This is a genomic window from Pseudomonas sp. SO81 (genome assembly GCF_030374125.1).
GTDB lineage: Bacteria > Pseudomonadota > Gammaproteobacteria > Pseudomonadales > Pseudomonadaceae > Aquipseudomonas.
This window is the reverse complement of record NZ_CP126126.1, coordinates 1,013,395-1,066,955: the sequence shown is the minus strand read 5'-3', so window position 1 is coordinate 1,066,955 and position 53,561 is coordinate 1,013,395. Positions and strand designations below refer to the sequence as shown.

The following is a 53,561-nucleotide window of genomic DNA, read 5'->3' as shown; positions in this document are numbered from 1 at the left end:
GCCCCAGCTGGTCGGCATCTGCCAGGCCAGGCTGCCGGCCAGCAGCGGCAGCTGGAACAGGCTGGCACCGACCAGGCTGGCGAAGGCGGTGAGGCGGTTGTCCAGGCCGCCCTGCTGGCCTATCCAGCGGCGGGTTAGGAAGCCGGCGAAGCCGTAGCAGATGGTCGCCACCAGGCAGGCCGCGGCCCCCAGCAGCAGCGGCAGGTCGAAGGCCACCGGGCCGGTGCGGGTCAGTACCGCCACGCCGAACAGGCCCAGCGCCACGCCGGCGGCCTTGCTCGGGGTCATCGCCTCGCTGAAGAACAGCGCGCCGATCAGCACGCCCATCAGCGGCGTGGTGGCGTTGAAGATCGATGAATAGCCGGCCGGCAGCACCAGCGCCGCCAGGCAGTACATCACCGAAGGCAGGCCGGCGTTGATCACGCCCAGCACCAGGCAGGCCCTGAATTTGCCGCGGAAGTCCCACACCGGGCGCAGTACCAGCAGCATGGCCAGCAGGCCGAGGGCGCCGAGGCTGGCGCGGAAGAAGGCGGTGGGCAGGCTGCCCAGTACCGGTACGGTGATGCGCATGAACAGGAAGCTGGCGCCCCAGATGGCAGCGAGCAGCAGCAGGCGGAACAGGTCGGCGGGTCTCATGGAGCGGCTCCAGGCAGGAGCAGCCAGCTTACGCCGCCGCCCGCGTGGCGCAATCCGCAGCTGACTTTCAAATCGACCATACAGTTGCAGTAGGGCGGGTGAGGCAATGCGCGGATTTCACCCGCCCTACGTTCGAGGTTCAGAGGGTCTTGCTGGCGCTGACCACCAGATCGGCGCCGCACAGGTCGTCATAACCCATGAAGCTCAGGCACTCGGCGTCGGACAGGTCGGTGTCGACGTAGCTGACGCCCCAGGTGATGCCGGCCAGCTCGCGGCTGAGCGAGACCTGCCAGTTGTCGTAGTCCTCGCGCGAGTCGCTGTAGTCGGCGTTGAAGAACACCCCGTCCTTGTAGTCGACGTTCTCCCAGCGCAGCTCCAGACCGATCTCCAGCGGTAGCTGGGTGCGGTAGCCGGCGTATTTGCTGAAGGCGGTCTGGTCGGTGTCGTGGGAGTGCTTGCCGCCGACGAAGAAGCCGTAGGCCTCCAGGGTCAGGTAGATGTCGCTGCCGTTGAACTGGCTCTCGCCGGGGAAGGTGTAGCGGTTGTAGTAGCCGTCCAGGCTGATGGCGTCGGTGATCTGCCAGTAGTAGCCGAGGTAGTAGTCGATCTCCTGGCGGGTGCCGAAACGGTCGTCGTTCTCCCAGTCATGGCCGAAGTCGACGTTGCTGGTCCACACCCCGGCGTACAGGCCGCTGGCATGGCTGAGCATCAGGTCGAGCTGGGCGGCGGGGTCGCCCATGGTCTGCGAGATGCCGCTGTTGCGGTAGTCGCTGTAGATGCCCGGGGTAATGGCCAGGGAGAACTGATCGTTGAGCTCGATGGCCTGGGCCTGCAGGGCACAGCCGGCCAGGAGGGCCAGGGTGAGGTGGCGGTGGATGCGCATGGAATAGCCTTGTGTTGTGGTTATTAGGTCGGCAGTTCGGGCGAGCCGCCCCGCCGTGCTGCCTGAGGCGCACGGTGGGGCGGCGGGGTGGGGCTTATTGGAGTTGGGCGGTGGTGGCGGTCGGCGCCTGGTACACCGGCTTGCCGGCGAACCAGGTCTGCAGCACCTTGGTCTCGAACAGCGCCGCGTCGTCGACCTTGAACACGTCGCGGTCGAGCACGATCAGGTCGGCCTGCTTGCCCGGTGCCAGGGAGCCGATGCGGTCGTCCAGGCGCAGGGTCTTGGCGGCGTTGATGGTGTAGGCACGCAGCATGGTCTCGCGGTCGATGCTCTCGGCGGCGTTGAGCACGCCGAGCGGGCCCTTGCGGGTGCTGGCCTGGGCGATGGCGTTCCACGGGTTGGGGCTGGACACCGGCCAGTCGCTGGCCCCGGCGATGATGGCGCCGGCCTTGTGCAGCGAGCGCGCCGGGTACTGGAAGCGATAGGCGTAGGCGCTGACATAGGGCTTCACCAGCTCCTCGGTGTAGCTCTCCGCCGTGGCCCACAGCAGCTGCATGGAGGCGATCACGCCGAGCTGCTTGAAGCGCGGGAACTCCTTCGGATTGACCAGCTGCAGGTGGCTGATGCTGTGCGGCACCGGCGCCTGGCTGAGGCCGCGGGCGTACTGCACGGCGTTCAGCGATTCGCGCACGGCGCGGTCGCCGACGGCGTGCATGTGCACGATCCAGCCGCGCTGCTCGGCGGCCGCCACCAGCGGACCGAAGCCCTTGGGATCGATCAGCAGCTGACCCTGCTTGTGGCTGTTGGTGTAGGGGTCGATCACCGCGGCGGTCTGTCCCGGGTATTCGAGGATGCCGTCGACGAACACCTTGAGGCCGGGGAAGGTCAGGTTGGGCACGCCGGCGAACTGGCGCATCACGTCGGCCTGCACCGCCAGGTCCTCGGGCTTGCTCTGCGGATGGGTCAGCAGCAGGGCGGCCACATGTACGTTCAGTTCGCCCTTCTCGGCCAGCGCACGGTACAGCGGCAGCACGCCGAGGTCCTTGGTGGTCGGGCGCATCTCGAACAGCGACTGCTCGCCGCCGCCGTTGGCCGCGGCGTCCATCCAGCCGGTTACTCCGACCTCCAGGTTGATCCGCACCGCTTCGCGGGCGGCCTTCAGCATCATCTCTTCAGAGGGCTTGGGCAGCTGACTGCGCACCCGGTCCCAGCCGGTTTCGCTGAGGTAGCCGGTGGGCGTCAGATCCTGCTCGTGTTCGATATAGCTGGCCTCTTTCTCATCGAGGGTCTTGATCAGCGCGGCATCGATGCCAACCCGGCGCAACATGGCCTGGTTGGCCCAGCCGGTGTGGCCGTCGATGCCGTCGAGCACCAGCGGCTGCTCTGCCCAGCGGCCCTGGTTGAAGCGCTTGGCCAGCGCGCGGCTGTCTCTCCAGTAGGCCGAGCTGGCGCCGGAGATCACCACGATGTCGCCCAGGCGCGCGGTGCCGGCGGCGTCCTGTTCGATGATCCACTGTTCCAGTGCGGCCAGTGGCTTGACCTCGTCGTACAGGTTGGCGCGCAGGCTGGCCAGGGCGCCCATCACCGGGTGGCTGTGGGTGTCGATCATGCCGGGCATCAGCACCTTGCCGGCCAGGTCGACGCGGCGGGTATCGGCATCGGCCAGGGCGAGGATCTGTGCATCGCTGCCGACCTCGAGGATCTTGCCGTCTTCCACCGCCACGGCCTGGGCGCGTGGCTGGCCGGACTCGGCGGTGAATACCTGGCCGTTGAACAGGATCAGGTCGGCGGCGGCCATGGCTTCCATCGAGGAAAAAGCCAGTGCGCTCGCCAGTAGTGCTCTTTTCATGATGCCCCCTTGTTTTTATTGATCTGGCGGCGAGACTAGCGAAAGCACGCCGGTGGCAGAACGCCACCATTGCGCACAAGCTTTTTGCCGATAAGGAAAAACTCATGGACAAGCTCGGGGCCCTGTCGATGTTCGTTGCCGCGGCCGAACAGGGCAGCTTCAGCCGCGCCGCCGAACTGCTGGGCAAGACGCCCTCGGCCCTGACCAAGGCGGTCGGCCACCTGGAGCGTGAGCTCGGCGCGCTGCTGTTCGAGCGCAGCACCCGGCGCATCGTGCTGACCGAGGTCGGGCGCCTCTACCTGGACACCGCGCGCCAGGTGCTGCAGCGCCTGCACGAGGCCGGCGAGGAGATCGACCAGTTGCAGCACGGCCTGCACGGCAGCCTGCGGCTGACCGCGCCGCTGGCCTTCGGCCGCGCCTTCCTCGACGAAGTGTGTGCCGGCTTCCTCGCCGAATACCCGCAGCTGCGCCTGCGGGTGGACCTGTGCGACGACTTCGTCGACCTGGTCGAGGCTGGTTACGACCTGGCCCTGCGCGAGGGCCCCAGCGACCTGCCGGGGCTGATCGCCCGGGTGGTCGGCAAGAACCGCATCTACCTCTGCGCCAGCCCCGACTATCTGGCGCGCAACCCGCAGCCACTGACCCCGCAGACCATGGAGCAGCACGACTGGCTGATGTACGCGCACCCGGCACTGGGCCGCGAGGGCTGGTGGGTGGAGCAGGACGGCCGGCGCATCTGCCTGCCGCATCCGCGGCGGGTACGCCTGGAGAGCGACAACTATGACCTGCTGCTGGCCAACGCCGTGGCCGGCCTCGGCGTGCTGCACACGCCGCAGTGGAGCGTCGCTCCGTTGCTGGAGCAGGGCCGCCTGGTGCGGGTGATGGAGGGGTACCGGATCGACCCGGATGCCTTCGGTGCCGACATCCTTGCCGTCTACCCCAGCCACCGCCGCGCCACCGGCAAGGTGCAGGCGTTCATCGATTACCTGCAGCGCTTTCTCGGCGAACGCGGCTTCGCCTGAGCCAGGCGCTGAGCATTGGGGTCAATCGCCCCGAGCACTTGGGTCATTGAGGGGCGGGGAGGGCCGGCCTAACCTGCGGCGATCGCCAATGGAACGCGGAGCTACGGATGAACGCCATCGATGCCTGGGCCCAGCCCGCCAACGGCCGTCTGCGCCAGACCATGCCCGAGGTCGCGCGATTGTTCGAGAAGTCCGGCAGCGGCCATCTGCTCGACCAGGCGCTGAGCCCGGATCAGACCGTGGCGCACATGGACGAGGCTGGCGTCGACAGACTGATGCTGGCCGCCTGGTGCCGCCCCGAGGGCTGGGTGTTCAGCAACGACGAGATCGCCGAATACACCCGCGCCTACCCGCAGCGCTTCGTCGGCGTGGCCACGGTGGACCTGAGCAAGCCGCTGGCCGCCGTGCGCGAGCTGGAGCGGGCGGTGCTGGAGCTGGGCTGCAAGGCCCTGCGCATCGTGCCCTGGCTATGGCAGCTGCCGCCCAACCATCGCCTGTACTACCCGCTGTACGTGAAGTGCATCGAGCTGGACATCCCGTTCTGCACCCAGGTCGGCCACACCGGCCCGCTGATGCCCTCCGAAACCGGCCGCCCGGTGCCTTACCTGGACGAGGTGGCGCTGGACTTTCCCGAGCTGCGCATCGTCGCCGGCCATATCGGCCATCCCTGGACCGACGAGATGATCGGTGTGGCCTGGAAACACGACAACGTCTATATCGATACCTCGGCCTACCTGCCGCGCTACTACCCGCAGCAGCTGCTGCAATTCATGCAGAGCTACGGGGCGGACAAGGTGCTGTTCGGCAGCAATTTCCCGCAGCTGTCGCTGAGTCGCTGCATGACCCAGGTCAAGGAGCTGGGGCTGAGCGCGGCAGTCGAAGCCAAGTTCCTGCATGACAACGCCCGGCGCGTATTCAAGCTGTAAGAGTCGCTCCCAGAACAATAAAAAAAGAGAGCCCCGCATGACCGAACAACTGCCGCTGCAACGCTTCCAGCACTGGGTTGAGCAGTGCCCCGACAAGGTCTGGCTGCGCCAGCCGGTGGCCGGCGTCTGGCACGACTTCACCTGGCGCCAGGTCGATGACCAGGCCCGGCGCCTGGCCGCCGGCCTGCTCGCCCTGGGCAGCGCGCCCGGCGACCGGGTGGCGATCCTGGCGAAGAACTGCGCCGAGTGGTTCATCAGCGACCTGGCGATCATGCTCGCCGGGCTGGTCAGCGTGCCGCTGTATCCTCTGCAGGCCGCCGACAGCATCGCCTATGTGCTGGGGCACGCCGAGTGCAAGGCGATCATCCTCGGCAAGCTGGACGAACCGGAGAAGCTCGAGGCCGGCATCGGCCCGCAGATCACGCGCATCGCCATGCCTTATCCGACCCTGCGTGCCGACCACCAGTGGCACGAGCTGCAGGCCTATCCGCCGCTGCAGAACGCCCACCAGCAGCAGGGCGACGACCTGCTGAGCATCCTCTACACCTCGGGCACCACCGGCCAGCCCAAGGGCGTGATGCTCTCGGCCCGGGCCATGGGGTATTCCGGGGCTCATGCGACGGCCGAGATGGGCATCGGCCCGGACGATCAGTTCTTCTCCTACCTGCCGCTGTCGCATGCCGCCGAGCGCTTCCTGGTGCAGTTCAGCAGCCTGTACAGCGGCGCCGGCGTGGCTTTCGTCGAGTCGCTGGAGACCTTTGCCAGCGACTTGCGGTACGTCCGCCCGACCGTCTTCTTCTCCGTGCCGCGCCTGTGGACACGCTTCCAGCAGGGCGTGCTGGAGCGCATACCGGCAGCCAGGCTCGACCTGCTGCTGCGCATTCCGCTGCTGGGTCGGCTGGTGGCCGGCAAGCTGCGCGCCGGCCTGGGGCTGGATCGCGCGCGCATCCTGGTATCCGGCGCGGCGGCCATTTCCACGGGCCTGCTCGAGTGGTACCAGCGTATTGGCCTGACTCTCTGCGAGGGCTATGGCATGACCGAGCACTTTGCCTACGGCTGCTTCAATCGTCCTGGCCAGGTGCGCCTGGGGTCGGTCGGGCGGCCGATGCCGGGGCTGGAGCTGCGCCTCGACGAGTCCGGCGAGATCCTGTTTCGCAGCGCTACTCTGATGCAGGGCTATTACCGTGATCCGGAGAAAACCGCAGAGGCCCTCAGGGATGGCTGGCTGCACACCGGCGACAAGGGAGTGCTGGATGCCGACGGCTATCTGCGCATCACCGGACGTGTGAAGGACATCTTCAAGACCAGCAAGGGTAAGTACGTGGCTCCGGCGCCGATCGAGGGCGAAATCGCCAAGAACAGCTGGGTGGAACAGGTCTGCCTGATGGGCAGCAACCTGGACCAGCCGCTGGCGCTGATCGAGCTGTCGCCGGCCGCCCGCGCCCAGCCGCGCGAAAGGGTGGCCGCCGATCTGCAGGCCACCCTGCACAGCCTCAACGCCACCCTGCAGCCCCACGAACGCCTGAGCCACCTGCTGCTGGTGCAGGACAGCTGGACCGTGGACAACGGCTGCATGACCCCGACCATGAAAATCCGCCGCAACGTGCTGGAGGCGCGCTATGCCGAGTGCGTCGCCCGCCTGCCAGCCGAATCCTCTCTGCACTGGGAAAACTGAACATGAAAGGCCCGCTGTCTTCGCTGAAAGTCCTCGACTTCTCCACCCTGCTGCCGGGCCCGTTCGCCTCGCTGCTGCTGGCCGATATGGGCGCCGAGGTGCTGCGCATCGAGTCGCCCAGCCGCGTGGACCTGGTGCGCGTGCTGCCGCCGCTGGTGGATGGCGTGTCCACCAGCCATGCCTACCTCAACCGCAACAAGCGCTGCCTGGCCCTGGACCTGAAGAAACCCGAGGCGCTGGAGGTGGTGCGTCGCCTGGTGGCCGAGTACGACATCGTGCTGGAGCAGTTCCGTCCGGGGGTGATGGACAAGCTCGGCCTCGGCTATGAGGCGCTCAAGGCGATCAATCCACGGCTGATCTACGTGTCCATCACCGGCTACGGCCAGACCGGGCCGTATAAGGACCGCGCCGGGCATGATCTCAACTACCTGGCCCTGAGTGGCCTCTCCAGCTACACCGGCCGTCGCGACAGCGGCCCGCTGCCGCTCGGCGTGCAGGTGGGGGACATCGCCGGCGGCTCGCTGCATGGGGTGATCGGCCTGCTCGCCGCGGTGATTGCCCGGCAGAGCACGGGGCAGGGCCAGCACGTGGACATAAGCATGACCGACTGCGCCTTCAGCCTGCACGCCATGTCTGGCGCCGGCTATCTGGCCGGTGGCGTGGAGCCGGACATGCAGAACCAGGTGCTCAATGGTGGCAGCTTCTACGACTACTACCGCACCCGCGACGGCCGCTGGCTGTCGGTGGGCAGCCTGGAACCGCAGTTCATGCAGCAGTTCTGCGCCGCCCTCGGCCGTCCGGAGCTGGCGGCGCTGGGCCTGTCGCCCAGGGACCAGGTGGCGCTCAAGCGCGAGATAGAGATCGAGATCGAGAAACACGACCTGGCCGAGTGGCAACAGTGCTTCGCCGAAGTGGATGCCTGCGTCGAACCGGTGCTGAAGCTCTCCGAGGCGGTCGAGCATCCTCAGCTCAAGGCCCGCGGCGTGGTCACCGAGGTGCCGCGCGAGGGCAAGCCGGCGCAGCGGCAGATCGCCTGCCCGATCCGCTTCTCCGCGGGGCTGCAGCCGCCACGTCATATCGGCGCGCCAGTGGGTGCGCATAACGACGAGGTGCTGCGCGAGCTGGGCTATGACGAGGAGGGGATTGCCGCACTCAGGGCGAGCAGGGCGCTCGGCTAGGAGTCTCTCCCAGGAAGGCAGCGCACGCGGTCATGCGCCGCCAACCTGCGGCGGTTTGACCGGTAACGAGGTGAAGGGCTTGATCTCCTTGAGCACGAACATGCTCTGCATTTCCTTGATGCCGGGCAGCTGGCGAACGACCGTCATCGCAAATTCGGCGAACGAGTCCAAGTCCCGCGCCACCACCTGCAGCAGAAAGTCGGCGTCACCGCCGATGCTGTAACAGGCAACAACATCCTCCAGGCCCATGACTTCCTCCTCGAACTTCTGCGCCTCGGTCCTGCTGTGGCGATCGATGCTGACGCGGATAAACACCATGACCCCTAGCCCGATCTTGCGTCGGTCCAGCACGGCCCGGTAGCCCTGGATATAACGGTGTTCCTCCAGCTGCCGGACCCTGCGCCAACACGGCGACGCCGACATGCCGATGTGGTCGGCCAGGGTCTGGTTGGCCATGCGGCCATCCTGCTGGAGAGCGGAGAGGATGCGGGCATCCGTAAGCGTCAGGGTGTGATCGGTCATGGATTTCTCTTGCTGGCTTTTCTGGGGAAGAATCTACCCTTTTTGACGAATATTGACCGCAAGTAGAAAAGTTTTTCCCGGACAGCAGGGTTAGAGTTTTCCCGTTCTCTCGGCGCCATCCAGCGGCTGGCACGGCGGGTCTCGCTTCATCCGGCGAGCCGTCCGGCACCGGCCATGGGGCCATTAGGAGAGAACGCTGCGCGGCCCGCGGTCCGCGCCGTCGACCATCGCTCCGAGGACTCCAGCTTGCTCGATCTGACCCAACTCATGACTTACGCGGTGTCGCTGCTGATCGCGGCGATCGTGCCTGGCCCCGGCATGGCGGCTCTCGTGGCCCGCAGTGTGGCCGGCGGGGCTGTTTCGGGTAGCTGCCTGCTGCTCGGGTTGATCCTGGGCGATCTGATCTATCTGTCGTTCGCCGTCTTCGGCCTGGCGCTGATCGCCGAGCATTTCGACCCGCTGTTCCAGCTGGTGCGCTGGGGAGCCGCGCTGTATCTCGGCTATCTGGCCTGGCGCTTCTGGTTCGCCGACCACCAGCAGATAGTCGTGGGCCGCCCCGCGCAGAGGCGCGAGCTGCTGTCTGCAGCCGTGTCGGGACTGACCATTACCCTGGGGAACCCCAAGACCATCGCCTTCTATCTCGCGCTGGTGCCCTTGGCGATCGACTTGCAGAGCGTCTCTCTCGGCACCTGGGGGCTGGTGCTGGTGCCGCTTACGGTGGCAGTGTTGGTGGTTGTCGGCGCGGTGTTCATCGGCGCGGCGGTGCGTATCCGTTACCTGCTGTCGAGTGCCAGGGCCCAGCAGTACCTGTTCCGAGGGGCTGCCACGGTGATGCTGGGCGCAGCTCTGTCCATGCTGGTGCGCTGAGCCGGCCTCGGTCGCCCGCCTGCCGTCCGGGCTATGGCTATTCGACGCGCTGCTCGCCGCTGAACACCAGGGTCGCCCGGCAACGGCGGCAGAAGTAGCGACGGCCCTTGCGCACCAGGCCGTGGCGCTGGCTGGAGAAGGGAAACTCGCCGTCCGGGCACTGGCACAGATAGAGGTAGCGGGTGACCTTGCGCCGGCCCACGTCGTAGTTGTGGCAGCGCTCCGGCGGCAGCTCGTAAACGCCGCGCATGATCAGCTGCCATTCCTCGCCATGGGGCTGGATGCGCGGGCCGAACAGCTGGTGCGCCACTAGATGCGCCACTTCATGGGCCACGGTCTGCTTGAGGAAGTGCTCGCGGTTTTCCGCGTACAGCTTGGGATTGAAGCGCAGCAGGTTTTCCTGCAGGTGCGCCACGCCGGCCTTCTGCCCGCGCAGCTTGAAGCTGATCTCGGGGCGAGTGAACGGGCGCTTGAAGAAGTCTTCGGCCTGCTGGTAGCAGGATTCAACGCGGGCATAGAGCGATTCGGGCATGGGGTAATTATGCCGCATCACCCGGTGTGGCCAAACCAACCGCTGGTCGAGTCAGTCGTTGCTGTGTTGCTGCTCCCGCACGGTCGGCCTTTCCTCACGCGTCGGGTAGCCCTGTTCCGGCGTGGTGCGCTCGTACACCGGGTGCATGTAGAAGTGCCAGTGCAGGATGGCCGACACCAGCAGCGTCACCACCGACAGCACCGCCACCGCCCACACCGAGCCGGCGTAGACGATGCCCTGCTGCTGGCGGATGCGCATGAAGGTGGGCAGGCCGACGAACAGCAGGAAGGTCGAGTAGGCGCAGGCCAGCGCCAGGACGATCACCGCCAGCCAGCGGCTGGGGTAGACCGCCGCCAGCCCGGCGAGGAAGAACGGCGTGGCCGTGTAGGCGGCGAAGCCGATGCACTGGTTCAGCGAGGGGCGGGTGTCGAAGGTGCGGGACATCCAGCGGATGAAGCCGCCCATGATCAGCGTGCCGATCAACGCGGTGAAATAGACATTGAGCGACAGCAGCAGGGCGCTGCGTTCGTCCAGGAATACCCGCTCGTCTTCGGCCAGGCTCCAGCCAATCTCGGTGGTGCCGATGTACAGGCTCACGGCGGGTATCAGGGCGAGCAGCAGCAGATGGCCGAGGTAGTGGGCGGAGTGCTGTTCCTCTTCCTGCCGGATCTCGTGCCAGGCGGCGTCCGGGTGGGTGAACAGGTTCAGGAAGTGCGGAGTCATGGGCGACGTTCCTCTGCGGGCCGGCTTATTGCCTTAGAGCCCGCTCGGTGCCGTCGGGGTTCAACTTTCTTGTCCTGCAGCTGCGGCAAAACAAAAGGCCGCCCGTGGGCGGCCTCGTTATTCGGCGTCGATCAGTTGGTGTAGACAGGGCCCACGCCGAAGCCCCAGAGGATCACCGAGCAGGCGATCATCGCCACCAGCACCACCAGGCCCACGGCCAGCACTGAGCTGGAGAACATGAAGCCTTCGTCCTGGGGGATGCCCATGAACGTCGGGATGCCGGCGTAGAGCAGGTACACCGTGTAGCAGACCGCCACCGTGCCGATCATCATGCCCAGCCAGAGGCTCGGGTACAGCGCGGCGACGCCACCGATGAACAACGGAGTCGCGGTGTAGGCGGCGAACACGATGCACTGGGTGAGGGTGGGATTGGAGTCGTAGGTGCGCGCCATCCAATGGATGAAGGCGCCCATCACGGCAACGCCGGCGAGCATCGCCAGGTAGGACATGAAGGTCATCTGCATCGCGCTGTTCGCGGTGAGCTTGACCGCCTCGCCGTCGCCGATCCGCCAACCGACTTCGGTGGTGCCGAAGAAGGCGCAGAGCGCGGGTATGGCAGCGAGAATCAGGACGTGGGTCAGGTACATGTGGCTGATGGATTCCTCCTCGCCACGGATTTCCTGCCACTCTTGGTCGGGATGGGTGAAGAGCCCCCAAACATGGTGGATCATGCAGACACCTCCTCTTGTTATTGTTCGATCGCCCCGGAGCGTAGCGCCCGGCGCGCGTGCTCAGCGTCGCCGGGTGCCGGCCGAATCACTGCGACCGTGTGTCGCAGTATAGGAGAAGGCCGCAGCCCGCATGAACCGTGGCTTTAGAGCGAATCGCTCTCTGAGAGTCAGCCGTAATAGCGCTGCAGTATTTCCATCGCCAGGTTGATCGACTGCAGACGGCTGGTGCTGCCGCCGCGATCAGGGTGGTGAATGCTCACCAGTTGCCGGTAGCGCTGTTTGATAGCGGCGAGATTGAGCGGCTGGTCGCCATTCAACTCGAACAGCTCCAGGGCCGCGCGCTTCTCGTCGCCGCCCTGCATGCGCGTCCAGAAACTGGAGAGCAGCTTCTCCACGTCGTCCTCGGTGGTGTCGCGCAAATGTTGCAGATTGAGATAGTAGTCACGCAGCGGGTCGTGTTCGGCCAGTGCGTCGGGCCCCGGCCGCCAAGGTTGCAGCTGCACGCACAGGGGGCTGATCTCCAGGTGTGCGCTCTGTGCCTGCCACAGGCGATCGCGCAGCAGGTAGAGGGCGTTGAACAGCAGGAAGTGGGTGCGGTACAGCACCAGCTTGTCGGCCAGGCCTAGATTGGGGATATGTGTGGAGTGCCGGGCCTTGAGCTGCTGAATCAGGTGGAACTCGCTGATGCCGGCGGGCGCTTCGCGGAGCAGGGCATGCAGCTGGTCGGGCAGGTCGAGGGCGGGATCGAGGTCGTTCATCCGATCAGCCTAACACGGGCTGCCTAGCGCCAGCTTTGTGCGTAAAATGGCCAGCTTTTCGCCTTCACCCGGATTCCCGAGCACCATGTCCAGCAGCCTTTCGGTCAACCAGAACAAACTGCAGAAACGCCTGCGCCGCCTGGCCGGCGAAGCCATCGCCGACTTCAACATGATCGAGGATGGCGACAAGGTGATGGTCTGCCTGTCCGGCGGCAAGGACAGCTACACCATGCTCGACATCCTGCTGTATCTGCAGAAGGTGGCGCCGATCAAGTTCGAGATCGTCGCGGTGAACATGGACCAGAAGCAGCCCGGCTTCCCCGAGCACGTGCTGCCGGCCTACCTGGAATCCATCGGCGTGCCGTACCACATCATCGAGAAGGACACCTACTCGGTGGTGAAGGAGAAGATCCCCGAGGGCAAGACCACCTGCTCGCTGTGCTCGCGCCTGCGCCGCGGCACCCTGTACACCTACGCCGACGAGATCGGCGCGACCAAGATGGCCCTCGGTCACCACCGCGACGACATTCTGGAAACCTTCTTCCTCAACATGTTCTACGGCGGCACGCTGAAGGCCATGCCGCCCAAGCTGCTGTCCGACGACGGCCGCAACGTGGTGATCCGCCCGCTGGCCTACTGCAACGAGAAGGACATCGAGGCCTACTCGGTGATGAAGGAATTCCCGATCATCCCGTGCAACCTGTGCGGCTCCCAAGAGAACCTGCAGCGCCAGGTGGTCAAGGAGATGCTGGTGGAGTGGGAGCGCAAGAGCCCGGGTCGCACCGAGATCATGTTCCGCGCCCTGCAGAACGTGGTGCCGTCGCAGCTGGCCGACCGCAACCTGTTCGACTTCCAGAGCCTGAAGATCGACGACAGCGCCACGCCACGCTTCCTGGACGTGATGAACCTGTGATCCCCGACCGGCCGCCCAGAGCGGCCGGTTTGCTATCTAACCGCGCATGATCAGCTCGGGCACGGCGCGCTCCTCGACGAAGCGCTCCTGCACCAGGCGCTTCACCTCCGCCGCATCGCGTATGCGGTACCACTCGCCACTCGGGTAGACACTCAGGGTCGGCCCCTGGTCGCAGGGGAACTGGCACTGGGTGCGGGTGATATGCACGCCATCCTCGGTTTCCAGGCGCCCGGCCGCCTTCAGCTCCTCGCGCAACAGCTTCCACAGCGGCAGGGCGCCGCGCCGGGTGCAGCGCGGGCCATTGCATAGCAGTACGCGATAGCGGTGCGGCGGGATGCACGACCAGGAGTGAGATTCCGGCAGCTGCGGCACCTCCACGCAGCCCAGGTGTTTTTCCGGCTGCTGGATCAGTGCGGCCAGCGTTGTTACGTCCTCGGCATTGCCGGTGCAGGCGAACAGTTGATCGGCGCGCTCGCCGGCCATGGCCTGCAACTTGCCACGCAGCCAGTCCAGCTGCGGGCTGCCGCCGAGCGGATCGAGATCGACGAGTAATAGCGGCAGCTCTGCGCCGCTCAGGCAGTCGCGTACCCGCGCCCAGACTTCGTCGTAGCCGGCGCCGGTATCGATCAGATCGTCCAGCACGACGGCACCGAACTGTTCAGTGAACTGGCGGCGGGTCAGCTCGGCGAAGCTGCCATGGCTGAGGTCGGGGCCGGCGAACAGTACGCGGGCGTAGGTTTCGGTTTTCATCAGGCTTCTCGGAGCAGCGGCTGCAGCGCCTGCCACAGGGTTTCGGGGGCGGCGAAGGCACGCTCCACCTCGGGCAATTCGGGGCGCGCCAATAGCAATACCGGCAGGCCTAGTTCGCGGGCGACCTGCAGCTTGGCTTCGGTGGCATTGCCGCCGCTGTTCTTGCTCACCAGCACATCGAAGCCCTCGGTGGCGAACAGTGTGCGCTCATCTTCGAGGGTGAACGGCCCGCGCGCGGCGATGCAGCGCGCCCGTGGATGTTCGGGCTGGGCATCGAGCAGGCGCAGGGTCCAATACTGGTGTTCTGGGATCTCATCGAGATGGGCCAGCGGCTCGCGGCCGAGGGTGAAGAAGGGCTTGGCGAAGGGTTCCAGCGCCTGGATCAGCTCGGCCCAGTCGGCTACCTCGCGCCAGTCGTCGCCAGGTTGCGGCTGCCAGCCGGGACGACGCAGCGCCCAGCAGGGCACGCCGGCCAGGCGCGCGGCTGCGGCGGCATTGGCGCTGATCTGCGCAGCATAGGGGTGGGTGACGTCCAGCAGCAGATCGAAGCCTTCGGCGCGAATAAACTCGGCCAGGCCCTCGGCACCGCCGAAGCCGCCGACGCGCACCTTACAGCTCAGATCGTCCGGCACCTTGCCCAGCCCGGCCAGGCTGTACAGATGCTCGGGGCCCAGGCGACGGGCCAGGCGCAGCGCGTCGCCGACGCCGCCGAGCAACAGCACGCGGGTCACGGCTTGTGTACTTGCAGCAGGGTGATCGGCAGGGCGCTGCGCCAGGTGTCGAAGTCGCCCAGCGGCTGGGCCTGGGCGATGGCGATGCGGGTCAGCTCGCCGCCATGCTGTTCGCGGAAGGCCACCAGCGTGGCCTCGCTCTGCAGGGTCACGGCGTTGGCGATCAGCCGGCCGCCAGGCTTGAGCGCCTGCCAGCACAGCTCCAGCACGCCGGGCACGGTGACGCCGCCGCCGATAAAAATCGCATCGGGGAATTCCAGGCCGGCCAGGGCTTCCGGCGCCTCGCCGGCCACCAGTTGCAGCTGCGGCACGCCGAGGGCGTCGCGGTTATGCGCGATCAGTTGCTGGCGACCTTCGTTGGCCTCGATGGCGATGGCCCGGCAGCTCGGATGGCTGCGCAGCCACTCGATGCTGATCGAGCCGCAGCCGGCGCCGACATCCCACAGCAGCTCTCCGGGCCGCGGCGCCAGGCGGGCGAGGGTGATGGCGCGCACGTCGCGTTTGGTCAGCTGGCCGTCGTGGCGGTAGGCGTCGTCGGGCAGGCCGATGGTCAGCGGCAGCGCTTGCACGCCGGCATCGGCGCGGCATTCGACGGCCAGCAGATTGAGCGCGGCGACTGCTTCCACATTCCAGCTCGTGGCCAGGCCATCGATGCGCCGCTCCAGCGGGCCGCCCAGATGCTCCAGCACGCTCAGGCGGCTGGCGCCGAAACCGCGCTCGCGCAGCAGGGCGGCGATAGCGGCCGGGCTCGCGCCGTCGTTGCACAGGATCAGCAGGCGCTGGGCTTGATGTAGATGCGCAGTGACGTTGGTCAGCGGGCGCGCCACTACCGACAGCAGGGTCACGTCCTGCAGCGGCCAGCCCAGGCGCGCGGCGGCCAGGGAATAGGAGGAGGGCGCCGGCAGCACGAGCATCTCGCCTTCGCTCACCTGACGTGCCAGGCTGGCGCCGACGCCGTAGAGCATGGGGTCGCCACTGGCCAGCACGCAGGTCGGCGTGCCGCGTCGCTGCAATACGGGTTCGAGGCTGAAGGGGCTGGGCCAGTTCTGCCGTGGGGCGCGGATGCAGGGAGGCAGCAGGTCGAGCTGGCGCGGCGCACCGACGATGCACTCGGCCGCCAGCAGCGCACGGCGCGCCGCCTTGCCCAGGCCGGCATAGCCCTCTTCGCCTATGCCCACTACCGTCAGCCAGGCCGTCATCTGTGTCTCCTCGATGCCTTGCGGGGCGACGCGCGGGCTTGGCCCGGTGCCGCGAAAAGCGGGCATAATAGCGCCTTCGTCGGTGCCCGGTTCTTTCAGAGGAACCAGCGGGCCTAAGAGGGAACACGGTACAAGCCGTGGCTGCCCCCGCAACTGTAAGCAGCGAGTCGCTCCACACACATGCCACTGAGCAATCGGGAAGGCCGTGCAGCGATGAGGACCTGTCAGCCAGGAGACCTGCCGACGACGCAGTCGCGAGTGCCAACATCGGGCGGGGTGTACCGATGCCAAGAAATCCCTGTGCGGATTTCACTGGTTCGGTCGCCGCGTCGTTCGTTGTCGGTGACCGCTTGAAGCACGATCCATCCGCCTCCGTCGCAACCATCCCCAGGCCCTCCGCCTGCCCGGGATTGTGGCGCGTCGTGTCCGCGCTGGACGGCGGCATCTGCCGGGTCAAGCTGCCCGGCGGGTTGCTGACCAGTGCCCAGGCCCGTGCGGTGGCCGAGGCGGCGCGCATGTGCGCCAGCGGCGTGCTGGAACTGACCAACCGCAGCAACCTGCAGATCCGCGGCGTGCGCGAGGGCGAACAGCGCGCGCTGGTGGCGCACTTGCTGGCCGCCGGCCTCGGCCCGCGACAGGCCGCTGCCGACGATGTACGCAACCTGCTGCTCAGCCCCGCCGCCGGTCGTGATCCGGCCGCCCATCTCGATACCCGCCCGCTGGCCGATCGGCTGCTGGCTTTGCTTCAAGACACGCCCGAATTCCACGCTCTCTCCGCCAAGTTTGCCCTGCAGCTAGATGGCGGCGAGGCCCTGGCCATGCTCGACCACCCGCACGATATCTGGCTCAGTGCCTTGCCCGGCTGCCAGCAGCTGGCCTTCGGCCTGGCCGGCACGCCGCGCGACCAGGCCTTGGCCAGCATCCAGCTGGAGCAGGCGGAGCCTCTGGTAACGACTGCGCTGCGGCTGTTCCTCGAACTGGCCGGCGAGCATAGCCGCATGCGCCAGCTGCTGGCCGAACTGCCGCGGGCGGACTTCCTCACTCGTCTGCAGGCGCGCCTGCCCTTTGCCCTGGGTGCACCGCCGGTTGCGCCGCAGAGGAGCGAGTCGGATGGCGCGCCGCTGGGCGCCCATGCCCAGGCGCAACCCGGCCTGGCCATGTGGCTAGGCGGTGCGCCACTGGGCCGGCTAGTAGCCACCCAGCTGTGGGCCCTGGCCGATCTGGCCGAGACCGAGGGCAGCGGCGAGCTGCGCCTCACACCCTGGCAGGGCGTGCTGCTGCCGGATGTGCCCGTTGCCCGCCAGGCCATCGTGGCGCAAGCCTTGAATGACATCGGCCTGCTGCTGGATGTCCGCGCGCCGCTGGCGCGGATGCTCGCCTGCAGCGGCAGCGCCGGCTGCGCCAAGGCCGGCGCGGACACCAAGGCCGATGCCCAGCGTCTGACCGAGCGCCTTGGCCCCAATGGACCGGCCCAGATTCATCTGAGCGGCTGCCCGCGCAGTTGCGCCGCCGCCCATGTCGCACCCTACACGCTGCTGGCCCAGCCCGGCGGCCGCTATGACCTCTATCGCCGCGAGCAGGGCCAGGCCGGATTCGGCCGCCTGCTGGCGACGTCCCTCGATATCGACCAAGCCGGCGAGCGCCTCGCCGCAGGAAGCCCCGAATGATCGATTACATCCGCGATGGTCAGGAGATCTATCGCCAGTCCTTCGCCACCATCCGCGCCGAGGCCGATCTCTCGGCCATTCCGGCCGATCTGGAGAAGCTCGCCGTGCGCCTGATCCACGCCTGCGGCATGGTCGACGTGGTGCAGGACCTGCGCTTCTCGCCCGGCGCCGGCGCCGCCGGCCGCGCTGCCTTGGCCAACGGCGCGCCGATCCTCTGCGACGCGCGCATGGTCGCCGAGGGCATCACCCGCGCGCGCCTGCCGGCCAGCAACCCGGTGATCTGCACCCTCAACGAGGCGGACGTACCGCAGCTGGCCCGCGAGCTGGGCAACACCCGTTCGGCGGCCGCGCTGGAGCACTGGCGCGAGCACCTGGAGGGCAGCGTGGTGGTGATCGGCAACGCGCCCACTGCATTGTTCTACCTGCTGGAAATGCTCGACGCCGGCGCGCCGAAGCCGGCGCTGATCCTCGGCATGCCGGTGGGCTTTATCGGCGCCGCCGAATCCAAGGACATGCTCGCCGCCGACAGCCGCGGCGTGCCCTACGTGATCGTGCGCGGCCGCCGTGGCGGCAGCGCTATGGCCGCTGCCGCGGTCAACGCCCTGGCCACGGAGGTGGAGTGATGCGCAAGGGACGTCTGCTCGGCCTCGGCGTCGGCCCCGGCGATCCGGAGCTGATCACCCTCAAGGCCCTGCGTTTGCTGCAGTCGGCGCCCGTGGTGGGCTACTTCGTGGCCAAGGCCAAGGCCAGCAAGGGCCAGGGTGGCAACGCCTTCGGCATCATCGAGCAGCACCTGACCGATGCGCAGCGCCGCCTGCCGCTGGTCTACCCGGTTACCACAGAGAAACTGGAGCCGCCGCTGACCTACGAGGATGTGATCGCCGACTTCTACGACACCTGCGCCGTGCAGATCGCCGCCGAGCTGGATGCCGGCCGCGATGTGGCGGTGATCTGCGAGGGCGACCCGTTCTTCTACGGCTCCTACATGTATTTGCACGACCGCCTCGCCGAGCGCTATGAGGCCGAGGTGGTGCCCGGCGTGTGTTCCATGCTGGGCTGCGCCTCGGTGCTGGGCACGCCGCTGGTCTATCGCAACCAGAGCTTGAGCGTGCTCTCCGGCGTGCTGCCGGAGGAGGAGCTGGAGCAGCGCCTGCGCAATGCCGAGGCCGCCGTGGTGATGAAGCTCGGCCGCAACTTCGACAAGGTGCGCCGCGTGCTGCAGCGCTTGGGCCTGGCCGAACGTGCCCACTATGTGGAGCGCGCGACCATGGACAACCAGCACATAGTGCCGCTGGACCAGGTCGACCCGCTGGCCTCGCCGTACTTCTCCATGATCCTGGTGCCGGGGGAGAAGTGGCGTGGCTGAGCCCATGAGTCCCGCCGCCATTGTCATCCTCGGCGCCTCGGCGCTGGCCACCGCACGCCGCGTGCAGCAGCGCTATCCGCAGGCGCGCATCCACGGCCTGGCCGGGCGGGTCGACGAGGTCGATGAGAGCTACCGCGAATTCGCCGAACACCTGCGCGGCCTGTACCGCGCCGGCACGCCGATCATCGCCCTGTGCGCCGCCGGCATCGTGATCCGCAGCCTGGCTCCGGTCCTGGTGGAGAAGGGCATGGAGCCACCGGTGCTGGCCCTGGCCGAAGATGGCAGCGCCTTGGTGCCGCTGCTCGGCGGCCTAGCCGGGGTCAATCGCCTGGCCCGCGAGCTGGGCGAGTGGCTGGAGGTGGCGCCGGCCATCACCACCAGCGGCGAGCTGCGCTTCGGCACCTGCCTGCTCGACCCGCCAGCAGGCTATTCCCTGGCCGATCTGGAGCAGGGCAAGCGCCTGGTCAGCGACCTACTCGGCGGCGCGCGCCTGCGCGTCGAGGGTGAGGCGCCCTGGCTGCAGCAGGCCAATCTGCCGCTGCATGCCGAGGGCGAGCGCTGCCTGCGCATCGATGTGGCTGTGGCCAGCGGCGACGATGCGCTGCTGATCCATCCACGCCAGTTGCTGGCACGTTGTGCCGAGCCATCCGCCGAGCTGGCTGCCCATCTGAGCGCCGCGCTGGCCGAGGCCGGTTTGGCCGAGGCGGCGCTGGCTGCATTGCTGGTCGAGGGCGAGGGGCGTTCGTTGCCATTCGCCGAGCAGGCCGCCGCCGAGCTGAAGGTGCCGCTGCGTTTTATCGAGTCGAGCACGGCGCTGCCCTCTGCCTGCTATGAAGAAGCGGGACTCAGCCTGCATCTGGCCGATAGCCCGCAAACCGCTACCACTATCGGCCGCCCGCGTGGCCGCCTCAGCGTGGTCGGCATCGGCCCCGGCTGCGCCGAGCTGCTGGTCCCGGCCGTGCGCCGCGCGCTGGACGAGGCCGAGGACGTGCTCGGCTACGAGACCTACGTGACCATGGCCGGCCCCTATCGCGCCGACCAGTGCCTGCACGCCAGCGACAATCGCGAGGAACTGCAGCGCGCCGCCCATGCCTTCGAATTGGCCGCCCAGGGCCGCCGGGTGGTGATGGTGTCCTCCGGTGACCCCGGCGTATTCGCCATGGCCGCCGCGGTGATGGAGGCGCTGGAAGCCTCCAGCGATGCGCGCTGGCAGGGTGTCGAACTGGAAGTGCTGCCCGGCATCTCCGCCGCCCTTGCCACCGCGGCCCGCGCCGGTGCACCGCTGGGCCATGATTTCTGCCTGATCTCCCTGTCCGACAACCTCAAGCCCTGGGCGGTGATCGAGAAACGCCTGCAGCACGCCGCCGCCGCCGACCTGGCCATGGCCTTCTACAACCCGATCTCCAGGGCGCGCCCCTGGCAGCTAGGCCGCGCCCTTGACCTGCTGCGCCAGCACCGCGAACCGCAGACCCTGGTGGTGCTCGGGCGCGACATCGGCCGCCCGGCCGAGGCCCTCCGTGTGCTCACCCTCGGCGAGCTGACGCCGGAGCTGGTGGACATGCGCACCCTGGTGATCATCGGCTCCAGCCAGACCCGCCGCTTCCCGCGTCAGGGCGGCGGCGAGTGGGTGTATACACCGCGCTGGTATCCGCAGGTTTGAGCAGTCACTCAACAGAAAATGACTGTTCTTGTTATTTTCTGTTGAGTCATGGGGTTTTCAGTTTTACGCCGCTTCGCTGTCCAGCGATCCGCAAGTAAAGGCGGACTTCCGCAAGGAAATGCAGCGCTTCCTGCCGCCCCGGATAGTGGTCGAGACGGTGAGCAACGAGCGATTCTGGGACTACCTGGTGAGCGAGATACCGGCGTTGATGCGGCGAGCCAAAGCGCAACTTGAGGGCAATGCGCAGGCGGGCGAAGCGTTCCGCATGTAATCGGCCGGCTACGCTCTTCGGAGTCCAGCAGAGGAGTCGCCCGCCATGCCGCACCAGCCCGCCCACCAGGTACCCAACCAGTTCGTCGAGAGCAATGGCCGTCGCCTGGCCTATCGGTTGATAGGCGAGGGCGTGCCGCTGCTGCTGTGCGTGCGCTTTCGCGGCACCATGGATTCCTGGGACCCGCTGTTCCTCGATGCGCTCGCCGAGCAGGGCTTCAGGGTGTACGTCTTCGACTACAGCGGCCTGGGCCTGTCCGGCGGTGAACCCAGTTACGACCCGGCGCGCCTGGCCCGCGACACTCTCGACCTGATCGCCGCCCTCGGCCTGCAACGTCTGGTGCTCGGCGGCTGGTCGCTCGGTGGCATCGCCGCCCAGCTGGTGTTCCTGCAGGCGCCGCAGCTGCTCAGTCATCTGCTGCTGTTCGGCACCACACCGCCGGGCGAGCTGGTGCGCATGGGCGAGCCACTATTCTACGAGCTGGTGCGGCGGGAGAACGACTTCGAGGACTTCGTCCACCTGTTCTTCGAGCCGCTGTCCCAGGACAGTCGCGCGGCGGCAACCCAGTCGGCCGCGCGCATCGCTTCGCGTACCTCGGGCCAGTGCCCGCCGGTGCCTCACGAGTGGGCCGGTCAACAACTGGGCGACGGGCCGCGTAACCCGATCATCCCGGTGCCGCCGCTGCTCGACGCCCTCAAGCGCACGGGCATTCCCGTGCTGCACATCGGTGGCAGCCACGACATCGTCTTTCCGGTGGAAAACTGGCACGCGCTCAGCGGCGCGCTGCCGACTCTGCAGCTGCTGACCCTGCCCAGCTCCGGCCATGGCCCGCACCTGCAGTATCCGCTGACCTGCGCCAGGCATATAGCCGCGTTCGTCGAGGGCGAGAGTTCCTAGGCCTTGAGCGCCTCGCCAATGGCGTAGAAATGCCCACCGGCCACATGGTGCAGGCTGCGCCAGGCCGGGTCGGCCTCCTCGAAGTGCCAGCGGCCGTCGCGGAACACACGGTCGTCGGCCCAGGCGCCGACCACTTCGCCGATGAACAGGTCGTAGGTGTTCTGGTTGTGCGGCTCGGCGATCAGCTCGCAGGCCATCCAGGCCGAGCAGCCTTGCACGAAGGGCAGGTCGTGGCCGGGCATGTCGAACAGCTCGACGCCGGCCTTGGCCAGTTTGTCCGGATCGTCCTTGAGGCTGTGGTTGCCGACCTGGTTGGTCAGCTGCAGCTGGGCGGCGGTGGGTATCTGGATGACGAAGCGGCCGCTGCGTTCGATCAGTTCGCGGGTGCGGGTGGCTTTGTCGAGCACCACGGTGAGCTTGGGTGGGGAGAAGTCCAGAACGCAGGCCCAGGCTGCGGCCATGACGTTGTCGATGCCGTCGTGGCGGGCGGAGACCAGCACGGTTGGGCCGTGGTTGAGAAGGCGGTAGGCCTTGGCGAGGTCGACGGGAATTTGGTGGGGATTCATTGGGGGTTATTCCAGACTGCGAGAGTGGAGTGATGCTCGCTTGTGGGGCTGGGGTTCGGCAACTGCGTTGGCTTTCGGTTTGTGTGTTGGCCGGTTGCTGCGTTGGCTGGGGCAGTGGTTCCGCCCTGCTGGGCGGGTTCCTTTTGGCAGTCGCCCCAAAAGGAACCAAAAGGTCTTGCCCCGCCATCCGGCCCTGCGCTTCGCTCCGGGTTCGTTCGCTCCATCATCGCTCCGAGGGTCGGCTTACAAGGGCCTTCCCTGGCCCTTTAAGCCTTTCGCCGCATCCATGCGGCTCACCCCTCTACACAACGATTCCGCTCACCCTCCTGAAGGGGCGGGGGGTTGCCTGGGGAAGCGGTGTTGTTTCTGTAGGGTGTTACTCGCCCGAAGGGCAGTACACCGTTTCGGTGTGGTGGGCTGCCTGCGGCGAGACCACCCTATAGAGTGTCCATCCAGCTCCGCGCAGCGGCTAGAAGAGCGAATAAGCAACTCGGAGTCCGAACCCCGTCAGGAGGCCGAGTGGAGGTGTTGCGCAGGGGGACGAGCCGCAAGGATGCGGCGAGAGGCTTAAAGGGCCAGGGATGGCCCTTGTAAGCCGGCCCCCGGAGCGACACCGGAAGGAGGGAAGTCTGGCCGCAGGCCAGACCCGGATGCCGGGCGCGCTTTCTCTTTGGTTACTTTCTCTTTCGCGCGAGCAAAGAGAAAGTGACTCGCCGTGCAAGGCGAAATCTGTAGTTTCAGCCGAGGAAGTGTTGCGATTCAGAGCTGGCGCTTCGGCAAAAAAACGTGGTCTGTCTCCGTATAACTGAGCAGCAGCAAATAAATTTGTCTCAATTTTGTTGCATGAGGCTGATTTGGAGAACGTCCTCTCAGCCGATATGTGTGATTTTGCGAGCTTGCGTGTTTTTTGCTTGCATGTTGCTAGCATTAATCTATATTGCTAGCACCAAGACGAAGCGAGTACTGCGCCATGAGTGATGAGTCCAGCAAGAAACCCACCGGTCGCGCCAAGGGAGGCGCAGCACGTCAGGCCGCATTAACGCCTGAGCAGCGTAAAGAGAATGCCCGCAAAGCAGCTCTGGCGAAGGCAGAAATTGCCAAGCTCCCTCGGGCTACTCATGGGTCGACGGAGCATCCACTTAAAATTGGTGATATCGAGATCCCATGCTACGTGCTTGACGACGGAACTCGTGTCCTTTCCCAAAGGGGGCTTATTGCAGGATTAGGAATGAAATCTGGCGGCTCCGCGACTGGTGCTGATCGCTTGGCGGTATTTGCTGGTAGTAAAGGCGTTTCTTCTTTTATTTCTAATGACTTAGAGGTGACGATCAATAATCCGATTCGTTTTGTTTCGCCTGGCGGTGGCACACCTGCTTTCGGATATCCAGCCACTGTTCTGGCCGACATTTGCGATGCTGTATTAGCTGCTAGACAGGCAGGAAAGCTGCACTATCAGCAAGAGCATATTGCTGCCCAAGCGGAAATACTTGTTCGTGGTTTTGCACGTGTAGGCATCATCGCCCTGGTGGATGAAGCAACCGGCTACCAGAAGGATCGGGCTAAAGATGCACTGGCCCAAATTCTGGAGGCTTTCGTTGCCAAAGAGCTCCAGCCATATGTCCGTGCTTTTCCTGCCGAGTACTACGAGGAGCTCTTCCGCCTCCGTGGCTTGAAGTACCCGCCAGAGAATCCGAAGTTCCGCCCTCAGTACTTTGGTCTGCTTACGAACGATATCGTCTACGAGCGCTTGGCGCCGGGGTTGCTAGAGGAACTGAAGAAGCAGGCGGCTAAAGACGAGAAGAAAAAGCATCTGCACCGCCGCCTGACTCAGGAAGTGGGGCATCCACGTCTGCGTGAGCACTTAGCTTCGGTAGTCACTGCAATGAAGCTCTCTAATGACTACTCCGACTTCATCAGCAAACTGAATCGCCTTCACCCTCGCTTTGGTGATAACCGGATGCTTGATCTTGAGGAGGGGGATCGGTAGCTGTTTCTGGTTGACCGGTTAGATGATGCTAAGGGCTTGTTCGAGCGAGCGCTTGATCCGGCCCTGAGAGCATCAGCATTTGCGCTATCTGGTCTTTCTGGTCGACAGCTTATGGCCTGTAGCGGTCATCCATGAAAGTAGCTATTGGTCATGGGTTCTGATGGACGACGTTTCAAACAGCCTGCTTGAGCTGGATCACGCCTAGGCCGATCCGCTCTTCCTCAACAAGTAGCTATCCATAATCCACCCATTCCTCTCCCGCGCCTCCATGCGCGTCGCGGCAATCCTCTCCGCCACCTCATCCAACGCCCCAGCAATCAAAATCTCATCCGCCGTCCCCACATACGCCCCCCAATAGATATGCAGCCCCTGCCCAACAAACCGTAGGTAGGTGTCCTTGGCATCGAGCATCACCGCCACGCTGTCCACGCCCTGCGGCCAGCCCTCGGCCAGCAGGCGGCCGGTGGTGATTTCCACGGCGCGGCCGATCTGGTTCAGCGGTACGCGGTGGCGGGCGGTGAGGGCCTGCAGGCTGGTGATTCCGGGGATCACGTCATAGCTGAGATCGCTGCGCGTGGCAGCGATGGACTCGATGATGCGGATGCTGCTGTCGTACAGCGAGGGGTCGCCCCAGACCATGAAGGCGGCGACTTCTCCGTCGCTCATCTGCTCGTCGATCAGTTGCTCGAACACCGCCTGCTTGTCGCGGTTCAGCTCGTCCACGCTGGCGCGGTAGTCGACGGCGTCGCGTTCGCGTTCCGGTTGCAGGCCTTCGGCGAAGCGCGGGCTGTGGCCGTCCAGGAAGCGCTCGCAGATTTCCCGGCGCAGGGCGTTGAGCTTGTGTTTGGCCGGGCCCTTGTCCATCAGGAAGATCACATCGCTGCGGCGCAGGGCCTTGATCGCCTGTTGGGTGATGTAGTCAGGGTCGCCGGCGCCGATGCCGACCAGCAGCAGTTCTTTCATGGTCTGTTCCAGGTGGGCGCGCGGCTTGCGGGCGCCAGTTCGTCGATATGGTGGTAGTCGGCGTCCAGCTCGCTGGCTAGCTGGCGGGCGCGGCCGAGGCGGATGGGCGCGCGCTCGATGTCCAGCAGCAGGCCGGGGCAGGGTAGCGCGGTAAGCCGCGGCCAGTCGCGCAGGCGGCCGTCGGTGAGCAGCAGCAGGCGCTGCTGTTCGCCGGGTTTGTGGCGCTGGCGGCGCAACAGCCAGGGTGTGGCCAGTTGCAGGGCCTCGATGATCGGGGTGCCGCCGCCGGCGCCGAGCTGCTGCAGCCAGGCGCGCAGTTCAGGTGACGTCTTCTGCCCCTGCCATAGCCAGCGTGGCTGGGCGCCGCCGGCTTCGAGCACGGCCAGGCGCGCGCGCTGGCGGTAGGCGCTGGCGAACAGCTCGGTGAGCAGGCCCTTGGCTTGGGCCAGGGCGCCATGTCGACGAGTGCTGGCCGAGGCGTCGACGATGACCAGCCACAGCTCTCCGGGGCGCAGGCGGCGGGCATGCCAGTGCAGGTCGGCGTGGCGACGCGGGCGGCCGTGGGCGAGGGTCGCCGGCCAGTCGATGCGCGTGGGCGTGCCGGTGCCGCGTGCGCCGCTGCGTCCGCCTTGGGCCTGGCCGGGGAGGGGTAGGGCATCCGCGCCTGGGGCCTGGCGCGGGCGGATGCTCAGGGCTTTTTTGGCCAGGCCGGTGGCTCGCGCCGTTCGCCGACTGCCACGGCCTGCGGCGGCAGTGCGCCCCATTGGCCTTCGCCCTGTTCCTGTTGCGACGGCTGCTGGGCCTGGTTCGGCGCAGGCGGCTGCTTGGCGGCCGGTGGCGTGTGTTCACGGCGGCGATGGGCGAGGACGAAGGGCTCCAGGGCGTCGATGTCCTGCGCTTCGATCTGGCTGGCGCCGCGCCAGGCGGCGTGGGCGCGGGCGCCGCGCAGCCAGACCAGGTCGGCGCGCAGGCCATCGACGGCGGCGGCGAAGCAGCGCTGGGCGATGTCGTCCAGGCTGGCGTCGTCCAGGGCGATTGTGCTCAAGCGCTGACGGGCATCCATGCAGCGCTGGCGCAGGGCGTCCTGCTCGCTCTGCCACTGGGCGAGGAAGGCTTCGGGAGCGTCGTCGAAGGCCAGGCGGCGGCGGATAATTTCCGCGCGCTGGGTCGGCTCGGGCGTGCCGCCGAGTTGGACCTTGAGGCCGAAGCGGTCGAGCAGTTGCGGGCGCAGTTCGCCTTCCTCGGGGTTCATGGTGCCGATCAGTACGAAGCGCGCCGGGTGGCTGTGCGACAGGCCATCGCGTTCGATGTGGTTGATGCCGCTGGCGGCGACGTCGAGCAGCAGGTCGACCAGGTGGTCGGGCAGCAGGTTGACCTCGTCGACGTAGAGCACGCCGCCGTGGGCGTTGGCCAGCACGCCGGGGGAGAAGCGCACGCGGCCCTCGCCGAGCGCGGCATCCAGGTCGAGGGTACCGACGATGCGTTCCTCGCTGGCGCCCAGCGGCAGGGTGACGAAGCGCCCACCGTCGAGCAGGTCGGCCACGCCGCGCGCCAGGGTGGACTTGGCCATGCCGCGCGGGCCTTCGATCAGCACGCCGCCCAGGGCTGGGTCGATGGCGGCCAGGCACAGCGCCAGCTTGAGCTCGTCGGCGGCCACCACGGCGGCCAGGGGGAAATGGGGCTGCATGGCGTTACCTCAGATCAAAGGTTGAAAGGGGGCGGGCCGATCGGTTAGCGTGGCAACCATCGTTTTGGAGATCAGCATGTCATCTCGTCCTTCCCTGAACCGCCTCGTTCGCTCCGCCGCTGTCGGCGTGGCAGGCGTGCGCGCGCAGGTCGAGGCCGTCGCTTATTTCTTTTATGGGTATTGGTTTAGCCAGCGGCGCGCCTGATACCCCACAGGCGCCCCAGAGCAAAGGGTCGCCACCAGCCAGTTTCACGAAACCCCGGTCGGCCACCCGACCGGGGTTTTTGTTTTTTCGGCCCACAAGGCCAACACGATGCACACAGAGGATCGAAACATGACCGCTTACACCGCCTATTACCGCAGCTACCGCAACTCCGCCTGGCGATTTAGCAGCGCTGCCGCGCACCACCGAAATTCCAGTCGAACACCCAGATAGCGCGCCGCGCGTGGCATGAGACCACGCCGGGCGAGGACCACCGCCATGAATGCTTCCGTTACCGCTCTGCGCGCACAAGCCGTGCCGCCATCCACCACTCGCCGCCGCGCAACGCCGCTGCCGAGCCCCACCGATCTGCGCCAGCGTCTGCCGCTGTCCGCCGCTCTCGCCAGCCAGGTACAGACCCAGCGCGAGGCCATCCGCGCCGTGCTCGACGGCTCCGATCCGCGCCTGCTGGTCGTCGTCGGCCCCTGTTCCCTGCACGATCCGATTTCCGCCCTCGAATACGCCGACCGCTTGGCCGCACTGGTTCCCGAGGTGAGCGACCAGCTGCTGCTGGTGATGCGCGCCTACGTCGAGAAGCCGCGCACCACCATCGGCTGGAAGGGCCTGGTCTACGACCCGCAGCTGGACGGCAGCGGCGACATGGCCGGCGGCCTGGAACTGTCGCGCCGGCTGATGCTGGCCATGCTCGAACGTGGCCTGCCAGTGGCCACCGAGTTGCTGCAGCCGCTGGTGGCTGGCTACTTCGACGACCTGCTGGGCTGGGCCGCCATCGGCGCGCGCACCAGCGAGTCGCAGGTGCACCGCGAGCTGGTCAGTGGCCTGGATGTGCCGGTGGGCTTCAAGAACGGTACCGATGGCAGCCTGTCGATTGCCTGCGACGCCATGCGCTCGGCGGCGCACCCGCACCAGCACTTCGGTGTGGACGGCCTGGGCCGCTCGGCACTGGTCGAGACCGATGGCAACCCGGATACCCACCTGGTGCTGCGCGGTGGTCATAGTGGGCCAAACCATGATGCGGCCAGCGTGGCCGTGGCGCGGGCGAGCCTGGAGAAGCAGGGCATCGCCGCGCGCATCATGGTCGACTGCAGCCACGCCAACAGTGGCAAGGACCCGCTGCGCCAGCCGGCGGTGTTGCGCGACGTGCTCGACCAGCGCCTGGCCGGCGATGCCAGCCTGCGCGGGGTGATGCTGGAGAGTCATCTGTTCGACGGCTGCCAGGCGCTGTCCAGCGAGCTGCGCTACGGCGTGTCGATTACCGACGGTTGCCTGGGCTGGAGCGGTACCGAGGCGATGTTGCGCGAGGCGGCCGAGCGGCTGCGGGCGGGGCGCTGAGGGCATCAGGACTCCTCCGCATCCAGCAGCAGGTTTTCCAGCGCCGCCTGGTACTTGCCAGGCTCCTGCCAGAGGCCGCGCTGCTGGGCCTCCAGCAGGCGTTCGAGCATGTCCTGCAACGCACCGGGGTTGTGCTGCTGGATGAAGTCGCGAGTGTCCTTGTCCAGCAGGTAGGCATCGGCCAACAGGGCGTACTGGTGGTCGTCGACCAGCTCGCTGGTGGCGTCGAAGCCGAACAGGTAGTCGACCGTGGCGGCCAGTTCGAAGGCGCCCTTGTAGCCGTGGCGCTTCATTCCGGCGATCCATTTGGGATTCACCGCGCGGGCGCGCACCACGCGGCTCAGTTCTTCCTTGAGCGTACGGATGCGCGGGTTGTCCGGCTGGCTGCTGTCACCGAAGTAGCTGGCGGCCTTGGCGCCGCGCAGGGTCTCGACCGTCGCCAGCATGCCACCCTGGAACTGGTAGTAGTCGTTGGAATCGAGGATGTCGTGTTCGCGGTTGTCCTGGTTGTGCAGCACCGCCTGTAGCTGCTGCAGGCGTTCGGCGAACTGCGCGCGGGCTGGTAGGCCCTCGGCGCCCTGGCCGTAGGCGTAGCCGCCCCAGTTCAGGTACACCTCGGCCAGGTCCGCGCGGGTCTGCCACAGGCGCTCTTCCACGGCGTTCTGGATGCCGGCGCCGTAGGCCCCCGGCTTGGCGCCGAAGATGCGCCAGCCGGCCTGGCGGCGCGCCTCGACCGGGTCCAGCCCCTGGTCCTGATGGCTCAGGGTTTCCTGCCAGACTCGCGCGGCCAGCGGGTTCATGTCTTCCGGCTCATCCAGCTCGGCCACCGCCTGCACGGCCGCATCGAACAGGCGGATCAGGTTGGCGAAGGCGTCGCGGAAGAAGCCTGAAACGCGCAGGGTCACGTCCACCCGTGGGCGGCCGAGCTGCTCCAGCGGCAGCACCTCGATGCGCTCGACCCGTTGGCTGCCGGGTTGCCACACCGGGCGCACGCCGAGCAGGGCCAGGGCCTGGGCGATGTCGTCGCCGCCGGTGCGCATGGTCGCCGTGCCCCATACCGACAGGCCCAGGCGCTGCAGATGCTCGCCCTCGTCCTGCAGGTGGCGTTCGAGCAGGCGCTCGGCGCTCTGCACGCCGATACGCCAGGCGGTGGGCGTGGGCAGGTGGCGCACGTCCACCGAATAGAAGTTGCGCCCGGTGGGCAGCACGTCCAGGCGCCCGCGGCTAGGTGCGCCGCTCGGACCCGGCGGCACGAAACGGCCCTGCAGGGCGGCCAGCAGGCCGTTCATTTCGGCGCTGCCGCAGCTATCCAGCATTGGGGCGATATGGTCGCGCAGTTCGTTCAGTACCTCGGCGCTGGCCGGGCCGGGAGCTGAGGATTCGGGTTGTTCGATCAGTTGCAGGGCCAGCAGCTCCAGGCGCTCACGGGTATCGCCACGGCTGCGCCAGGGCTCATCACTGAGTGCTTGCAGGCAATCTGGGCGCGGGCCGCGCCACGGCTCGGCTGGCTCGCCGCCGAGCGGGTCGAAGTCCAGAGCCAGATCCTGGGCCAGCGCGCGCAGCAGGCTGGCGTGCTGGCCGTGACCATTGCCACGCGGGATGCGCACCAGCGACAGCAAAGTGTTGCGGCGCAGGCGCCCGCTCGGCGATTCGCCGAAGCAGTGCAGGCCGTCGCGGATCTGCGATTCCTTGAGGTCGCACAGGTAGGCGTCCAGCTGCGGCAGCCAGCTGTCCGCATCGTCGTTGACCTGCAGACCCAGCTCGCGGTCGAGGCTGGCCTCGCGCACCTTGCGCTGGATCTCGCCGCGCAGCTCCAGGGCGCGGCGCGGGTCGAGCTGGCTGGCCTCGTAGTACTCGTCGGCCAGGCGCTCCAGGTCGCGCAGCGGGCCGTAGCTTTCGGCACGGGTCAGCGGCGGCATCAGGTGGTCGAGGATCACTGCCTGGGTGCGGCGCTTGGCCTGGGCACCCTCGCCGGGGTCGTTGACGATAAAGGGGTAGAGGTTGGGCAGCGGGCCGAGGATCGCACTCGGCCAGCAGGCCTCGGACAGGCCGACGCTCTTGCCCGGCAGCCACTCCAGGTTGCCGTGCTTGCCGACGTGGATCAGCGCGTCGACGGCGAACGCGGTGCGCAACCAGCAGTAGAAGGCTAGATAGCCATGCGGCGGCACCAGGTCCGGGTCGTGGTACACCGCCGCGGCGTCCAGCTGATAGCCGCGCGCCGGCTGGATGCCGACGAAGGTCAGGCCGAAGCGCAGGCCGGCGATCATCAGGCGGCCGCTGCGGTACATCGGGTCCTGCTCGGGCGGGCCCCAGCGCTCCAGCACGGCGCGCTGGTTGGCCGCGGGCAGGCTGGCGAACCAGCGCCGGTAGTCGTCCAGCGCCAGGCTCTGGGCGCAGGGACGCAGGTCGAGATTGTCGAGGTCGTTGGTCACGCCGCCGAGCAACTGGTGGATCAGCGCGGTGCCGTCGTGCGGCAGGCCTTCGACCGGGTAACCCTGTTGCTGCAAGGCGCGCAGGATATTCAGCGCGGCGGCCGGAGTGTCCAGGCCGACGCCGTTGCCGATGCGGCCGTCGCGGGTCGGGTAGTTGGCCAGGATCAGGGCGACGCGCTTGTCGGCGTTGGTCTTGGCCGCAAGCCGGGTCCAGCGCAGGGCCAGCTCGGCGACGAAGTCCATACCCGGCAGGTGCGGGCGGTAGCGCACCACATCGCTCTGGCTGCGCTCGCTGCGTGCGGCCACGCCCTTGAAGCTGATCGGCCGGGTGATCAGGCGGCCGTCCAGCTCGGGCAGGGCGATATGCATGGCCAGGTCGCGCGGGCCCAGGCCCTGGGCACTGGCCTGCCACTGCTCCTCGCTGTCCAGGGCGCAGAGCGCCTGCAGCACCGGCACGTCGCGGCGGAACGGCCGTTCCTGTGGCGATTCCGGGTTGGACTGGGCGAAGCCGGTGGTGTTGAGGATCACCGCCGACTCGGTTTCGTCCATCCAGGTCTCGACCTGGGCCAGGCATTCGGCTTCCTTGAGGCTGGCCACGGCAATCGGCAGCGGGTTGAGGCCCTGGGCTTGCAGGCGCTGGCAGAAGGTATCGACGAAGGCGGTGTTCCCGGCCTGCACCTGGGCGCGATAGAACAGCAGCGCCGTCACCGGCCGGCCCGGCTGCCAGTCGGCGCGCCAGTGCTCGAGGGTTGCCTCGCCATACTGCGGGTGGTGGATCAGCGTACGCGGCAGGGCGCGCGGCTCGCTCCACGGGTAGTCGCGCTGCAGCCAGCGGCTGGCGATGCAGTGCAGCAAGTGGCGCGCGTTGTCCGCGCCACCCTGGCGCAGGTACTGCCACAGGCGCTGGCTGTCCTCGCTCGGCACGTTGCTCAGCGTGGTCAGCTCGGGATCGGGACTGTCGTCGCCGGGCACCAGGATGATCCTGGTGCCCTGGCGGCCCAGTTCGACCAGGCGCTCGATGCCGTAGCGCCAGTAGCTGACGCCGCCGTGCACCGAGATCAGAATGACTTCGGCGTGGCGCAGCACTTGCTCGACGTAGAAGTCCACTGAAGCGTGGTTGGGCAGCTGCGCCGGGCTGGCCAGGCGCAGGCTGGGGAAGTCCTCGGGTAGCTCGCGCGCCACTTCGGCCAGCAGCGACAGATGCGAGTCGCCGGTGCAGAGGATCACCAGCTCGGCTGGGCTCTGGCCGAGGTCGGCGATGCTGTCGGCCGGCAGGGTGATGCCGGCCTGGGCGCGCAGCAGGTGCATGGGTTAGGGCTCCGTGCTGCCGGGGAGACCCTCACCCCCGGCCCCTCTCCCGGGGGGAGAGGGGAGCAGAAACGCGCGAAGCTTGAGAGCGCGCGCCGCTCCTACTCCCTCTCCCCCCGGGAGAGGGTTGGGGTGAGGGAAATGGGTTATCACGCCAGCGCCGCCTGCAGTTCCGCCTCGATGGCGGCGCGGTCGAGTTCCTGGCCGATCAGCACCAGGCGGCTCTGCCGCGCTTCGTCTGCACCCCAGGCGCGGTCGAAGTGGCGGTCGAAGCGCTGGCCGACGCCTTGTACCAGCAGGCGCATGGCCTTGCCGGGGATGGCGGCGAAGCCCTTGACGCGCAGGATGCCGTGCTTGGCGACGGCGTCCTTGAGGGCGGCGAGCAGGCGGGCTTCCTCGGCCTCCGGCAGGACCACGTCGAAGGAGTCGAACTCGTCGTGGTCGTGATCCTCGTCTTCCTCGTCGTGGTGGGTGCGACGGGCGTCGATGTGCAGCTCGGTCTCGCAGTTCAGGCCGAGCAGCACGTCCAACGGCAGCTCGCCGCCCTGGGCCTCGATCACCTTGACCGCCGGCGGCAGCTCCTCGGCCACCTCGGCGCGCACGGCGGCCAGGGCGTCGGCATCGAGCAGGTCGGTCTTGTTCAGCACCACCAGGTCGGCGCTGGCCAGCTGGTCGGCGAACAGCTCATGCAGCGGCGATTCGTGGTCGAGGTTCGGGTCCTGCTTGCGCTGGGCATCCACCTGCTCGGGGAAGGCGGCGAAGGTGCCGGCTGCCACGGCCGGGCTGTCGACCACGGTGATCACCGCATCCACGGTGCAGGCGGTGCGGATTTCCGGCCAGTTGAAGGCCTGCACCAGCGGCTTGGGCAGGGCCAGGCCGGAGGTCTCGATAAGGATGTGGTCGAGCTCGCTACGACGGGCCACCAGCTCGCGCATCACCGGGAAGAACTCTTCCTGCACGGTGCAGCACAGGCAGCCGTTGGCCAGCTCATAGACGCGGCCGTTGGCCTCTTCCTCGGTGCAGCCGATGGAGCACTGCTTGAGGATGGCGCCGTCGATGCCCAGCTCGCCGAACTCGTTGACGATCACCGCGATGCGGCGTCCGCCGGCGTTGGCCAGCAGGTGACGGAGCAGGGTGGTTTTACCGGCACCGAGAAAGCCGGTGACGATGGTGACGGGAAGTTTGGCGAGCGATTGCATGGCAGCCCCGGAAGCGTCGTGAAAGGGACGGACGGGCAGGGCGGGGCACGCGCGGACGAGCGAGGGCCGAACACCACCGGATCACCCCGCCCGGTTGTCGAAACTTTTGCGAGGCAGGTCTCCTGGCTTACGGCGTGGAACCTTGGGGCTCCTGATCCTTCGCCTTCCCGCCCTACAGGGCAGTGGCATTTCGAAGAATCTCGTCCGTTCACAGTTGCGGGGGCAGCCAGGGCTTGAAAGACCCTGTTCCCTCTTAGCTTCTTCGGCTGGCGAAGAAGAACCTCGGAAAGGCTGCAAGGCTACGCAGTGCCCCAAGGGCGGTCAACCGCGCGGTTGACGCTGGAGCGGGCTTCGTGATGTTCTAGAAAAGCTGTTTCAGGTGCCTCTCGCCGCCGTGCGCGAGGTGAAACGGGAAGCCGGTGGGCCCTTTTCCATGCATGGAGTGGGCGAGTCCGGCGCTGCCCCCGCAACGGTAAGCGATCGACGGGTCCTCAATGCCACTGTGCCTCGTGCATGGGAAGGCCGACCCGGTTCCTGCAAAGGCGTCGCAAGCCCGGAGACCGGCCTGAATCTTCGTTAGAACCCGCTTAGACGCTTCGTGAGCCAGGGCCTGCCGTTCATCCAGCAGGGCCGACGCGCAGCAGACGTTGAACGGGCTCGTTGGCAACCCGCGGTGGGCGGGCGCATGCCGGTTGATGGCCCTGGGCGGGTCATTTCCTCGCTGCGACCTTCTACCGGAATACCAATCCCTGGAAGGTGCTCATCATGTCCAGCCGCACGCTGTCGTCCTCCGCTTCCGTTTCGCTCCCGCTGTCCAAACGCCTGGCCATCGCCGCCGGCAGCTGCCTGCTCGGCGCACTGCTGATCTTCTTCGCCGGCTTCTCGCACATCGAGGCGATGCACAACGCCGCCCACGACACGCGCCACAGTGCCGCCTTCCCCTGCCACTGAGACCGCCTGCCATGATCAAGCGCATTGCCCAGACTGCGGGCTTCGCAGGCCTCTTGGCCGCCATCGTCCTGACCCTGCTGCAGAGCCTGTGGGTCACCCCGCTGATTCTGCAGGCGGAAACCTTCGAAACCGCCGAACCGGTTGCCGAGCACAGCCATGAGGCGCCGGTCGCTGCCCATGAGCACGAACACGAGGAGGCTGCCGGCCATAGCCACGATGGCGAGGTCTGGGCTCCCGAAGACGGCTGGCAGCGCACCCTGTCCACCGGCCTGAGCAATCTGGTGGTGGCTGTCGGCTTCGCCCTGATGCTGGCTGGTCTGTTCACCCTGCGTGCGCCGAGCCAGACCTGGCAGGGCCTGCTCTGGGGCCTGGGCGGCTTCGCCGTGTTCAGCCTGGCGCCGTCCGCTGGCCTGCCGCCGGAGCTGCCGGGCACCGCCGCCGCCGATCTGCTGCTGCGTCAGTACTGGTGGATCGGCACCGCCGTCGCTACCGCCGCCGGCCTGGGCCTGATCGCTTTCGGCCGCAACTGGGCGCTGCGTGGCGTAGGCCTGGTGCTGCTGGCCGTGCCGCACCTGATCGGCGCGCCGCAGCCGGAAGTGCACGAGAGCCTGGCGCCCGAGGCGCTGGAGCACGAGTTCATCCTCGCCTCGCTGCTGACCAACGCCCTGTTCTGGTCGGCCCTGGGCCTGGCCGCTGCCTGGTTCTTCGCCCGTGGCGAACAGCGCGACGCCTGATCCGCTGCTGATCGCTGGTCTCGGCTGCCGTCGCGGTTGCACGGTGGCCGAGCTGCGCGAGCTACTGCAACAGAGCCTGGTGCAGTTCGCGCTGCCGTTGGACGCGCTGCATGGCCTGGCCAGCAGCGCACACAAACGCGACGAGGCAGGGCTGCTGCAGCTGGCGGCAGACCTTGGCCTGCCGCTGGACTTCTACTCGGCCGAGCAACTGGCGCCCTACGAGTCGCAACTGAGTGAAGGCTCGGAGCTTGTGCGCGAGCTGACCGGCTCCGCCAGCGTGGCCGAGGCCAGTGCCCTGGCCGGCGCCAGCGCGCGCTCCGGTCGTGCGGCCGTCCTGATCTGTCCCAAGCAGCGCAGCGCCGCTGCTACCCTGGCCATTGCTCGCGCCTGACATCGGATAACACTATGACCGTCTATTTCATCGGCGCCGGCCCCGGCGATCCTGAGCTGATCACCGTCAAAGGCCAGGGCCTGATCCGCAGCTGCCCGGTGATTCTCTACGCCGGCTCACTGGTACCCGAGGCCGTGCTGCAGGGCCATAGCGCCGAGCTGCTGGTGAACACCGCCGAGCTGCACCTCTCACAGATCATCACGCTGCTGGCCGAGGCCCATGCCAAGGGCCAGGACGTGGCCCGCGTGCATTCCGGCGATCCGTCGTTGTACGGCGCCATCGGCGAGCAGATTCGCGAGTTGCGCGCGCTGCGGATTCCCTTCGAGATCATCCCCGGCGTCACCGCCACGGCAGCCTGCGCGGCGTTGCTGGAAGCCGAGCTGACCCTGCCTGAGGTGGCGCAGACGGTGATCTTCACCCGCTACGGCCACAACTCACCGATGCCGACGGGGGAGGAGCTGGGCGCCCTGGCCAGCCACCGCGCGACTATGGCCATCCACCTCGGCGTGCAGCATCTGCCGCGTATCGTCGAGGAGCTGCTGCCGCATTACGGCGCCGATTGCCCGATCGCCGTGGTGCATCGCGCCAGCTGGCCAGATCAAGACTGGGTGCGCGGCACTCTGGCGGATATCGAGGCGCGAGTAGCCGAGAAGGGCTTCCGCCGCACCGCGTTGATCCTGGTCGGCCGGGTGTTGAGCGCGGAGGATTTCGCCGGCTCGGCACTCTACGCCGAGGCCACGCGCCACCTGTTCAGGAAAGACGGCGCAGGCAGTACAGACTGAGATCGCTGTTGCTCTGGTTGTCGGCGATGGCGAGCTCGCCGCCCAGCGCCTTAAGCCGCGTGTTCAGCTCGCTGGCGTAGAGCGCCTGGCGCAAACGCGGGTAGTCCAGCTGCGGCGCCAGCCACAGGTGTAGCTGCGGTAGGCGGAAGGCCCAGTAGCCGGCCCGGCAGCCGAAGCCGGCCGCCTGCAGGCGGGCGAGCAGGGCAACATCGCCGGCGAGCACGGCCTGGCACTGGGCGAAGAAGCTTTCCACGGGATCGTTCATGGCGGCGAATATTGCGCGGCGCCAAGGGTTGCGGGCAACCTGTGCGCCTCTTTCGGGCAAGGATCTCTCATGCGTGATTATCAGTGGCTGCACGAATACTGCCTCAATCGCTTCGGCTCGGCCGCGGCGCTAGAGGCCCGGTTGCCGCAGCCGAAGAGCGACGCCGAGCTGCGCGCGCTGAGCGATGACCGCTACCTGTCGCTGATCGCCCTGCGCGTGTTTCGCGCCGGCCTCAAACACAGCCTGGTGGATGCCAAGTGGCCGGCCTTCGAGCAGGTGTTCTTCGGCTTCGATCCGCAGAAGGTGGTGCTGATGGGCGCCGAGCACCTGGAGCGGCTGATGCAGGACGAGCGCCTGATCCGCCACCTGGGCAAGCTCAAGAGTGTGCCGCGCAACGCCCAGTTCGTCCTCGACGTGCAGAAGGACAAGGGCAGCTTCGGCGCGCTGATCGCCGACTGGCCGGTGACCGACATCGTCGGCCTGTGGAAGTACCTGGCCAAGCACGGCAGCCAGCTCGGCGGCCTGTCGGCGCCTCGCTTCCTGCGCATGGTCGGCAAGGACACTTTTATCCCCACCGACGACATGGTCGCCGCGCTCAAGGCCCAGGACATCATCGACAAGGCACCGACCAGCCAGAAGGACCTGGCGCTGGTGCAGGCTGCCTTCAACCAGTGGCACGCGCAGAGTGGCCGGCCGCTGTGTCAGCTGTCGGTGATGCTCGCGCATACAGTCAATCACTGATAAAGCCGCTTTGCGGTCCGAGGAGGCAATGCCATGCAGCAGGATATTCTCCGCGTCGCCCGGGCAATCCAGCGGGCCGAGCGCATTCTGATCATCACCGGCGCCGGGCTCTCGGCGGACTCCGGGCTACCCACCTACCGCGGCCTCGGTGGTCTGTACAACGGCCTGACAGCCGAGGGCCTGCCAATCGAGGCGGCGTTGTCCGGGCCCATGCTGCAGCGTGATCCGGCGCTGTGCTGGAAGTACCTGGCCCAGCTTGGCGAGGCCTGCCTGGCCGCCAGCCCCAATGCCGGGCATGTCGCCATCGCCGAACTGCAGCGGCGCAAGCCGGGTTGCTGGGTGCTGACGCAGAACATCGATGGCTATCACCGCCAGCCGGGTTCTCCGCTGGAGCGGTTGATCGAGATCCATGGCGAGCTAGCGCCACTGTTCTGCCAGTCCTGCGGCGCCGAAGATCCCGAGCTGGCCGCGCACCTGGAAAAACCCTTGCCGCCGCGCTGCGCACAATGCGGGGGCATCCTGCGCCCGCCGGTGGTGCTGTTCGAGGAAATGCTGCCCGAGGATGCCATTGGTCGGCTTTATGATCAGGTGCGCCAGGGCTTCGAAGTGGTTATCGCGGTCGGTACTACGGCGAGCTTCCCCTACATAGTCGAACCGCTGGTGGAAGCCCGCAGGAATGGGGGTTTTACGGTGGAAATCAATCCGCAGCAGACCGATATCAGCCGCTGGGTGGATGCCCATTTATCGGGAAGGGCGTCAGACGTTTTGCCGGAACTACTGAGTCACATTCCTGGGCATTGAATTTGCAAATCATGTTCTCAGAGGGCATAGTCGCCCCCTTATAAAAACCAGACTGACACGGTCGTGCCCATGCTAAAGCGCTTCGCACCCCTCGTGCCCATTGCACTCTCAGCCCTGTTGGCGGCCTGCGCCACCCAGCAGGCGCCGCAGCCCCAGATGGATCTGGCTCAACAACCGCAAAAGCCCGTCGAGTACATGACCGACGAGCAAATGGCGGATTTCACGGACGACAAACCCTACGAGCTGCCCTCGCTGGCGGACAATATCCTGGCCCATGGCCTGTCCTTGGTCGGTACCCGTTACCGCATGGGCGGCACCTCGGCGACCAGTGGTTTCGACTGCAGCGGCTTCGTCGGCTTCCTGTTCAAGGAAGAGGCGGGCATGAAGCTGCCGCGCTCCACCCGCGAGCTGATCAATCTCGACGCGCCGCTGGTATCGCGCAGCGAGCTGGAGCCGGGCGACCTGATCTTCTTCAACAACCGTGGCCGTGGCCGCGTCAGCCACGCCGGCATCTACCTGGGCGACGACCAGTTCATCCATTCCAGCAGCAGCCGCAGCGGCGGTGTGCGGGTGGACAGCCTTGACGACAGCTACTGGAGCCGCAGCTACATGGAAGCCAAGCGCGTGCTGGCCATGGCGCCGGAGCAACCGTCCGCCGAGCGTTCGCCGCTGCATCGCTGATCCGGCCCTGATCCAAAGCAGTGCACGGGCCTTGCGCCCGTGCCTGCGAGCCGGCAGAGTAGGGCGCATTCCGGCCAGGACGACCGCCCATGCATTTCACGGCTCGCCTCTCCCTGCTAGCCCTCGCCGCGCTGCTCACCGCCTGCGCCGGCAACCCTCCCTCCCAAGAACCCAACAATCCCTTCCCCATAGTCGGCGCCAACGCCGATGACGTGGTGATCAGCGCCATCGGCCTGGAAGGCACGCCCTATCGCTATGGCGGCAACACGCCGGAGAGCGGCTTCGACTGCAGCGGCCTGATCGGCTACGTCTACCGCAACGCCGCCGGCATCCAGCTGCCGCGCTCGACCCGCGACATGATCAACCTGCGCGTGCCCAATGTCGGCCGTGGCGAGCTGCAGAGCGGCGACCTGGTGTTCTTCGCCACCAACGGCGGCGGCAAGGTCAGCCATGCCGGCATCTATGTCGGCGAGGGGCGCTTCGTGCATGCCCCCTCCAGCGGCGGCACCGTGCGCCTGGACTACCTGACCCAGGCCTACTGGCAGAAGAGCTACCTCGGCGCCAAGCGGGTCCTGGCCGCGGGCCAGCTGGCACGCCAGCCATGACCAACCGCACGCTGAACCTCGACGACGCCCTCTACCAGTACCTGCTGGACGTGTCGTTGCGCGAGGCGCCGCTGCTCAAGCGCCTGCGCGAAGAGACCGCGCTGCTGCCCATGGCGCGTTGGCAGATCGCCCCGGAGCAGGGTCAGTTCATGGCCCTGCTGGTGCAATTGTGCGGTGCACGCAAGATTCTCGAGATCGGCACCTTCACCGGTTACAGCGCCTTGTGCATGGCCCAGGCTATGCCTGAAGACGGTCGGCTGATCTGCTGCGACCTGCCCGGCGAGTACAACGCCATCGCCGAGCGCTACTGGTACGAGGCCGGGGTGAGCGAACGCATCGATCTGCGCCTGGCGCCAGCGCTGGAGACGCTCAATGGGCTAGAGCGTGGCGGCCATGGCGAGAGCTTCGACCTGATCTTCATCGACGCCGACAAGGCCAACTACACGGTGTACCTGGAACACGCCCTGGTGCTGGCGCGCAAGGGCGGCCTGATCCTGTTCGATAACGTGCTGTGGGGTGGTCGGGTGCTGGAGACCAGCCCGGACAGCGCCGATACCCGCGCGATCCAGGCGCTCAACCGCGGCCTGCGCCGCGACACCCGCGTCGACCTCAGCCTGCTGCCGCTGGGCGACGGGCTGAGCATCTGCCGCAAGCGTTAGCGCCGGCCAGCCAGGGCTGTGGCATCATCGCCACATGCCCGAACCGATCCGCCTGCCACCCCAGCCCGATGCCTGCGAGCTCTGCGCCCGCGCCTTGCCGCTGACCCGCCACCACCTGATCCCCAAGGCCCTGCACGACAAGCCCTACGTGCAGAAGCGCTTCGCCAAGACAGAGCGCATCACCGCCACCCTGTGGGTCTGCCGCGCCTGCCACAACCAGATCCACAAGCTGTTCAGCGAGAAGGAACTGGCGCTGACCTACAACAGCCGCGAGGCCCTGCTGGGCGACGAGCGCCTGCGCACCTTCGTCGAGTGGCTGGCGAGCAAGCCGGCGGGCTTCACGCCCAGGCACTGAGGTTCGAGTTCAGGCGCCGGCGGCCAGCGCCTCGCATTCCACCACGCAGCGCTGGCAGGCCTGGGCGCATTGCTGGCAATGGTCATGCTGATGCTTGCCGCAGGCCTCGGCACAGGCCTGGCAGGCTATCGCGCAGAGGCGCACGAATTCGTCGCACAGCGGGCTGTCGCGCACCATCAGGCGCTCGGCAAGGCGGCAGATGTCGGCACAGTCGATATCGCAGGCAATACAGATGGCCATGTGCTGCAGGTCGGGTTCCTTGAGGCAGGCGGCGGCGCAGGTTTCACAGGCGATGGCGCAGGCGCTGCAGGCCTGGATGCAGGAGGCGTAGCGTTGCTTAGCCATGGGGTTCTCCTTTGCTCGGTTGTCTTGCTGTGAGCCTCCTGGTCCCTGTGGGTTCGACCGATCTGCCGGGCGGCGCGCGATTGACCGAGGCATGCGCTGGGCCTAAGCTGCGCGCCTGCTTCAGGTGCCCCGACGCGACGCGTCCGAGGGTGAAACAGGGAAGCCGGTGCATTCGTTACGAAGATTCCGGCGCTGCCCCCGCAACGGTAGGTGAGTAAAAGGGTCGCTCGACGCCACTGTGCCCCGGCACGGGAAGGCGCGATCCGCAGGCCGCGAGGCCTGGCTCACGAGCCCGGAGACCGGCCTGTCGCGATCCACGGCAGTGCGGCGGGCTCTGCGGTTGCGGCCTTCTCGGGCCTGGCCGTTGCTTTCCTCGTTCTGTCCTTGTTTCTGTTCGTGTACCCGCCAGCCGGGTGCGCAGGGCGCTGTGGCGCCGGCAAAGAGGAGTCCGAACATGAACGAGTCGGCCGAACGCGACGCCCGTCATCTGGCGCGCATGCAACGCAAGAAAGCCCTGATCGACGCAAAGATCGCCCAGGCCCAGGACGAATATGGCCTGCTGCTGGTGCATTCCGGCAACGGCAAGGGCAAGAGCAGCTCGGCCTTCGGCATGGTCGCCCGCGCCCTGGGGCATGGCATTAAGGTCGGCGTGGTGCAGTTCATCAAGGGCGCCGCCAGCACCGGCGAGGAAGCCTTCTTCCGCCGTTTCCCCGACGAGGTGCAGTGGTTCGTGATGGGCGAGGGCTTCACTTGGGAGACCCAGGACCGTCAGCGCGATGTCGCCATGGCCGGCGAGGCCTGGCAGGTGGCGCGTCGCCTGCTGGCCGACGAGAGCATCGGCTTGGTGGTGCTGGACGAGCTGAATATCGCCCTCAAACACGGCTATCTGCAGTTGGATCAGGTGCTGGCCGATATCGAGGCACGCCCGCTGCTGCAGCACGTGGTGGTGACCGGTCGCGGCGCCCAGCCGGGGCTGATCGAGGCGGCCGATACGGTGACCGAGATGACCCTGGTCAAACACGCCTTCAAGGCGGGCGTGAAGGCGCAGAAAGGGGTCGAATTCTGATGGCCGAGCCACGCCACTGCCCGGCCCTGCTGATCGCCGCTCCCGCCTCGGGCCAGGGCAAGACCACCGTCACCGCCGCCCTGGCGCGCCTGCACAGCCGTGCCGGCAAGCGGGTGCGGGTGTTCAAGTGCGGCCCGGACTTCCTCGATCCGATGATCCTCGCCCGCGCCAGCGGCGCGCCGGTGTACCAGCTGGATCTGTGGATGGTCGGCGAGGAGCAGACCCGCCAGCTGCTGTGGCAGGCAGCCGGCGAGGCCGACCTGATCCTGATCGAGGGCGTCATGGGCCTGTTCGATGGCAGCCCCTCGGCCGCCGATCTGGCGCGGCGTCTGCAAGTACCGGTGCTGGGGGTGATCGACGCCGGTGCCATGGCCCAGACCTTCGGCGCCATGGCCTATGGCCTGGCGCACTTCCAGCACAGCCTGCCGTTTGCCGGGGTGCTGGCCAACCGCACCGGCAGCGAGCGCCACAACGGCATCCTGCGCGATAGCCTGCCGCCCTCGATCCGCTGGTTCGGCGGCCTGCCGCGCTCCGCCGCGTTGGAGCTGCCGCGCCGCCACCTGGGGCTGATCCAGGCCGAGGAGCTGGCCGATCTGGACTCGCGCCTGGACGCCGCCGCCGATGCCCTGCTGGCCAGCGCCGGCGCGTTGCTGCCCGATCCCGTCGCCTTTGCCGCACCGCAGGAGCAGGCCTTCGAGCCGTTGCTGAAAGGCGTACGCATCGGCGTGGCCCGCGACACCAGCTTCGCCTTCCTCTACCAGGCCAATCTCGATCTGCTGCGCGCCCTGGGCGCCGAGCTGGTGTTCTTCTCGCCGCTGGCCGACCAGGCCCTGCCGGAGGTGCACAGCCTGTACCTGCCTGGCGGCTATCCCGAACTGCACCTGGATCGGCTGCAGGGCAATCGGTCGATGCTTGCGGCTATTCGCGCCCATCACGCGGCCGGCAAGCCGATCCTCGCCGAGTGCGGCGGCATGCTCTATCTGCTCGAGGCGCTGACCGACAAGCAGGGCGAAAGCGCCGAGCTGCTCGGCCTGCTGCCGGGACGTGCGGTGATGCAGCCGCGCCTGGCCGCCCTGGCACTGCAGCAGGTGGAACTGCCGGAAGGCAGCTTGCGCGGGCATACTTACCACCATTCTGTGCTCGACTGCGCCCAGGCGCCGCTGGCCCGTGGCGTCTGCCCGAACGGCAAACCGGTGGCCGAGGCGGTGTTCCGCGATGGCCGCCTGACCGCCTCCTATATCCACTTCTACCTGCCGTCCAACCCCAGCGCGACGGCCGAGCTGCTGTTGCCATGAGCGACCACGCCTTCAGCCCCGACGAGCGCGCCGCGGTCTACCGCGCCATCGCCGAACGCCGCGACATGCGCCACTTCGCCGGCGGCAAGGTGGCACCGGAGCTGCTCGCGCGCCTGCTGCAGGCGGCGCACCAGGCGCCCAGTGTCGGCCTGATGCAGCCTTGGCGCTTTGTCCGCATCACCCGACCGGAGTTGCGCGAGGGCATCCACGGCCTGGTCGAGGCCGAGCGGGTGCGCACCGCCGAGGCCCTGGGCGAGCGCAGCGACGAGTTCATGCGGCTCAAGGTCGAGGGCATCCGCGACTGCGCCGAGCTGCTGGTGGCGGCCCTGATGGATGGTCGCGAGGCCCATGTGTTCGGTCGCCGCACCCTGCCGCAGATGGACCTGGCCTCGCTCAGCTGCGCCATCCAGAACCTCTGGCTGGCGGCCCGCGCCGAAGGCCTGGGGCTGGGCTGGGTGTCGCTGTTCGATCCACTGGCCTTGGCCGAGCTGCTCGGCATGCCGGCGGGCAGCCAGCCGGTGGCGGTGCTGTGCCTGGGGCCGGTGACCGAGTTCTACGAGCGGCCGATGCTGGTGCAGGAAGGCTGGGCCAGCGAGCGGCCGCTGAGCGAGCTGGTATTCGCCGATCGCTGGGGGCAGCAGACGTGAGCGTCGCACTGTCCGCCCTGGCCGGCATGGGCCTGGATGCCTGGCTCGGCGAGCCGCGACGCTGGCACCCGCTGGTGGGCTTCGGCAACCTGGCCAAACGTATCGAGCAGCGCCTCAATGCCGGTGGGCGCGGCTGGCGCAGCCATGGCGTCAGCGGCTGGTGCTTGGCGGTGCTGCCGCCGGTGGCGCTGGTCTGGCTGCTGAGCCTGAGCGAACTGGGCTGGCTGCTGGAGATCCTCGCCCTGTATTTCGCCGTCGGCCTGAAGAGCCTCGGCCAGCATGCGCTGCCGGTGGCCCAGGCGCTGCGTCTGGGCGATCTGCCGCAGGCGCGGCAGCGTGTCGGTTACCTGGTCAGCCGGCGCACCGCCGAGCTGGATGCCACCGGCGTGGCCCGCGCCGGCACCGAGTCGGTTCTGGAGAACGGCTCGGATGCGGTGTTCGCCGCGCTGTTCTGGTTCTGCCTGCTGGGCGCACCGGGTGTGGTGCTGTACCGCCTGAGCAATACCCTGGACGCCATGTGGGGCTACCGCAACGAGCGTTTCGAGCGCTTTGGCTGGGCGGCCGCGCGCATCGACGACGCGCTCAATTACATTCCCGCGCGCCTGGTGGCGCTGACCTACGCGCTGCTCGGCCGCACCGCCCTGGCCCTGCGCTGCTGGCGGCGCCAGGCGCCCCTCTGGGACAGCCCCAATGCCGGCCCGGTGATGGCTGCCGGCGCCGGCGCCCTGGGCGTCAGCCTGGGCGGCTCGGCCGTCTACCATGGCATCGAGGAGCAGCGTCCGCAGCTGGGTGAAGGCTTGCCGCCGCAGGCTCGCGATATCGAGCGGGCGCTCAACCTGGTGCATGGCGGCGTGGCCCTGTGGCTGCTGATCCTGGTCGTGGGAGGGCTGTACCTTGCTTGAACACGGTGGCCGCCTGCGCGAGGCGGCGCAGCGCTATGGCATCCCGCTGGCGGACTGGCTCGACCTGTCCACCGGCATCGCCCCCTATGGCTGGCCGCTGCCGGCCATCCCCGATTCCGCCTGGCAGCGCCTGCCCGAGGCCGACGACGGCCTGGAGGCGACGGCTCGCGACTATTACGGCGTGCCTGCATTGTTGCCGGTGGCCGGTTCCCAAGCGGCGATCCAGACCCTGCCTCGTCTGCGCCGCCCCGGCCTGCGGGTCGGCATCGTCTCGCCGGCCTATGCCGAGCATGCCGCCGCCTGGCGCCGCGAGGGTCATCTGGTCCAGGAGCTGGGCGAGGGCCCGGTGGAGCGCTCGCTGGAGCGCCTCGACGTGCTGCTGGTGGTCAACCCGAACAATCCTAGCGGCCGGCTGATCGAACGCGAGCGTCTGCTCGAATGGCACGCGCGACTGGCCGGGCGCGGCGGCTGGCTGCTGGTCGACGAAGCCTTCATGGACTGCACCCCCGAGCACAGTCTGGCGACCGACAGTCAGCGCCCGGGGCTGATCGTGCTGCGCTCGTTCGGCAAGTTCTTCGGCCTGGCCGGTATTCGCCTGGGCTTCGTCCTGGCCGCAAGCGAACTGCTCGAGCGCCTCGGCGAGCAGCTCGGGCCCTGGACCGTCAGTGGGCCGACGCGGGCGGTGGCCTGCGCCTTGCTGGCCGATGGCGAAGGCCAGCGTCGCCAGCGCGAGCGCCTGCGCGCCGATGGCCTGCGCCTGGCCGTGCTGCTCAGCGATCATGGTCTGGCCCCGGCCGGTGGCTGCGCACTGTTCCAGCTGGTCGGCCATCACCAGGCGGTTGGCCTGCACGGCTACTTCGCCCGGCGCGGCATTCTCCTGCGCCTGTTCGCCGAGACTCGCTGCCTGCGCTTCGGCCTGCCCGGCGACGAGGCCGGTTGGCAGCGCCTGGAGCTGGCGCTGAAGGAGATGCCCGCATGACCACCGGATTGCCGGCCACTCTGATGGTGCAAGGCACCACCTCGGACGCGGGCAAGAGCACCCTGGTGACCGCGCTGTGCCGCTGGCTGCAACGCCAGGGCGTCAGCGTGGCGCCATTCAAGCCGCAGAATATGGCGCTCAACAGTGCGGTGACTGCCGATGGCGGCGAGATCGGCCGTGCCCAGGCGGTGCAGGCCCAGGCGGCTGGCCTGGCGCCGCACACCGATATGAACCCGGTGCTGCTCAAGCCCAATAGCGACACCGGCGCCCAGGTGATCATCCAGGGCCGCGCCATCGGCAATATGAATGCGATGGCCTACCACGACTACAAGCGCGTTGCCCGCGAGGCGGTGCTTGAATCCCACGCCCGCCTGGCCGCGCAGTATCCGGTGGTGATGGTGGAGGGCGCCGGCTCGCCGGCCGAGATCAACCTGCGCGCCGGCGACATCGCCAACATGGGCTTCGCCGAGGCGGTGGACTGCCCGGTGCTGCTGATCGCCGATATCGACAAGGGCGGCGTGTTCGCCCATCTGGTCGGCACCCTGGAGCTGCTGTCGCCGAGCGAGCAGGCGCGGGTGAAGGGCTTTGTGATCAACCGCTTCCGTGGCGATATCGCCCTGCTGCAACCGGGGCTGGACTGGCTGGAGCAGCGCACCGGCAAGCCAGTGCTCGGCGTGCTGCCGTACCTGATGGACTTCCATCTGGAGGCCGAGGACGCGGTGCAGGTGCTGCAGCCGGACAAGGAGCGCGAGGTACTGCGCGTCGCCGTGCCGGTGCTGCCGCGCATCAGCAACCACACCGACTTCGATCCGCTGCGCCTGCACCCGCAGGTGGACCTGCAGTTTATCGGCCCAGGGCAGAGCATGCCGCCGGCCGACCTGATCATCCTGCCCGGCTCGAAAAGCGTACGGGCCGACCTGGCGCGTCTGCGCGAGCACGGCTGGGCCGCCGCCATCGCCCGCCACCTGCGCTACGGCGGCAAGGTCCTTGGCATCTGCGGCGGCCTACAGATGCTCGGCACGCGTATCGACGATCCCCATGGTCTGGAAGGCCCGGCCGGCAGCAGCGCGGGCCTCGGCCTGCTCGACTACGCCACCGTGCTGGAGCCGGAGAAGCAGCTGCGTAATGTACGCGGGCGCCTGAGCCTGGGTGATCTGGAGGTCAGCGGTTACGAGATCCACGCCGGGATCAGTAGCGGTCCGGCGCTGGGCAGTCCCGCCGTGCGCCTGGACGACGGCCGCAGCGACGGCGCCATCAGCGCCGACGGCCAGGTCATGGCCACCTACCTGCACGGCCTGTTCGAGCAGCCGGCCGCCTGCGCCGAGTTGCTGCGCTGGGCCGGTCTGCGCGAGGCGCGCCAGGTGGATTACTATGCGCGCCGCGAACGCGATATCGAGCGCCTGGCCGACCTGGTCGAGGCGCATCTGGATACCCGGCTGTTGCGTGAGTTATGTGGCCTCTAGGAGTGTCATGCGCATTGGCGAGGCATCGGGCGGGGGCGACTCCCTCATCCCGGTCCTCTTCGGCAGGAAGAGTGGGTTATTCCGTGCTCGAGTTTGAGCACACATTTCAACGCAGCCTCGATCAGCACCCTCTCCCTCGGGAGAGTGTTGGGGTGAGGGTCGATCCAGAGGGTACTGTCCATGCTTGAACTGATCTTCGGTGGCGCCCGCTCCGGCAAGAGCCGTCTGGCCGAGAAGCTGGCGGCGGACAGCGGCCTGCCGGTCACCTATATCGCCACCGGGCAGGCCTGGGACGGCGAGATGGCCAAGCGCATCGCCCATCACCGTACCTCGCGCCCGGCGCAGTGGGGCCTGGTCGAGGAGCCCCTCGAACTGTCCCGTGCCCTGCGCGACAATGCCGCCCCCGAGCGCTGCCTGCTGGTCGACTGCCTGACCCTGTGGCTGACCAACCTGCTGATGCTGGAAGACGAGACCCGCCTGGCCATGCAGCGCGATGCCTTCCTCGAGGCGCTGGCCGAGCTGCCCGGGCGCATCATCCTGGTCAGCAACGAGACCGGCCTGGGTGTGGTGCCGCTGGGTGAGCTGACCCGTCGTTACGTCGACGAGGCCGGCTGGCTGCACCAGGCCGTGGCCGAACGGGCCGAGCGTGTGCAGTTCTGCGTCGCCGGCCTGCCCATGCTGCTCAAAGGAGCGCCGCTATGACTTCTTCATTCTGGTGGCAGCAAGCCTGCCGCCAACCCGATGCTGTCGCCGAGGCCGCCGCCCTGGCGCGCCAGGCGCAACTGACCAAACCGACCGGCGCCCTCGGTGCGCTGGAGGCCCTGGCCGTGCGCCTGGCCGCACTGCAGGGACGGGAGAAACCCGTCATCCGCAGCCCGCAGCTGGTGTTGTTCGCCGGCGACCACGGGGTGGTCGCCGAGGGCGTGTCCGCTTATCCGCAGGCGGTGACCGCGCAGATGCTCGGCAACTTTGTCGCCGGCGGCGCCGCCGTCAGCGTGCTGGCCCGCGAGCAGGGCATGCCGTTGCGCCTGTTTGACCTAGGCACCATCGATCTCGATCTGGAGCTGCCTGGTGTGCGCCATCTTCGCCTCGGCGCCGGCACCGCCAACTTCGCCGTCGAGCCGGCCATGACCGCCGAGCAATGTGCCGCCGCCCTGCAGGCCGGTCGCGACGCGGTGCAACAGGCCCTGGCCGAGGGTTGCGATCTGCTGCTGGCCGGCGAGATGGGCATCGGCAATACCAGCGCCGCCACGGCCCTGGCCTGTGCGCTGAGTGACCTGAGCCCGGCACAGCTGGCCGGTCCCGGCACCGGGCTGGACGCCGCTGGCGTCAGCCACAAGCAGGCGGTGATCGAGCGCACCCTGGTTCTGCACGGCGCTGCGCTTGCCGAACCCTTCGAGGCCCTGCGCCGAGTCGGCGGCTTCGAATTGGCGGCCCTGGCTGGTGCCTATCTGGCCTGCGCCCAGGCCGGTATTCCGGCGGTGGTCGATGGTTTTATCTGCAGCGCGGCGGCCCTGTGCGCCGTGCGCCTGAATCCTGGCGTGCAGCCCTGGCTGCTGTTCGCCCACGCCGGCGCCGAGCCGGGCCACGCCGCGTTGCTGGCGGAGCTCGGCGGCACGCCGCTGCTCGACCTCGGCCTGCGCCTGGGCGAGGGCAGTGGTGCCGCCCTGGCGCTGCCCCTGATCAAACTGGCCTGCGCCCTGCACGGCGGCATGGCTACATTTTCCGAAGCACTGGTTGAGGACCGCTTATGACTCTTTTCCTGGATATGTTGCGCCATGGTGTGACCGACGCCGGCCCCGGTTTTCGCGGCAGCAGCGACGATGCGCTGACCGAGCAGGGACGCCAGCAGATGCAGCTGGCCCTGGCCGGCAAGGGCGGCTGGGACCTGGTGATCAGCTCGCCGCTGCAGCGTTGCGAGTCCTTCGCCCGCGAGTTCGCCGAAGCTAACGGCCTGCCGCTGCGCATCGAGGCCGATCTGCGCGAGCTGCACTTCGGCGCCTGGGAGGGGCGTAATTCGGCCGAGGTGCTGCTGGAGGATCCGGAAGCGCTCGGCAAATTCTGGAACGAGCCCTACCACTTCACGCCGCCGCAGGCCGAGCCGGTCAAGGACTTCGCCGGGCGCGTGCTGGGCGCCATCGAGCGTCTGCAGGCCGAGCTGGATGGCCAGCGCGTGCTGCTGATCACCCACGGTGGCGTGATGCGTCTGCTACTGGCCCGCGCGCGCAAGCTGCCGGAGAACCAGCTGCTGCAGGTGGAGGTGGGCTATGGCGCGCTGCATGGCCTGCAGGTCGAAGCCGGTCTGCAGCTGACCGAAGCCTGATGCTGCCGCAGCCGCTGCTGATCGCCCTGCAGTTCCTCACCCGCCTGCCTGTTCGGCTGGCTGGGATGCCGGAGCCTGCGCAGATCGGCCGCTCGCTGTTGTGGTATCCGCTGGTGGGGCCGCTGCTCGGCGGCCTGCTGCTGGCGCTGCACCTGCTGCTCGGCGCTACACCGGCGCTGCTGCAGGCGGCCATTCTGTTGGCCGTCTGGGTCGGGTTGTCCGGTGGACTGCATCTGGATGGCCTGGCCGACACGGCCGATGCCTGGGTCGGCGGCTACGGTGATCGTGAGCGCACGCTGGCGATCATGAAGGACCCGCGCAGCGGTCCCATCGCGGTGGTCGTGCTGCTGTTGGTGTTGCTACTCAAGTTTGCCGCGCTGGTCGTGTTGCTCGAGCGAGATGCCTGGGCCGGGCTGCTGCTGGCCCCCTGGCTCGGCCGCGCGTTGCCGCCGTTGCTGTTTTTAACCACGCCATATGTGCGCGCCGGCGGCCTGGGCGCGGCGTTGGCCGAGCATCTGCCCCGAGAGCGCCTGCCGCTGGTGCTGGCGGGACATGCTCTGGCCATGCTGCTGTTCGGTTTCTCCGCCGTGCTGGCGTTGCTCGCTGCCGCCTTGGTGTTCTGGCTGCTGCGCCGCGCCTTCGTTGCCCGCCTGGGCGGTACCACCGGCGATACCGCCGGTGCGCTGCTGGAACTGGGCGAGTGTGCGGTGCTGGTGGCTTTGGCGTTGTGGGGCTGACCGGAGCGTCTCGTCTGGCTGCGGCTTAAGCGCCTGGTGGTGCACTGCCTTCGGCGAGTGGCACCCTACAAAGCGCTACACCGTAGGGCGGCCTCGGAGCGCAGCGACAGCCCGCCAGACGTGGCCCGGATGCACCGCGTCGCTGGCAATGGTGCACTGCCTTCGGCGAGTGACACCCTACAAAGCGCTACACCGTAGGGTGGTCTCGGAGCGCAGCGACAGCCCATCAGACGCGGCCCCGGATGCGTCGCGTCGCTGGCGATGGTGCGCTGCCTTCGGCGAGCGACACCCCACCATCGATGAATAGCGAGCGTGTCTGGAGCTAGCGGCGCCCCCTGTACTGAGCGGCTGTTCCGCTCGTTTATGTCGCAACTGTAACTGCCTGATCGGCAGATGCGGGTATATACCTGTATCCATGTTGCCGACCCAATGTCTCTGTACCAAGTTGCGCCGCGCCAGCCGCGGGGTGACCCGCATCTACGACGAAGCCCTGGCCGATGTCGGGCTGAATGCCGCCCAGTTTTCCCTGCTGCGCTATCTGCAGCGCCTGGGGCAGCCGAGCATTTCCGCCCTGGCCGAGGCCATGGGGCTGGACCGCAGCACCCTCGGGCGCAACCTGCGGGTGGTGGAGGGCAGGGGACTGCTGCAGCTCGGCGGCGGTACCGACCAGCGCAGCCGGCAGGTAGCGCTGACCGATGCCGGCGTGCGCGTGCTGGAGCAGGGCGCGCCACTGTGGGAACGGGCTCAGCAGGAGCTGGCGCTGCGCCTGGGCGCGGACAAACGGGCAGAGCTGATGGCGCTGCTGGACGATCTGGAAACCATCGACTGACGGGAACGCCCCGCGGAGAACGCAGATGAACAACCCATGGCGCACGGCAAGTTGGCTCCTGCTGGGAGCATCGCTGATCCTCGCCCTGTCGCTGGGCGTCCGCCACGGCTTCGGCCTGTTCCTCTCGCCCATGAGCGGCGAGTACGGCTGGGGTCGCCAGGTATTCGCCTTCGCCATCGCCCTGCAGAACCTGATCTGGGGCCTGGCTCAGCCGGTCACCGGGGCCATCGCCGATCGCTTCGGTGCGCGCCGGGTGATAGTCGCCGGTGGCCTGCTCTACGCGGCCGGTCTGGCCTTGATGGCCGGCGCCGACTCGGCCTGGTCGCTGTCGCTCAGTGCCGGTCTGCTGATCGGCATCGGCCTGTCCGGCACCTCGTTCTCGGTGCTGCTCGGCGTGGTCGGCCGGGCGCTGCCGCCGGAGAAGCGCAGCATCGGCATGGGTATCGCGGCGGCGGCCGGCTCCTTCGGCCAGTTCGCCATGCTGCCGGGCACCCTGGGGCTGATTGGCTGGCTGGGCTGGTCGTCGGCCTTGATCGCTCTGGGCATGCTGGTCGCGCTGATCGTACCGCTGGCGCTGATGGTGCGTGACCATCCGCAACCGGCCCCGGTCGGTGGCGAGCAGAGCCTGGCGGAGGCGCTGAAGGAAGCTTGCAGCCATTCCGGCTTCTGGTTGCTGGCGCTGGGCTTCTTCGTCTGCGGCTTCCAGGTGGTATTCATCGGCGTGCACCTGCCGTCGTACCTGGTGGACAAGCATCTGCCGGCGTCGGTTGGTACGACGGTGCTGGCGCTGGTCGGGCTGTTCAACGTGTTCGGTACCTATATCGCCGGCTGGCTCGGCGGGCGCATGTCCAAGCCACGCCTGCTCACCGGTCTATACCTGGCGCGCACGGTGGTGATAGTCGCGTTCGTTTACTCGCCGCTGACCGAGTGGAGTGCCTATGCGTTCGGCATGGCCATGGGGCTGCTGTGGCTGTCCACGGTGCCACTAACCAACGGCACGGTGGCCACCCTGTTCGGCGTGCGCAACCTGTCGATGCTCGGTGGCATCGTCTTCCTGTTCCACCAGCTCGGCTCGTTCCTCGGCGGCTGGCTGGGCGGCTATCTGTACGACCACACCGGCAGCTACGACGTGGTCTGGCAGCTGTCGATTCTCTTCGGCCTGCTGGCGGCAGCGCTCAACTGGCCCGTGCGCGAGCAGCCGGTGGTACGCCTGCGGGCCGGGGCGGCGGCGTGAGCCGTACGGCCGCCACCACGCTGGCCCTGCTGGGAGTGGCGCTGCTGTTGGCGCTGGCCTGGTGGGGTTGGAGCCAGGGCGGACTGGCCCTGCTGCAGCTGGGCATGAGCCTGTGCTGAACGTTGCCGCGGCGGCCGTTGCCGGAGCAGGCGCGGACGAGTAGCGTGGGCGCATACCCTTTGGAGATGCCCCCATGATCGCGCGCCTGTCCTGCCTGCTGCTGTCGTCCCTGCTTGCCGCCCCGCTGTGGGCGGCCGACTGTTCGCCCCTGCTCAAGGACCAGGGCGAGCTGCAACAATTGCGCTCCAAGGAAAGCATCGATCTGTGCGAGCGTTTCGCTGGCAAGCCGCTGCTGGTGGTCAACACCGCCAGCCATTGCGGCTTCACCCCGCAGTTCAAGGGCCTGGAGGCGCTGTACCAGCGTTACAAAGGGCAGGGACTGGAAGTGCTGGGCGTGCCTTCCGACGACTTCAAGCAGGAGGCCGACAACAGCGGCGAGACGGCCAAGGTGTGCTTCATCGACTACGGCGTGACCTTCGCCATGAGCGAGCCGCAGGCGGTCAGCGGCAATGAGGCGATACCGCTGTTCAGCGAGCTGGCCGAGCAGAGCAGCGCGCCACGCTGGAATTTCTACAAGTACGTGGTGGGGCGCGACGGCAAGGTGATCGCCAGTTTCTCCAGCCTGACCAAGCCGGACGACGAGGATCTGCTGGCGGCCATCGAGAAGGCTATTGCTCAGTAATTAATGGTGACCCATGAAAAAGCCGGGCAGATGCCCGGCTTTTTCATGTCCGCAGAACCTGCCGTCAGAAGCGGTAGGTGGCCTGCAGGCCTACGCCGTGGGCGCTGTTGTTGTACTCGGCGCTGAAGCCCGGGGCGATCTCGCGCCCGGCCAGCTCGGTGGAGTGCTGGTTGACCTTGGCCTCGTTCTCGCGCAGGTAAGAGTAGGCCACGTCGATGGTCAGGTCGGGGTTCGGCGACCAGCCGGCACCCAGGGAGAACACCTTGCGGTTGCCCACCGGGATGCGCACGCTGCGGTGCTCGTTCTCGGCCGGCGACGGGTCGAGGGCCAGGCCGGTACGCAGGACCCACTGCGGGTTGAGCTGGTACGAGGCGCCGATGGCATAGGACCAGGTGTCGTGCCACTTCAGCTCTTCGCTGACTTCGCCGATCGGGCTCAGGCCGAGGATGCTCGGCGTGCCCTGGTTCTCGACCACGATCTCCTGCAGGCGGCTCCAGCGGGTGAAGGTGGCGCCGGCGTAGAAGGTCCATTTGTCGTCGAAGGCGTAGGTCACCGAGGTGTCCACGGTCTCCGGGGTGGTG

At 67.6% G+C, this 53,561-nt stretch carries 58 protein-coding genes and 4 riboswitches (2 of these 62 only partly in view); of the genes, 38 read left to right on the top strand and 20 right to left on the bottom strand.

The genetic code is table 11. The features are described from left to right. From OH686_RS05105 to OH686_RS05095, 3 genes are all read right to left on the bottom strand, one after another. On the bottom strand, nt 1-636 hold the 5' portion of the coding sequence (locus OH686_RS05105) for a DMT family transporter (protein WP_289536582.1). Its footprint begins 270 nt before the window's first position; 636 of the gene's 906 nt are visible here — the first part of the coding sequence; the start codon lies at nt 634-636; its stop codon lies off the left edge, out of view. Between the two features lie 139 nt (nt 637-775). Further along, nucleotides 776-1,519, bottom strand: a complete 744-nt coding sequence (locus OH686_RS05100) for a TorF family putative porin (protein ID WP_289536580.1) — start codon at nt 1,517-1,519, stop codon at nt 776-778. A 94-nt stretch (nt 1,520-1,613) separates the two neighbouring features. After that, a complete protein-coding gene (locus tag OH686_RS05095) occupies nt 1,614-3,368 on the bottom strand; it encodes an amidohydrolase (RefSeq protein WP_289536578.1) in 1,755 nt (584 codons plus the stop codon). A 104-nt stretch (nt 3,369-3,472) separates the two neighbouring features. On the opposite strand from OH686_RS05095, the gene OH686_RS05090 reads away from it, so the two are divergent. The 4 genes from OH686_RS05090 (at nt 3,473) to OH686_RS05075 (ending at nt 8,169) form a co-directional block, all read left to right on the top strand. After that, nucleotides 3,473-4,390, top strand: coding sequence for a LysR family transcriptional regulator (locus tag OH686_RS05090; RefSeq protein WP_289536576.1), 918 nt, complete (start codon nt 3,473-3,475; stop codon nt 4,388-4,390). A 107-nt stretch (nt 4,391-4,497) separates the two neighbouring features. Beyond that, nucleotides 4,498-5,316 (top strand): amidohydrolase family protein, encoded by an 819-nt coding sequence (locus OH686_RS05085; RefSeq protein WP_289536575.1) that lies wholly within the window; start codon nt 4,498-4,500, stop codon nt 5,314-5,316. 37 nt (nt 5,317-5,353) lie between these two features. Next, complete coding sequence (locus OH686_RS05080; protein ID WP_289536574.1) at nt 5,354-6,991, top strand: AMP-binding protein; 1,638 nt, start codon at nt 5,354-5,356, stop codon at nt 6,989-6,991. Nucleotides 6,992-6,993: 2 nt separating this feature from the next. After that, the gene (locus tag OH686_RS05075; RefSeq protein WP_289536572.1) at nt 6,994-8,169 is read left to right on the top strand and encodes a CaiB/BaiF CoA transferase family protein; all 1,176 of its coding nucleotides are present in this window, start codon (nt 6,994-6,996) and stop codon (nt 8,167-8,169) included. A 30-nt stretch (nt 8,170-8,199) separates the two neighbouring features. On the opposite strand, the gene OH686_RS05070 is transcribed toward OH686_RS05075, so the two are convergent. Continuing rightward, on the bottom strand, nt 8,200-8,691 hold the full coding sequence (locus OH686_RS05070; RefSeq protein ID WP_289536570.1) for an Lrp/AsnC family transcriptional regulator: 492 nt from the start codon (nt 8,689-8,691) through the stop codon (nt 8,200-8,202). A gap of 246 nt (nt 8,692-8,937) precedes the next feature. Here OH686_RS05070 and OH686_RS05065 point away from each other — a divergent pair, with 246 nt between their 5' ends. Further along, entirely contained in the window at nt 8,938-9,558 is a 621-nt protein-coding gene (locus OH686_RS05065; protein ID WP_289536568.1) for a LysE family translocator, read from the top strand. A 37-nt stretch (nt 9,559-9,595) separates the two neighbouring features. Here the strand turns inward: OH686_RS05065 and OH686_RS05060 are convergent, their stop codons facing one another. From OH686_RS05060 to OH686_RS05045, 4 genes are all read right to left on the bottom strand, one after another. Beyond that, nucleotides 9,596-10,108, bottom strand: coding sequence for a SprT family zinc-dependent metalloprotease (locus tag OH686_RS05060; protein WP_289536566.1), 513 nt, complete (start codon nt 10,106-10,108; stop codon nt 9,596-9,598). 33 nt (nt 10,109-10,141) lie between these two features. Beyond that, nucleotides 10,142-10,813: a Yip1 family protein gene (locus OH686_RS05055; RefSeq protein WP_289536565.1), complete on the bottom strand. Its 672-nt coding sequence runs from the start codon at nt 10,811-10,813 to the stop codon at nt 10,142-10,144. A gap of 131 nt (nt 10,814-10,944) precedes the next feature. Further along, a complete protein-coding gene (locus OH686_RS05050) occupies nt 10,945-11,544 on the bottom strand; it encodes a Yip1 family protein (protein WP_289536563.1) in 600 nt (199 codons plus the stop codon). 167 nt (nt 11,545-11,711) lie between these two features. Beyond that, entirely contained in the window at nt 11,712-12,302 is a 591-nt protein-coding gene (locus tag OH686_RS05045; protein WP_289536562.1) for a DNA-J related domain-containing protein, read from the bottom strand. Nucleotides 12,303-12,387: 85 nt separating this feature from the next. On the opposite strand from OH686_RS05045, the gene ttcA reads away from it, so the two are divergent. Then, entirely contained in the window at nt 12,388-13,215 is an 828-nt protein-coding gene (ttcA, locus tag OH686_RS05040) for a tRNA 2-thiocytidine(32) synthetase TtcA (RefSeq protein ID WP_137972366.1), read from the top strand. Nucleotides 13,216-13,251: 36 nt separating this feature from the next. Here ttcA and OH686_RS05035 read toward each other — a convergent pair whose 3' ends face one another. The 3 genes from OH686_RS05035 to cbiE are packed head-to-tail and all read right to left on the bottom strand — an operon-like array spanning nt 13,252 to nt 15,895. Then, nucleotides 13,252-13,965 carry a (2Fe-2S) ferredoxin domain-containing protein gene (locus tag OH686_RS05035; protein ID WP_289536561.1) on the bottom strand — a complete coding sequence of 238 codons (714 nt, stop codon included), beginning with the start codon at nt 13,963-13,965 and terminating at the stop codon, nt 13,252-13,254. Further along, complete coding sequence (locus OH686_RS05030) at nt 13,965-14,696, bottom strand: cobalt-precorrin-6A reductase (RefSeq protein WP_289536559.1); 732 nt, start codon at nt 14,694-14,696, stop codon at nt 13,965-13,967. Before OH686_RS05030 ends, OH686_RS05035 begins: the two co-directional genes overlap by 1 nt. Beyond that, complete coding sequence (gene cbiE, locus OH686_RS05025) at nt 14,693-15,895, bottom strand: precorrin-6y C5,15-methyltransferase (decarboxylating) subunit CbiE (protein ID WP_289536557.1); 1,203 nt, start codon at nt 15,893-15,895, stop codon at nt 14,693-14,695. Before cbiE ends, OH686_RS05030 begins: the two co-directional genes overlap by 4 nt. A 63-nt stretch (nt 15,896-15,958) precedes the next feature. Then, nucleotides 15,959-16,154, top strand: a riboswitch (cobalamin riboswitch). Between the two features lie 91 nt (nt 16,155-16,245). Here cbiE and cobG point away from each other — a divergent pair. From cobG to OH686_RS04995, 6 genes are read left to right on the top strand one after another with little or no spacing between them, the layout of a single operon-like run. Continuing rightward, nucleotides 16,246-17,562 carry a precorrin-3B synthase gene (gene cobG / locus OH686_RS05020; RefSeq protein WP_502942774.1) on the top strand — a complete coding sequence of 439 codons (1,317 nt, stop codon included), beginning with the start codon at nt 16,246-16,248 and terminating at the stop codon, nt 17,560-17,562. Further along, on the top strand, nt 17,559-18,185 hold the full coding sequence (locus OH686_RS05015) for a precorrin-8X methylmutase (RefSeq protein WP_289536554.1): 627 nt from the start codon (nt 17,559-17,561) through the stop codon (nt 18,183-18,185). Before cobG ends, OH686_RS05015 begins: the two co-directional genes overlap by 4 nt. Beyond that, nucleotides 18,185-18,928: a precorrin-2 C(20)-methyltransferase gene (locus OH686_RS05010; protein WP_289536553.1), complete on the top strand. Its 744-nt coding sequence runs from the start codon at nt 18,185-18,187 to the stop codon at nt 18,926-18,928. The genes OH686_RS05015 and OH686_RS05010 overlap by 1 nt, the downstream gene beginning before the upstream one ends. Nucleotides 18,929-18,932: 4 nt before the next feature. Continuing rightward, on the top strand, nt 18,933-20,588 hold the full coding sequence (cobJ, locus tag OH686_RS05005; RefSeq protein ID WP_289538830.1) for a precorrin-3B C(17)-methyltransferase: 1,656 nt from the start codon (nt 18,933-18,935) through the stop codon (nt 20,586-20,588). 28 nt (nt 20,589-20,616) lie between these two features. Then, nucleotides 20,617-20,859: a hypothetical protein gene (locus tag OH686_RS05000; protein WP_289536551.1), complete on the top strand. Its 243-nt coding sequence runs from the start codon at nt 20,617-20,619 to the stop codon at nt 20,857-20,859. Between the two features lie 45 nt (nt 20,860-20,904). Further along, nucleotides 20,905-21,756 (top strand): alpha/beta fold hydrolase, encoded by an 852-nt coding sequence (locus OH686_RS04995; protein WP_289536550.1) that lies wholly within the window; start codon nt 20,905-20,907, stop codon nt 21,754-21,756. Here the strand turns inward: OH686_RS04995 and OH686_RS04990 are convergent. After that, nucleotides 21,753-22,322 carry a flavin reductase family protein gene (locus tag OH686_RS04990; protein WP_289536548.1) on the bottom strand — a complete coding sequence of 190 codons (570 nt, stop codon included), beginning with the start codon at nt 22,320-22,322 and terminating at the stop codon, nt 21,753-21,755. The two genes, OH686_RS04995 and OH686_RS04990, sit on opposite strands and share 4 nt — an antisense overlap. A 970-nt stretch (nt 22,323-23,292) precedes the next feature. Between OH686_RS04990 and OH686_RS04985 the strand changes: the two genes are divergently transcribed. After that, nucleotides 23,293-24,309, top strand: a complete 1,017-nt coding sequence (locus OH686_RS04985) for a P63C domain-containing protein (protein ID WP_289536547.1) — start codon at nt 23,293-23,295, stop codon at nt 24,307-24,309. 201 nt (nt 24,310-24,510) lie between these two features. On the opposite strand, the gene cobF is transcribed toward OH686_RS04985, so the two are convergent. The 3 genes from cobF to OH686_RS04970 are packed head-to-tail and all read right to left on the bottom strand — an operon-like array spanning nt 24,511 to nt 26,959. After that, nucleotides 24,511-25,272: a precorrin-6A synthase (deacetylating) gene (gene cobF / locus OH686_RS04980; protein WP_289536546.1), complete on the bottom strand. Its 762-nt coding sequence runs from the start codon at nt 25,270-25,272 to the stop codon at nt 24,511-24,513. Then, entirely contained in the window at nt 25,269-26,036 is a 768-nt protein-coding gene (locus OH686_RS04975) for a vWA domain-containing protein (protein ID WP_289536545.1), read from the bottom strand. Before OH686_RS04975 ends, cobF begins: the two co-directional genes overlap by 4 nt. Next, nucleotides 25,961-26,959, bottom strand: a complete 999-nt coding sequence (locus OH686_RS04970; protein ID WP_289536543.1) for a magnesium chelatase ATPase subunit I — start codon at nt 26,957-26,959, stop codon at nt 25,961-25,963. The genes OH686_RS04975 and OH686_RS04970 overlap by 76 nt, the downstream gene beginning before the upstream one ends. A gap of 481 nt (nt 26,960-27,440) precedes the next feature. Between OH686_RS04970 and OH686_RS04965 the strand changes: the two genes are divergently transcribed. Continuing rightward, nucleotides 27,441-28,514, top strand: coding sequence for a 3-deoxy-7-phosphoheptulonate synthase (locus OH686_RS04965; RefSeq protein WP_289536542.1), 1,074 nt, complete (start codon nt 27,441-27,443; stop codon nt 28,512-28,514). Between the two features lie 5 nt (nt 28,515-28,519). On the opposite strand, the gene cobN is transcribed toward OH686_RS04965, so the two are convergent. Both cobN and cobW read right to left on the bottom strand, forming a co-directional pair. Then, nucleotides 28,520-32,254 carry a cobaltochelatase subunit CobN gene (gene cobN, locus OH686_RS04960; protein WP_289536541.1) on the bottom strand — a complete coding sequence of 1,245 codons (3,735 nt, stop codon included), beginning with the start codon at nt 32,252-32,254 and terminating at the stop codon, nt 28,520-28,522. Nucleotides 32,255-32,403: 149 nt separating this feature from the next. Continuing rightward, nucleotides 32,404-33,453 (bottom strand): cobalamin biosynthesis protein CobW, encoded by a 1,050-nt coding sequence (gene cobW, locus OH686_RS04955; RefSeq protein WP_289536539.1) that lies wholly within the window; start codon nt 33,451-33,453, stop codon nt 32,404-32,406. Between the two features lie 95 nt (nt 33,454-33,548). Continuing rightward, nucleotides 33,549-33,753, bottom strand: a riboswitch (cobalamin riboswitch). A 60-nt stretch (nt 33,754-33,813) separates the two neighbouring features. Further along, nucleotides 33,814-34,036: riboswitch (cobalamin riboswitch) on the top strand. Between the two features lie 182 nt (nt 34,037-34,218). On the opposite strand from cobW, the gene OH686_RS04950 reads away from it, so the two are divergent. The 4 genes from OH686_RS04950 to cobM are packed head-to-tail and all read left to right on the top strand — an operon-like array spanning nt 34,219 to nt 36,311. Continuing rightward, nucleotides 34,219-34,404, top strand: coding sequence for a CbtB domain-containing protein (locus OH686_RS04950; RefSeq protein WP_225580665.1), 186 nt, complete (start codon nt 34,219-34,221; stop codon nt 34,402-34,404). An 11-nt stretch (nt 34,405-34,415) separates the two neighbouring features. Next, nucleotides 34,416-35,138, top strand: a complete 723-nt coding sequence (locus OH686_RS04945) for a CbtA family protein (protein WP_289536536.1) — start codon at nt 34,416-34,418, stop codon at nt 35,136-35,138. Further along, entirely contained in the window at nt 35,116-35,529 is a 414-nt protein-coding gene (locus OH686_RS04940; protein WP_289536535.1) for a cobalamin biosynthesis protein, read from the top strand. Before OH686_RS04945 ends, OH686_RS04940 begins: the two co-directional genes overlap by 23 nt. Before the next feature lie 14 nt (nt 35,530-35,543). Next, entirely contained in the window at nt 35,544-36,311 is a 768-nt protein-coding gene (cobM, locus tag OH686_RS04935) for a precorrin-4 C(11)-methyltransferase (protein ID WP_289536533.1), read from the top strand. On the opposite strand, the gene OH686_RS04930 is transcribed toward cobM, so the two are convergent. After that, on the bottom strand, nt 36,280-36,576 hold the full coding sequence (locus OH686_RS04930) for a hypothetical protein (protein ID WP_289536532.1): 297 nt from the start codon (nt 36,574-36,576) through the stop codon (nt 36,280-36,282). The two genes, cobM and OH686_RS04930, sit on opposite strands and share 32 nt — an antisense overlap. 69 nt (nt 36,577-36,645) lie before the next feature. Here OH686_RS04930 and OH686_RS04925 point away from each other — a divergent pair, with 69 nt between their 5' ends. From OH686_RS04925 to OH686_RS04900, 6 genes are all read left to right on the top strand, one after another. Continuing rightward, the gene (locus tag OH686_RS04925) at nt 36,646-37,317 is read left to right on the top strand and encodes a DNA-3-methyladenine glycosylase I (protein ID WP_289536531.1); all 672 of its coding nucleotides are present in this window, start codon (nt 36,646-36,648) and stop codon (nt 37,315-37,317) included. Nucleotides 37,318-37,350: 33 nt separating this feature from the next. Continuing rightward, nucleotides 37,351-38,118 carry an NAD-dependent deacylase gene (locus tag OH686_RS04920; protein ID WP_289536530.1) on the top strand — a complete coding sequence of 256 codons (768 nt, stop codon included), beginning with the start codon at nt 37,351-37,353 and terminating at the stop codon, nt 38,116-38,118. 69 nt (nt 38,119-38,187) lie between these two features. Beyond that, the gene (locus OH686_RS04915; protein ID WP_192397036.1) at nt 38,188-38,799 is read left to right on the top strand and encodes a C40 family peptidase; all 612 of its coding nucleotides are present in this window, start codon (nt 38,188-38,190) and stop codon (nt 38,797-38,799) included. 89 nt (nt 38,800-38,888) lie between these two features. Further along, the gene (locus OH686_RS04910) at nt 38,889-39,404 is read left to right on the top strand and encodes a C40 family peptidase (protein ID WP_289536527.1); all 516 of its coding nucleotides are present in this window, start codon (nt 38,889-38,891) and stop codon (nt 39,402-39,404) included. Continuing rightward, nucleotides 39,401-40,063, top strand: a complete 663-nt coding sequence (locus OH686_RS04905; RefSeq protein ID WP_289536526.1) for an O-methyltransferase — start codon at nt 39,401-39,403, stop codon at nt 40,061-40,063. Before OH686_RS04910 ends, OH686_RS04905 begins: the two co-directional genes overlap by 4 nt. A gap of 34 nt (nt 40,064-40,097) precedes the next feature. Further along, nucleotides 40,098-40,418, top strand: a complete 321-nt coding sequence (locus OH686_RS04900; RefSeq protein ID WP_289536525.1) for a hypothetical protein — start codon at nt 40,098-40,100, stop codon at nt 40,416-40,418. Nucleotides 40,419-40,427: 9 nt separating this feature from the next. Here OH686_RS04900 and OH686_RS04895 read toward each other — a convergent pair whose 3' ends face one another. Beyond that, on the bottom strand, nt 40,428-40,763 hold the full coding sequence (locus OH686_RS04895) for a four-helix bundle copper-binding protein (protein WP_289536523.1): 336 nt from the start codon (nt 40,761-40,763) through the stop codon (nt 40,428-40,430). 105 nt (nt 40,764-40,868) lie between these two features. Then, nucleotides 40,869-41,085, top strand: a riboswitch (cobalamin riboswitch). Between the two features lie 132 nt (nt 41,086-41,217). Here OH686_RS04895 and cobO point away from each other — a divergent pair. The 14 genes from cobO (at nt 41,218) to OH686_RS04825 (ending at nt 52,980) form a co-directional block, all read left to right on the top strand. Next, on the top strand, nt 41,218-41,829 hold the full coding sequence (gene cobO / locus OH686_RS04890) for a cob(I)yrinic acid a,c-diamide adenosyltransferase (protein WP_289536521.1): 612 nt from the start codon (nt 41,218-41,220) through the stop codon (nt 41,827-41,829). Next, nucleotides 41,829-43,124 carry a cobyrinic acid a,c-diamide synthase CobB gene (locus tag OH686_RS04885; RefSeq protein WP_289536520.1) on the top strand — a complete coding sequence of 432 codons (1,296 nt, stop codon included), beginning with the start codon at nt 41,829-41,831 and terminating at the stop codon, nt 43,122-43,124. Before cobO ends, OH686_RS04885 begins: the two co-directional genes overlap by 1 nt. Further along, nucleotides 43,121-43,771 carry a 5,6-dimethylbenzimidazole synthase gene (bluB, locus tag OH686_RS04880; protein ID WP_289536518.1) on the top strand — a complete coding sequence of 217 codons (651 nt, stop codon included), beginning with the start codon at nt 43,121-43,123 and terminating at the stop codon, nt 43,769-43,771. The genes OH686_RS04885 and bluB overlap by 4 nt, the downstream gene beginning before the upstream one ends. Then, nucleotides 43,768-44,673 (top strand): adenosylcobinamide-phosphate synthase CbiB, encoded by a 906-nt coding sequence (gene cbiB, locus OH686_RS04875; protein ID WP_289536517.1) that lies wholly within the window; start codon nt 43,768-43,770, stop codon nt 44,671-44,673. Before bluB ends, cbiB begins: the two co-directional genes overlap by 4 nt. Next, on the top strand, nt 44,666-45,652 hold the full coding sequence (gene cobD, locus OH686_RS04870; RefSeq protein WP_289536516.1) for a threonine-phosphate decarboxylase CobD: 987 nt from the start codon (nt 44,666-44,668) through the stop codon (nt 45,650-45,652). The genes cbiB and cobD overlap by 8 nt, the downstream gene beginning before the upstream one ends. Beyond that, nucleotides 45,649-47,115 (top strand): cobyric acid synthase, encoded by a 1,467-nt coding sequence (locus OH686_RS04865; protein WP_289536515.1) that lies wholly within the window; start codon nt 45,649-45,651, stop codon nt 47,113-47,115. The genes cobD and OH686_RS04865 overlap by 4 nt, the downstream gene beginning before the upstream one ends. Before the next feature lie 180 nt (nt 47,116-47,295). Further along, nucleotides 47,296-47,817: a bifunctional adenosylcobinamide kinase/adenosylcobinamide-phosphate guanylyltransferase gene (gene cobU / locus OH686_RS04860; protein WP_289536514.1), complete on the top strand. Its 522-nt coding sequence runs from the start codon at nt 47,296-47,298 to the stop codon at nt 47,815-47,817. Further along, complete coding sequence (gene cobT / locus OH686_RS04855; protein ID WP_289536512.1) at nt 47,814-48,869, top strand: nicotinate-nucleotide--dimethylbenzimidazole phosphoribosyltransferase; 1,056 nt, start codon at nt 47,814-47,816, stop codon at nt 48,867-48,869. Before cobU ends, cobT begins: the two co-directional genes overlap by 4 nt. Further along, a complete protein-coding gene (cobC, locus tag OH686_RS04850) occupies nt 48,866-49,438 on the top strand; it encodes an alpha-ribazole phosphatase family protein (protein ID WP_289536510.1) in 573 nt (190 codons plus the stop codon). Before cobT ends, cobC begins: the two co-directional genes overlap by 4 nt. Next, the gene (locus tag OH686_RS04845; RefSeq protein ID WP_289536508.1) at nt 49,438-50,175 is read left to right on the top strand and encodes an adenosylcobinamide-GDP ribazoletransferase; all 738 of its coding nucleotides are present in this window, start codon (nt 49,438-49,440) and stop codon (nt 50,173-50,175) included. The genes cobC and OH686_RS04845 overlap by 1 nt, the downstream gene beginning before the upstream one ends. A 415-nt stretch (nt 50,176-50,590) precedes the next feature. Continuing rightward, a complete protein-coding gene (locus OH686_RS04840; RefSeq protein ID WP_137972453.1) occupies nt 50,591-51,004 on the top strand; it encodes a MarR family winged helix-turn-helix transcriptional regulator in 414 nt (137 codons plus the stop codon). A gap of 25 nt (nt 51,005-51,029) precedes the next feature. Continuing rightward, nucleotides 51,030-52,238: an MFS transporter gene (locus OH686_RS04835; protein ID WP_289536505.1), complete on the top strand. Its 1,209-nt coding sequence runs from the start codon at nt 51,030-51,032 to the stop codon at nt 52,236-52,238. Further along, complete coding sequence (locus tag OH686_RS04830) at nt 52,235-52,357, top strand: hypothetical protein (protein ID WP_289539132.1); 123 nt, start codon at nt 52,235-52,237, stop codon at nt 52,355-52,357. The genes OH686_RS04835 and OH686_RS04830 overlap by 4 nt, the downstream gene beginning before the upstream one ends. Before the next feature lie 74 nt (nt 52,358-52,431). Continuing rightward, nucleotides 52,432-52,980: a glutathione peroxidase gene (locus OH686_RS04825; protein ID WP_289536503.1), complete on the top strand. Its 549-nt coding sequence runs from the start codon at nt 52,432-52,434 to the stop codon at nt 52,978-52,980. Nucleotides 52,981-53,044: 64 nt separating this feature from the next. On the opposite strand, the gene OH686_RS04820 is transcribed toward OH686_RS04825, so the two are convergent. Beyond that, nucleotides 53,045-53,561 carry the final stretch of an outer membrane protein transport protein gene (locus tag OH686_RS04820; protein WP_289536502.1) on the bottom strand. Its footprint extends 767 nt past the window's final position, so 517 of the gene's 1,284 nt are visible here — the last part of the coding sequence; the start codon falls outside the window, past its right edge; its stop codon occupies nt 53,045-53,047.

Bases quoted from the DNA above. Each gene is read 5' to 3' on its own strand.
- cobT (WP_289536512.1), top strand. From the start codon at position 47,814: ATGACTTCTTCATTCTGGTGGCAGCAAGCCTGCCGCCAACCCGATGCT.
- OH686_RS05015 (WP_289536554.1), top strand. From the start codon at position 17,559: ATGATCGATTACATCCGCGATGGTCAGGAGATCTATCGCCAGTCCTTC.
- cbiE (WP_289536557.1), bottom strand. From the start codon at position 15,895: ATGACGGCCTGGCTGACGGTAGTGGGCATAGGCGAAGAGGGCTATGCC.
- OH686_RS05010 (WP_289536553.1), top strand. From the start codon at position 18,185: ATGCGCAAGGGACGTCTGCTCGGCCTCGGCGTCGGCCCCGGCGATCCG.
- OH686_RS05055 (WP_289536565.1), bottom strand. From the start codon at position 10,813: ATGACTCCGCACTTCCTGAACCTGTTCACCCACCCGGACGCCGCCTGG.
- cobN (WP_289536541.1), bottom strand. From the start codon at position 32,254: ATGCACCTGCTGCGCGCCCAGGCCGGCATCACCCTGCCGGCCGACAGC.
- OH686_RS05090 (WP_289536576.1), top strand. From the start codon at position 3,473: ATGGACAAGCTCGGGGCCCTGTCGATGTTCGTTGCCGCGGCCGAACAG.
- OH686_RS05075 (WP_289536572.1), top strand. From the start codon at position 6,994: ATGAAAGGCCCGCTGTCTTCGCTGAAAGTCCTCGACTTCTCCACCCTG.
- OH686_RS04930 (WP_289536532.1), bottom strand. From the start codon at position 36,576: ATGAACGATCCCGTGGAAAGCTTCTTCGCCCAGTGCCAGGCCGTGCTC.
- OH686_RS04825 (WP_289536503.1), top strand. From the start codon at position 52,432: ATGATCGCGCGCCTGTCCTGCCTGCTGCTGTCGTCCCTGCTTGCCGCC.
- OH686_RS04885 (WP_289536520.1), top strand. From the start codon at position 41,829: ATGGCCGAGCCACGCCACTGCCCGGCCCTGCTGATCGCCGCTCCCGCC.
- OH686_RS04970 (WP_289536543.1), bottom strand. From the start codon at position 26,959: ATGCAGCCCCATTTCCCCCTGGCCGCCGTGGTGGCCGCCGACGAGCTC.
- OH686_RS04945 (WP_289536536.1), top strand. From the start codon at position 34,416: ATGATCAAGCGCATTGCCCAGACTGCGGGCTTCGCAGGCCTCTTGGCC.
- OH686_RS05070 (WP_289536570.1), bottom strand. From the start codon at position 8,691: ATGACCGATCACACCCTGACGCTTACGGATGCCCGCATCCTCTCCGCT.
- OH686_RS04985 (WP_289536547.1), top strand. From the start codon at position 23,293: ATGAGTGATGAGTCCAGCAAGAAACCCACCGGTCGCGCCAAGGGAGGC.
- ttcA (WP_137972366.1), top strand. From the start codon at position 12,388: ATGTCCAGCAGCCTTTCGGTCAACCAGAACAAACTGCAGAAACGCCTG.
- cobO (WP_289536521.1), top strand. From the start codon at position 41,218: ATGAACGAGTCGGCCGAACGCGACGCCCGTCATCTGGCGCGCATGCAA.
- OH686_RS05060 (WP_289536566.1), bottom strand. From the start codon at position 10,108: ATGCGGCATAATTACCCCATGCCCGAATCGCTCTATGCCCGCGTTGAA.
- OH686_RS04990 (WP_289536548.1), bottom strand. From the start codon at position 22,322: ATGAATCCCCACCAAATTCCCGTCGACCTCGCCAAGGCCTACCGCCTT.
- OH686_RS04835 (WP_289536505.1), top strand. From the start codon at position 51,030: ATGAACAACCCATGGCGCACGGCAAGTTGGCTCCTGCTGGGAGCATCG.
- OH686_RS05045 (WP_289536562.1), bottom strand. From the start codon at position 12,302: ATGAACGACCTCGATCCCGCCCTCGACCTGCCCGACCAGCTGCATGCC.
- OH686_RS04910 (WP_289536527.1), top strand. From the start codon at position 38,889: ATGCATTTCACGGCTCGCCTCTCCCTGCTAGCCCTCGCCGCGCTGCTC.
- OH686_RS04840 (WP_137972453.1), top strand. From the start codon at position 50,591: ATGTTGCCGACCCAATGTCTCTGTACCAAGTTGCGCCGCGCCAGCCGC.
- OH686_RS04995 (WP_289536550.1), top strand. From the start codon at position 20,905: ATGCCGCACCAGCCCGCCCACCAGGTACCCAACCAGTTCGTCGAGAGC.
- OH686_RS05080 (WP_289536574.1), top strand. From the start codon at position 5,354: ATGACCGAACAACTGCCGCTGCAACGCTTCCAGCACTGGGTTGAGCAG.
- bluB (WP_289536518.1), top strand. From the start codon at position 43,121: ATGAGCGACCACGCCTTCAGCCCCGACGAGCGCGCCGCGGTCTACCGC.
- OH686_RS04965 (WP_289536542.1), top strand. From the start codon at position 27,441: ATGAATGCTTCCGTTACCGCTCTGCGCGCACAAGCCGTGCCGCCATCC.
- OH686_RS05095 (WP_289536578.1), bottom strand. From the start codon at position 3,368: ATGAAAAGAGCACTACTGGCGAGCGCACTGGCTTTTTCCTCGATGGAA.
- OH686_RS05100 (WP_289536580.1), bottom strand. From the start codon at position 1,519: ATGCGCATCCACCGCCACCTCACCCTGGCCCTCCTGGCCGGCTGTGCC.
- OH686_RS05035 (WP_289536561.1), bottom strand. From the start codon at position 13,965: ATGAAAACCGAAACCTACGCCCGCGTACTGTTCGCCGGCCCCGACCTC.
- OH686_RS04920 (WP_289536530.1), top strand. From the start codon at position 37,351: ATGCAGCAGGATATTCTCCGCGTCGCCCGGGCAATCCAGCGGGCCGAG.
- OH686_RS04845 (WP_289536508.1), top strand. From the start codon at position 49,438: ATGCTGCCGCAGCCGCTGCTGATCGCCCTGCAGTTCCTCACCCGCCTG.
- cobF (WP_289536546.1), bottom strand. From the start codon at position 25,272: ATGAAAGAACTGCTGCTGGTCGGCATCGGCGCCGGCGACCCTGACTAC.
- OH686_RS04865 (WP_289536515.1), top strand. From the start codon at position 45,649: ATGACCACCGGATTGCCGGCCACTCTGATGGTGCAAGGCACCACCTCG.
- cobJ (WP_289538830.1), top strand. From the start codon at position 18,933: ATGAGTCCCGCCGCCATTGTCATCCTCGGCGCCTCGGCGCTGGCCACC.
- OH686_RS04900 (WP_289536525.1), top strand. From the start codon at position 40,098: ATGCCCGAACCGATCCGCCTGCCACCCCAGCCCGATGCCTGCGAGCTC.
- OH686_RS05085 (WP_289536575.1), top strand. From the start codon at position 4,498: ATGAACGCCATCGATGCCTGGGCCCAGCCCGCCAACGGCCGTCTGCGC.
- cobW (WP_289536539.1), bottom strand. From the start codon at position 33,453: ATGCAATCGCTCGCCAAACTTCCCGTCACCATCGTCACCGGCTTTCTC.
- OH686_RS05050 (WP_289536563.1), bottom strand. From the start codon at position 11,544: ATGATCCACCATGTTTGGGGGCTCTTCACCCATCCCGACCAAGAGTGG.
- OH686_RS04905 (WP_289536526.1), top strand. From the start codon at position 39,401: ATGACCAACCGCACGCTGAACCTCGACGACGCCCTCTACCAGTACCTG.
- OH686_RS04950 (WP_225580665.1), top strand. From the start codon at position 34,219: ATGTCCAGCCGCACGCTGTCGTCCTCCGCTTCCGTTTCGCTCCCGCTG.
- cobM (WP_289536533.1), top strand. From the start codon at position 35,544: ATGACCGTCTATTTCATCGGCGCCGGCCCCGGCGATCCTGAGCTGATC.
- cobC (WP_289536510.1), top strand. From the start codon at position 48,866: ATGACTCTTTTCCTGGATATGTTGCGCCATGGTGTGACCGACGCCGGC.
- cobU (WP_289536514.1), top strand. From the start codon at position 47,296: ATGCTTGAACTGATCTTCGGTGGCGCCCGCTCCGGCAAGAGCCGTCTG.
- OH686_RS04895 (WP_289536523.1), bottom strand. From the start codon at position 40,763: ATGGCTAAGCAACGCTACGCCTCCTGCATCCAGGCCTGCAGCGCCTGC.
- OH686_RS04975 (WP_289536545.1), bottom strand. From the start codon at position 26,036: ATGGGGCGCACTGCCGCCGCAGGCCGTGGCAGTCGGCGAACGGCGCGA.
- OH686_RS04915 (WP_192397036.1), top strand. From the start codon at position 38,188: ATGCTAAAGCGCTTCGCACCCCTCGTGCCCATTGCACTCTCAGCCCTG.
- OH686_RS04925 (WP_289536531.1), top strand. From the start codon at position 36,646: ATGCGTGATTATCAGTGGCTGCACGAATACTGCCTCAATCGCTTCGGC.